Below are 57671 nucleotides of genomic sequence, written 5' to 3'. Positions count from 1 at the left end.
TCGCACGTGATCGCGCGAAAGAAATTTTTGGCGCAGAGCATGTAAATGTTCAACCACATTCTGGTGCACAAGCGAACATGGCAGTATACTTCACGATTTTAGAGCAAGGCGATACAGTACTTGGCATGAATTTATCTCATGGTGGTCACTTAACACACGGAAGCCCTGTTAACTTCAGTGGAGTACAATATAATTTCGTAGAATATGGCGTGGATGCTGAATCTCACCGTATTAATTACGATGATGTATTAGCAAAAGCGAAAGAACATAAACCAAAATTAATCGTTGCAGGTGCAAGTGCATATCCTCGTGTTATCGATTTCAAACGATTCCGTGAGATTGCAGATGAAGTGGGTGCGTACTTAATGGTTGATATGGCACATATCGCCGGTTTAGTAGCAGCTGGTTTACATCCAAATCCAGTACCACATGCACATTTTGTTACAACAACAACACATAAAACATTACGTGGCCCACGTGGCGGTATGATTTTATGTGAAGAGCAATTTGCAAAACAAATTGATAAATCAATCTTCCCTGGTATTCAAGGTGGCCCACTTATGCATGTAATTGCTGCAAAAGCTGTTGCATTTGGTGAGACACTACAAGATGAGTTTAAAACATATGCACAAAATATCATTAATAATGCGAATCGTTTAGCTGAAGGCCTTCAAAAGGAAGGACTTACACTTGTTTCTGGTGGAACAGACAATCATTTAATCTTAATTGATGTTCGTAACTTGGAAATTACAGGTAAAGTAGCAGAGCACGTATTAGATGAAGTTGGTATTACAGTGAATAAAAATACGATTCCATTTGAAACAGCAAGCCCATTTGTAACAAGCGGTGTACGTATCGGTACAGCGGCGGTAACATCACGTGATTTCGGTTTAGAAGAAATGGATGAGATTGCAGCAATTATTGCTCATACATTAAAAAATCATGAGAATGAAGCTGAACTAGAAGAAGCGCGCAAACGTGTAGAAGCGTTAACGAGCAAATTCCCAATGTATACAAATCTATAATAGATTAAAAAAGACTGCTGAAACGTAATTGTTTTAGTAGTCTTTTTTTGTGGACACATATTGTTTTTAAAGTATGTATACAAATGATGAATAAATTTTGGCGATATAATGAAGGATACAGCTCCCATAATTGGTAAAGATACTAGATAGATTCATCGTAAAATCATGATTTTACCAAATTTGCCCTTGAATATTAGTAGCGTTTTCTTTACAATCGTAAATAGTGTAAAGAAGCGTGTAAACGCATGAATATCATCTAAAGGAGAGATTCACATGGGAAAACTGTATGTATTTGATCACCCGTTAATTCAACATAAGATTACATATATTCGCGATAAGAATACAGGTACGAAAGATTTTCGTGAATTAGTGGACGAAGTAGCAAGCTTAATGGCTTTCGAGATTACTCGTGACCTTCCACTTGAAGACATTGAAATTGAAACACCTGTAAGCAAAGCGACAACAAAAGTGATCGCTGGTAAAAAACTTGGTTTAATTCCGATTTTACGTGCAGGTTTAGGAATGGTTGATGGAATTCTGAAATTAATTCCAGCAGCAAAAGTAGGACACGTTGGTTTATACCGTGACCCTGAAACATTGCAACCGGTAGAATACTATGTGAAACTTCCAACGGATGTAGAAGAGCGTGATTTTATCGTACTAGATCCGATGCTAGCAACAGGTGGTTCTGCGGCTGAAGCAATTAATTCTCTGAAAAAGCGCGGTGCAAAGCAAATTAAATTAATGTGTATCGTAGCTGCTCCAGAAGGAGTAAAAGTAGTGCAGGAAGAGCATCCTGATGTTGATATTTATGTAGCAGCATTAGATGAGAAGTTAAATGACCATGGTTATGTAGTTCCAGGTCTTGGTGATGCTGGTGACCGTTTATTCGGAACGAAGTAAGACAACAGACGAGAGGGGGATTCCCCTCTCGTTTTTTTTTCGCCCTCAGCGCACGGGGGAGGGGGAGATAAATATACAGGGTATATACAACATAAGTTATATACACATCACATATAATATAGAAGTCTTACGTCTCGGGGACACTATATTATGGAAGGAAAGCGCTATATCTTAAAAATATAATAGTGACAAACTTGTGAACATTTTCTTCTATTATAAAGAGAAAACTGTTAGAAATTGCATATCTCTAACCAGTATTTAGAAGGGGAACGTTTTCATTTTTGGGAGGAAATGCCTAATACTCAAATTTTTTGATTTTTTACGATTTCTCGTTGACACTGTTAATACCCTATTGTATGCTAACAACGGGGATAGATGGTAGGGCTTTCAGTGACAAAAATGCATCTATTCCGTGACGAAAATGTAAACTTTTTATTTTGTATAGAATTTATGCAGAAAAATGAGTTATTATTAACACATCGTGAATGAGGGTTACATATTGGAGGGATGAATCCTTGCAAAAAAACGATCGCAGCCATATAAAAGCGTATGCTTTAATGTCAGGAATACTTGCTCAGTTAGTTGGTTCTATTCTTATCGGAATCTTTGGTGGGCAATGGATTGATAATAAGGTTGGAACGTTTCCATTGTTTCTTATTATAGGGTTATTACTCGGGTTAGGAACAGGGGTATACGCAATGATTCGACTCATTCAACATTACTATTCGGGAGAGCAATGATGATAGACGTACATGGACTTGTCCAACGACAAAAGAAATATATGTACTACTTGCTTGTGCTTCTAGTGCTAGGATGGGGAATTACCTCTTACAAGGATGTATTTCTTGGGCTGATTATCGGAACGATTTTCAGTTTTCTTAGTTTGCGCATCATTGCACGTAGAACAGACAAGCTATTAGATCGCGTAACAAATGGAGAAAACGTGAAGTTTAAGGCGACAGCGGTAAGCACATATTCAAGATTCGCCACGATTGGGTTACTAATTTTATTTGCAGCCAAATATCAAGAGTTAATTGCGATGTGGGGCTTAGGTGTAGGATTGCTGACAGGATACCTTGTCATGATCATAGATTTTCTTTATTTAGAGTATACGAGCAGGGAAGAGAGGTGAATTACTAGTGGAACACGGTAAATTAGTTGAATTTCTAGGTTTAACGTTCGATTTGTCATCAGTTATGATGGTTACTGTAGCAGCAGTTATTGTTTTCTTAATCGCTGTTATCGGAACTCGCAGCTTAGCGCTTCGCCCAACCGGGATGCAAAATTTCATGGAATGGGTGTTTGACTTCGTGAAAGGGATTATCAATAGTACGATGGATTGGAAAACAGGTGGACGTTTCTTAACGCTTGGCGTTACGCTTATCATGTTTATCATCGTATCGAACTTCCTTGGTTTACCATTCATGTATTCAACAGTTGAGGCTGGCGAACATATTGCATGGTGGAGATCACCAACGTCTGATCCAGCAGTTGCATTAACATTAGCCGTGATGGTAGTTACCCTCACCCATTATTATGGAATTAAGATGAAGGGTACGAAAGAATATGTTAAAGGTTATTTCCAACCTATGAAATTCTTATTCCCATTAAAGGTTATTGAGGAGTTTGCTAACACATTAACGTTAGGTCTTCGTTTATTTGGTAACATTTACGCAGGTGAAATCTTATTAGGATTACTTGCTAAGTTAGGCGGGGCATCATTCTTAGGAGCATTAGGTGCACTTGTACCGATGTTAGCATGGATGGGATTCAGCGTATTCGTTGGTTCAATCCAGTCATTTATTTTCGTAATGTTAACGATGGTTTATATGGCTCATAAAGTAAGCCATGACCATTAATATAATTTAAGTAAGAAAAAATTTATTTTTTTATAATACAAAGGAGGACAAATTAAATGAGTTTAGGTGTAATCGCAGCTGCAATTGCAATTGGTTTATCAGCATTAGGTGCAGGTATTGGTAACGGTCTTATCGTATCACGTACAATCGAAGGTGTTGCTCGTCAACCAGAATTAAAAGGCGCACTTCAAACAATTATGTTCATCGGGGTTGCATTAGTTGAGGCACTTCCAATTATCGGTGTAGTTATTGCTTTCATCGTAATGAACAAATAAGGGAGACTCCCCTTACATAGATGGCGAAGAGTGTTTTTCCGAACTTTCTTCGCCATTGCTTTATGAACGAAACGTATGTCTTTTTTTTTCATATGATCAATTTAGATATTTTGAAGGGAGTGAATCCTTGTGCCAACTTTATTATTAGGGGCTTCCATTCCATTTGGAACGATTGCTTATACATTGTTCATTTTCTTACTTCTATTAGTAATGCTACGCAAATTCGCGTGGGGTCCTTTAATGGGAATTATGAAAGAACGTGAAGAGCATGTTACTAATGAAATCGACGCTGCAGAAAGAAGTAATGCTGAAGCGAAGAAATTAGTAGAAGAACAACGTGAAATGTTAAAACAATCGCGTGTTGAAGCACAAGAGTTAATCGAAAGAGCGAAGAAACAAGCTGTAGATCAAAAGGATGTTATTGTTGCTGCTGCGAAAGAAGAAGCAGAATCAATTAAAACATCTGCTGTACAAGAAATTCAACGCGAAAAAGAGCAAGCGATTGCTGCTTTACAAGAACAAGTTGCTTCTTTATCTGTTCATATTGCTTCTAAAGTAATTGAAAAAGAATTAAAAGAAGAAGATCAAGTGAAGTTAATTCGCGATTATATTAAAGAAGTAGGAGAAGCGCGATGAGCAATGGGATTGTAGCAAAACGTTATGCTGTCGCTCTTTTCAAAATTGCAAAAGAAAAACACGTATTAGAAATGTTTGAAGAGGAATTACGCCTTGTACAAAACGTTTTTACAAAGAACGGAGAACTACATAGCTTTTTAACGCAACCGAACATTTCAAAAGAGCAGAAGAAAACGTTTCTTGCAAACGTATTCGCATCTGTTTCTGAATCTATTTTAAATACGTTATATATTTTAATTGATAACAAGCGTATTGATATCCTACCTGAAATTGCAAATGAATATGTTGTTCTTGCTAATGAAGAACGTAACGTAGCGGATGCAACTGTATATTCTATTCGTCTTCTATCGGAAGAAGAAAAACTTAACATTGCAGAAGCATTTGCAAAAAAAACAGGAAAAGATGCAATTCGCGTGAAAAATGTTGTGGATGAAGATTTACTAGGCGGCATTAAAGTACGTATTGGAAATCGCATTTACGACGGAAGCTTACAAGGAAAATTAGCACGTATTCAGCGTGAATTAATGAAGAATAGATAGGGGTGAAGCACATGAGCATCAGAGCTGAAGAAATTAGCGCACTGATAAAGCAACAAATCGAGAACTATCAGTCTGAAATCGAAGTTAGTGATGTTGGTACAGTTATCCAAGTTGGTGACGGTATTGCGCGTGCTCATGGTCTTGATAACGTTATGGCTGGTGAACTTGTAGAGTTCTCTAATGGCGTTATGGGACTAGCACAAAACTTAGAGGAAAACAACGTAGGTATCATTATTTTAGGACCTTACACAGAAATCCGTGAAGGTGACGAAGTTCGTCGTACTGGTCGCATCATGCAAGTACCAGTAGGAAAAGAACTAATCGGTCGTGTTGTAAACCCATTAGGTCAACCAGTTGATGGTTTAGGCCCAATCAATACAACAAACACTCGTCCAATCGAAAGTCCAGCACCAGGTGTAATGGATCGTAAATCTGTTCATGAACCACTTCAAACAGGTATTAAAGCGATCGATGCTCTTGTACCCATTGGCCGTGGTCAACGTGAGTTAATCATCGGTGACCGTCAAACAGGTAAAACAGCAGTTGCACTTGATACGATCATTAACCAAAAAGATGAAGATATGATTTGTATCTATGTAGCTATCGGACAAAAAGAATCAACAGTACGTAACGTAGTAGAAACACTACGTAAGCACGGTGCATTAGATTACACAATCGTTGTAACTGCATCAGCTTCTCAACCAGCTCCATTATTGTACCTAGCTCCTTACGCTGGTGTAACAATGGGTGAAGAGTTCATGTACAATGGTAAACACGTATTAGTAGTATATGATGACTTATCAAAACAAGCAGCGGCTTACCGTGAGCTTTCATTACTATTACGTCGTCCTCCAGGTCGTGAAGCATATCCAGGGGATGTATTCTACTTACATTCTCGCTTATTAGAGCGTGCAGCAAAATTAAGTGATGCAAGAGGCGGCGGTTCTTTAACTGCACTACCTTTCATCGAAACACAAGCAGGGGACGTATCAGCTTACATCCCAACAAACGTAATTTCTATTACGGATGGACAAATCTTCTTACAATCTGACCTATTCTTCTCTGGCGTACGTCCAGCAATCGATGCGGGTACTTCTGTATCTCGTGTAGGTGGATCAGCTCAGATTAAAGCGATGAGTAAAGTATCAGGTACACTTCGTCTTGACCTTGCATCTTATCGTGAGTTAGAAGCGTTCGCTCAGTTCGGTTCTGACCTTGATAAAGCAACACAAGCGAAATTAAACCGTGGTGCTCGTACAGTTGAGGTATTAAAACAAGGATTACACAAACCGTTACGTGTAGAGAAACAAGTTATCATTCTTTACGCTTTAACACGTGGATTCCTAGATGATATCCCAGTAGTAGATATCACTCGTTTCGAAGAAGAATTCCATGCTTGGTTAGATTCAAATGCAACTGACTTATTAAGCGAAATTCGCACAACTAAGAAACTTGCGGATGACGACAAATTTGCAGCGGCAATTAACGGATTTAAAAAAGTATTCGTAGCTTCTGAATAATAATTAAAAGTCAAGTCGACTGTTCAGCCCCATCGGCTAAGGTTCTTTCCCACAAAAGGTGCTTTCTACCTTTTGGTGGGGAAGGTTCTTAGACGAAAGGGGCTAGGAGACGGAACTAGATAAATAAAAGCGGAAGCGGCTCGTTCTGAATGTGAGGGGGAAGAAGTGAAGCCACCGAGCATTCAAGCCGCTGGAGCTAGATAATATAAAGGCATCTCAAACTTTGAGATTGCTGACGGTTATGTAAAGGAAAAGAGTAGGTGCACCTATTCTTTTCCTTCAATCATGAGCAAGAATATCTTGCAACGTAGATTAGGAAGAGGATTCTTACTAATCGTGCCAACTTCCGGAAAAAAGGTGGTGAAAACCTGTGGCATCTTTACGCGATATAAAAGCGAAGATTAACTCGACAAAGAAAACGAGTCAAATTACGAAAGCGATGGAGATGGTATCTGCATCTAAGTTAAACCGTGCAGAACAAAATGCTAAATCTTTCGTTCCGTATATGGAAAAGATTCAAGAAGTAGTAGCGAGCATTGCGCAAGGAAGTAAAGGGATTAATCATCCAATGCTAAATGCGCGTCCTGTAAAGCGTACAGGGTACATCGTTATTACATCTGATCGCGGACTAGCAGGTGGTTATAACAGTAACGTATTACGTACAGTAAGTAACGTAATTCGTGAACGTCATAATATGGATTCAAACCAATATTCAATTATTGTGCTTGGACGACTAGGACGTGATTATTTAAAACGTCGCGGCTTTAACATCATTGATGAAGTAGTTGGATTATCTGACCACCCATCATTTACTGATATTAAAGATATTGCTTCTCGAGCAATTGCGATGTTCGCAGATGGTGCTTATGATGAGCTGTATATTTACTACAATCATTATGTAAGTAAAATTTCACAAGAAGTAACGGAAAATAAAATTTTACCGCTTACGGATGTGGCGTCTGATAAACCGACGACAGCTTATGAATTCGAACCTTCTGAAGAAGAAATTTTAAAAGTATTATTGCCACAATACGCAGAAAGCTTAGTGTACGGTGCATTACTAGACGGTAAAGCAAGTGAGCACGCGGCGCGTATGACAGCAATGAAGAGTGCTACAGACAACGCAATGGAAGTTATCGATTCACTTACACTTTCATTCAACCGTGCGCGTCAAGCAGCGATTACGCAAGAAATTACGGAAATCGTTGGTGGAGTAGCAGCGTTAGAATAGTATTAAAAAGCGGAAGCGGCTCGTCCAGAACAGGAGAGTCGCGTAAGCTATAAACTAATAAAAATTAAAAGCCGACTTCTCTTAGAAAGCTGGCTAATTAAAAGAAAGCTAGGAGGGAACCCGATGAATAAAGGGCGCGTTACGCAAATCATGGGTCCGGTTGTAGACGTTAAGTTTGATGGCGGAAAGCTACCAGAAATCTACAACGCCCTTACGGTAAAACAAAGCAACGAAAACGGAGCAAGCATTAACTTAACATTTGAAGTTGCACTTCATTTAGGTGATGACACAGTTCGTACAGTTGCAATGTCTTCCACAGATGGACTTGTTCGTGGCACAGAAGTAGAAGATACTGGTAAAGCAATCTCTGTACCAGTTGGTGATGTAACACTTGGTCGTGTATTTAACGTATTAGGTGATGCAATTGACTTAGATGGTGATGTTCCTGCGGATGTACGTCGTGATCCAATTCACCGTCAAGCGCCTGCATTCGAAGAGTTATCTACTAAAGTAGAAATTCTTGAAACTGGTATTAAAGTAGTAGACTTACTTGCTCCTTACATTAAGGGTGGTAAGATTGGTCTATTCGGTGGTGCCGGCGTAGGTAAAACAGTATTAATTCAGGAATTAATTAATAACATCGCACAAGAGCACGGTGGTATCTCTGTATTCGCTGGTGTAGGTGAGCGTACTCGTGAAGGTAACGACTTATACCATGAAATGAGCGATTCTGGCGTAATTAAGAAAACTGCGATGGTATTCGGACAAATGAACGAGCCACCTGGAGCACGTCAACGTGTTGCATTAACAGGTTTAACAATGGCTGAACATTTCCGTGATGAGCAAGGACAAGACGTACTATTGTTCATCGATAACATCTTCCGTTTCACGCAAGCGGGTTCTGAAGTATCTGCCCTTCTTGGTCGTATGCCATCTGCGGTAGGTTACCAGCCAACACTTGCAACAGAAATGGGTCAATTACAAGAGCGTATTACATCTACAAATAAAGGATCTATCACGTCTATCCAAGCGGTATACGTACCAGCCGATGACTATACGGATCCAGCACCAGCTACAACGTTCGCTCACTTAGATGCAACAACAAACTTAGAGCGTCGTTTAACACAAATGGGTATTTACCCAGCCGTAGATCCATTAGCATCTACATCTCGTGCGCTTTCTCCAGAAATCGTAGGAGAAGAGCATTATGGAGTAGCTCGTCAAGTACAGCAAACTTTACAGCGTTATAAAGAGCTTCAAGATATCATCGCTATCTTAGGTATGGATGAGTTATCTGAAGAAGATAAGTTAGTTGTACATCGTGCTCGTCGTATTCAATTCTTCTTATCACAAAACTTCCACGTAGCTGAACAGTTTACAGGTCAAAAAGGTTCTTACGTACCTGTAAAAAATACAGTTAGTGGTTTCAAAGAAATTCTAGAAGGAAAATATGATGACCTTCCAGAAGATGCGTTCCGTCTTGTTGGTAGCATTGAAGAAGTTATTGAAAACGCGAAGAAAATGATGGCGTAAGGCCTTAGGAGGGACGAATTATGAAGACATTTCCAGTCAGTATTGTAACTCCTGATGGACCGGTTTACGAAAAAGAAGTAGAAATGGTAAGCGTAAAAGCAGAGAGTGGGGAAATGGGGATCTTACCAGGTCACATTCCAACTGTTGCACCTTTAAAAATTAGTGCGGTCCGTCTGAAAAATGGTGGGCACACTGATTATGTAGCAGTAAGCGGTGGCTTTATCGAAGTTCGTCCAGATAAAGTAACTGTGTTATCATCATCTGCTGAAGAAGCAAACCATATCGATATCCATCGTGCAAATGAATCGAAACGTCGCGCTGAGCAACGTATGCAAGATAAACAAGCGCATGTTGACTTTAGACGTGCAGAAATGGCTTTGCAGCGTGCTGTGAACCGTTTAAACGTTTCTGATATGAAGTGAAAAAATCCGTAAGGGCTCTTGCCTTTACGGATTTTTTGTTATGGATATAAATAAAAAGGGGAAAAAAATGCCTCTCTTTAGGTAGGAGAGAGCATTTAGCCGTCAGAGCCTTTTTTTGCCCCATGCCAAGTGAAAATCAAGAAATAAAAAGAACTGCAGGTTCGTTTTTTGTTATGCATAGATGTGTTTTATTTAAATGTCGAAACTGAAACTCAATTTAATAGATAGAATAAACTGACAAAATTGGTATAATTATATTGTTGTTTGTATAAGTGGAGAATATATAACAATTTATATTTCATAAAGGAGATGAACAAATGATCGGTGAAATGAAACGAGAAGCATTGTACTCTTTAAAGGGAAAATGGGGACTAGGTGTTGGATCAACGATTTTACATATTATTTTAAGTTATGTTGTTTCAATGGCTGCAATGCTTATACTTTTAATTCCAGGAATTATTATATTTTTCTAAGTTGTTGGTTTAGCGGGTTCAATTGAAGAGGAAGCGATATCAGTCGGGGCAGGTATTACATTTGGAATTTTTTATTGCATAATGATCATTTTGAGTAATGCATCTTATGGTATTACATCATACGGTTATACGAATGTGTTGCTACAAATTAGTAAACGGGAAGATGCTAGAGTAGATTATTTATTTGAAGGATTTCGTGGCTTTAAAAGAATGATGAAAACAATGTGGGCTATGCTTGCGATTTTGTTATATACAGGTACGTGGATTCCGATGTTGTTACTAGGTGTATTCGCGTTTTTTGGTGAGGAAGGGAATGTATCGTTAACAATTGCTTTCTTTGTACTATTAGCTATTTCGATTGTTGTAATGATTGTGATGTATTTTTCTTATGCGATGACGTATTATGTTATGGTTGAAAATCCAGATTATAGCGTTCCACAGGCGATGAAAGTAAGTAAGAACTTTATGAAGGGGCATAAACTAGATTTATTTCTTTTATGGCTTAGCTTCATAGGATGGGCTATTTTAGCAATTCTTACTCTTGGAATAGGATTTCTTTGGCTTAGTCCATATGTAGGTACAACGACAGCACATTTTTATCGCTATATTGCAAAAGGTGAATTGCAGTAGGGACGTGCTATACTAATAGAATTATTACGTATAGGAGGTTAAGTATGATTAGTGATTTAAAAGGAGAAGCGCTAGATTCACTGGAAGGAAAATGGGGCTTAGCTGTTGGGGCAACATTACTTATTTCGATTCTTACTTCAGCTTTTAGTTTTAGTATTCAGTTCCTTCTCTCTCAGGTTTGGGAGTGGAAAGAAGTGAATAGCTCACTTTCAATAGATGTTATTACAATATTGCTGGTGGGGCCTTTAACGCTAGGGGGTTATTGTTTAGCACTACATATAATTCGTGAAAAAGAAGCGCGTATTGGGCATATATTTAGATGGTTTACAGAAGGAAGTAAGTTTATAAAGTCATTTTTATTATATATAGTAGTAAACATTTATATTTTCTTATGGTGTTTACTATTTATTATTCCAGGCATTATTAAATCATTTTCTTATGCGATGACGTATTTTATTATAAATGATCATCCTGAGTATTCAATAAATCAAGCTATTACAGAAAGTCGTCGAATGATGGCTGGACATAAGATGGAGTATTTCATTTTATGTTTAAGTTTTATTGGTTGGTTTATATTAAGTTGTATTACATTAGGGATTGGATTTTTATGGTTGATTCCATATTTTTATACAACGACAGCAGCTTTTTACGAAGAGATTGCAGAAGAATATTACGAAAAAAGAATTCCGACACTTTAAAAAACACCCAGTGTGAACTATTGGTTCATACTGGGTGTTTTTTGTAGGAATTTTATAAACTGTTTACTTGTTAGAGGTTTACTGAAATAGTAACCTTGCATGTATTTACAGTTGTTTTTTTGCAGAAACTTAAGCTGTTTTTCTGTTTCAATTCCTTCAGCAACGACAGAGAGATTTAAAGTATTTGCAAGGGAAAGGATAGTGGAAACGATGGCTCTTTCTTCAGGCCGATGATCGGCTAGTTGTGTAAATTCTTTTGGTACTTTTAATGTATCGATAGGGAAAATTGATAAATAAGCAAGAGAAGAGTAGCCGGTACCGAAGTCATCAATGGACGTTTGAATACCATATTCTTTTAATTGCTTTAGTCTCGATAATGTTTCTTTTTCATCAATCATCGCAATTCGTTCTGTTAGTTCAAGTGTTACATCTTTCGGGTCAATTTTAACGTCCTTTAGTATTTGTGAAATATTTTCGATTAATTGATTTTGTTGAAATTCTTTCGCTGATAAATTGACACTCATTTTTAAGTTTGTGTATCCAAAACTTTGCCATATTTTTAGTTGACGACAAGACTCTCGTAGCACCCAATGCCCAAGTGGGATGACCTGCGGAGTCTCTTCCACAATTGGAATGAACTCACATGGTGAAATGTCACCTAATAGTGGATGTTTCCAACGGATTAAAGCTTCGGCACCGATGATTTTATTCGTTGTAATGTCAACTTGTGGTTGATAGACGAGAAAGAATTCTTTATTTACTAAAGCAAGTGGTAAATCTTTTTCAATTCGAGCTTTTCGCTCCATTTTTTTATATAACTCTTTCGTATAAAGTGAGCTACCATTCTTTCCTTTATTTTTGGTTTCGTACATGGCCATATCAGCATGTTGTAAAATAGATAACGGATCTTCGCCTGCTTCTGGGTATATTGCAATCCCGATACTTGGCGAGATTTGTAAATGTTGATTTTCAATTTCGAATGGCTCATTCATAGATAGTACAATCATATCAGCTATTTTTTGTACATCTCTATCTTCTTTATAATCTTCTATAAGAATTGTGAATTCATCCCCAGCTAACCGAGCAAGTTTCATATTTGACGTCGATATTCGTTCTAGTCTTTTTGCTACAGCAATTAAAAGAAGATCTCCTACCCGGTGACCGAGAGTATCGTTAATAACTTTAAAACGGTCTAAATCGAGAAACATAACAGCAAAAGGTCTTTTTGATATTTTTGCTCGTGCAATTGCCTTTTCTAACTGTTGATGAAATGAACGGCGATTCGCAAGTTCCGTTAAGGTATCGTGATATGCTAGGAAATTAATTTGCTCTTGTTGCTGCTTGCTTTCTGTAATATCTTTAATCATTAAATAGGCCCCAGAAATATGTTCCTTTAAAAAGATGGGAACAGCTGTAACATGTAAGTAGTAAATATCTCTATTTTTATGATATGCCCGTATTTCTAAAGAAATAGATTTCCCTTTTTTCACGTGATGAAAGGCAGTAATGATTTCTTCTAAATCTTCTTCATACATAAGTGAATAGTATGGTTGGTTTAATAATTCATTCGTTTGATAACCGAGTAAAGTAGTTCCAGCGTTGTTCACATTGAGAAAATTACCGTACAAATCTAATGTGAAAATTGGATCTGGATGATGCTCGTATAAAGATTTAAACATTTGTTGGTTATGATATAACTCATTTTTTTGTTCCACTAAATCTTCTGTACGTAGTTCGATTTGTTTCTCGAGTTCTAAGCTGAATTGCATTTGTGCTAGCAATAATATTTTATTTTGTCTTCGAACTAACGTATAGCGTATGAGAACGAAGGCGAAAGTTACCATAAGTCCAATTACTACGATAGGTGCAAAAACATATTCGACCAATATAAAAACAATAAGCATCACGACAGAAATATACGGTAATGATAATCGGATTGATTCACCAAATTGAGGCGTTAGTAATATTTGTTCTTGTTTTTCGGGCTCTTTTGTGTGAAGTATACAAGCGATTGCTACCAATAATAAGGTTACTTGATAGAATGGAGCAACTGTGAACATAGAGTGCTCAGGCTGGAAGTATTTTATATAAGCATAAATAGAATCCGTAGTAGCATACAAAATTAAAGCACTGCCAAGAAGAGCACCAACTTGCTTTGGTAGTAAGGATAATGGTCTGAATAAAAGGTTGATTCCTATTAAAAGAAAGAGTAGATCAGCCATTGGATACGTGAGTTGAACAAACATGTCGATATATGATGTTGTAAAAATATGAATGGTTCTTTCAATAAGTAAATAGTAGCTTAAAGTAAATTGAGCAGTAACAATAATACAAATATCACATATCGTAAAAAGCTGTTCCAATAAATCTCGGCCATAAATAATTTCATATAGAAAGGCAAATGCAAAGCTAATTAAAAATAATAAGTAAAAAAAGTCTGATGGATCAACGAATGTATAGTAGTCATGCAGAATTAAGCGTTGATAAGCAACTACTATATCGCCGATGAAATAAGAGAAGGATCCGATAGTTAATGTTATCCAAAACAAACGAGATAACCCTTGTTTTATATTTGAAAAATAAAATATATAACTGCAAATTGTAATATCAATTAATATGGTACTTATTCCAGTTAATATTTGAAATGGGAGTGCGTACTCATATAAAAAGGACATTGATACGTAATGAATAGCTATATACAACAATGAAATGCTTATAAGAATACTTACATGTGTTTGTTTTTTCATTTATATCACCCACTGTATATACATAAGAACCATCTTTTTTTAGTTTATGTTTTTTATGATTGCTTGAAAACATATAGAATTTCTATATTTATTTTACACATTTATAATGAGTTGTAAAAATAGATTTGCTCAGCAAGTATTAATTGTTGTTTCTGTTCCCAATATATCGACATAGGAATTTGAAGTTTGCTATAATGAATTAAATAGTTGCATTATTTAGAAAAATTTAAAAATAATAAATAATGCAAGTAAGACATATTGTTTACTATGTGAACTTGTTCTTAATTCAGGGGGGAGGGTTTCACAATGGCAAGTGTATATGAAAATAGTTATATGATCGTTTTGATTTTCTTGCTATTAGGTATATTGCTGCCGGTAGTGGCTCTTACATTAGGGAAAATGCTGCGTCCAAACAAACCGAGTGCAGCGAAAGCGACGACGTATGAGAGTGGAATTGAGCCTTTTCATGATGCAAATATTCGGTTTCATGCTCGTTATTACATTTTCGCTTTATTGTTCGTCATCTTTGATGTAGAAACTTTATTTTTATACCCATGGGCTGTTGCATATGACAAGCTTGGTTTATTTGCACTGATTGAAATGCTCATTTTTGTTGTGATGTTGCTAGTTGGATTAGCGTATGCTTGGAAAAAGAAGGTGTTACAATGGTTATAAATTTTGAGGAATTACACCCACAGGAGCGAGCGGAATTAGAAAGGAATATCTTTTTTTCTACATTGGAACAGTTGAAGGGATGGGCGCGGAGCAACTCTTTATGGCCGATGACATTTGGACTGGCATGCTGTGCGATTGAAATGATGGGAGTAGGCTCATCACATTACGATTTAGATCGATTTGGGTCATTTTTTCGGACTTCACCAAGACAATCGGACGTCATGATTGTGTCAGGAACGGTAACGAAGAAAATGGCACCTATTGTTCGGCGCCTATATGATCAAATGCCTGAACCGAAGTGGGTAATTGCGATGGGATCTTGTGCAACGGCCGGTGGTCCGTATGTGAATTCGTATGCTGTTGTGAAAGGTGTAGATCAAATTGTACCAGTTGATGTGTATATTCCTGGATGCCCTCCAAATCCTGCTGCTTTAATTTATGGAATTAATAAATTAAAAGAAAAAATTCGTTACGAGGCGAGGACCGGGAAGCAGGTGACGAATAAATGAGTGATCCAAATAAAGACTTAGAAAGCATGAAAAGAGAAGCAGCCCGTCATGCGAAAGAGGAAGCGCGAAAACGTCTTGCTGCGAAACATGAGGCGGAAATGTCTAAACTTGAAGGAGAACATCGAGAAAAAGAGAAAGCGCTACCAAAAGATAAGGGGATTAATGTAGAAGAAGCGAAACGGCTTGCCGCAGCAGCTGCAAAAGCGAAAGCGGCGGCACTAGCGAAGCAAAAGCGAGAAGGGTCAGAAGAGGTAACGGACGAAAAAAAAGCAAAAGCGAAGGCGAAAGCCGCAGCAGCTGCAAAAGCGAAAGCAGCAGCACTAGCGAAGCAAAAGCGAGAAGGGTCAGAAGAAGTAACGGACGAGGAAAAAGTTAAAGCAGCGGCACTAGCGAAGCAAAAGCGAGAAGGAAGCGAAGAAGTAACGGACGAAGAAAAAGTCAAAGCGAAGGCGAAAGCCGCAGCAGCTGCAAAAGCAAAAGCAGCGGCACTAGCGAAGCAAAAGCGAGAAGGAACAGAAGAAGTAACGGACGAAGAAAAAGCAAAAGCGAAAGCAGCGGCACTAGCGAAGCAAAAGCGAGAAGGAATAGAAGAAGTAACGGACGAAGAAAAAGCAAAAGCGAAGGCAAAGGCTGTAGCAGCTGCAAAAGCAAAAGTAGCTGCATTAGCGAAGCAGAAAGCCTCGCAAGGTGATGGGGATTCTGGAGATGAGAAAGCAAAGGCAATTGCAGCCGCAAAAGCGAAAGCCGCTGCAGCGGCAAGGGCAAAGGGAGCTGTAAATGAGATAGAAGATGAACCGCAGCAGGAAGAGCCATCAGTTAACCAACCATATTTAAATCAATATGTGGAGGTTGTTAAGGAGAAGATAGGGGAATATGCATTAGTAGATTCCTATATTAATAAGCTGTCAAAAGATGTTCCAACTCTTGTGGCGGATCCTTCAAAATATTATGAAGTGATGGAATTGCTACGATTCCATGAGGGACTTGCTTTTGATTATATGTCAGAGCTACATGCGACAGATTTTGTGACACATATGGAAGTGTATGTTCATTTATTTTCATATGGAAAGAAACAGTCAGTAGCAGTGAAGGTAAAGCTAGATAGGGAAGCACCGCAAGTAGAATCGGTGACGCCGCTTTGGAAAGGGGCAGATTGGCCGGAGCGTGAAGCGTATGATTTGCTTGGTATTGTGTTTAAAGGTCATCCTAATTTATCTCGCATTTTAATGCCGGATGATTGGGTAGGGTATCCGCTTAGGAAAGATTATGAACCGTATGATGTGGAGGTGTAGCTTGTGATCCGTACGGAAGAGATGCTCTTAAATGTAGGACCGCAGCACCCGAGTACACATGGTGTGTTTCGGCTTGTAATTAAGATTGACGGGGAAATTATTAAAGAGGCTACACCGGTTATCGGGTATTTGCATCGCGGAACAGAAAAGATCGCTGAGAGCTTGCAATATACGCAAATTATCCCGTATACAGATCGAATGGACTATTTATCAGCGATGACGAATAATTACGTCATTTGCCACGCTGTAGAGACGATGATGGATCTTGAGATTCCGGAGCGTGCTGAATATTTACGGGTGCTTGCGATGGAGCTTGGGAGAGTTGCGAGTCATCTCGTCTGGTGGGGAACGAACTTGCTTGATATAGGAGCGGTTAGTCCATTTTTATACGCATTTCGTGAACGAGAGATGATTATAAATTTATTAAATGAATTGTGCGGTGCAAGGCTTACTTTCAACTATATGAGAGTCGGTGGCGTGAAGTGGGATGCACCAGACGGCTGGATTGAAAAGGTGAAAGAGTTTGTTCCGTATATGAGAGAGCAGTTGGAAGGTTATCACGACCTTGTTAGCGGAAATGAAATTTTCTTAAATCGTGTGAAAGGCGTTGGTGTATATAGCGCGGAAGAGGCGATCTCGTATTCTTTAAGCGGCGCAAATTTGCGGTGCACGGGAGTAAACTTTGATCTTCGCAAAGATGAACCGTATTCTATTTATGATCGTTTTGAATTTGATGTTCCTGTTGGGAGCACGGGAGATGCTTGGGACCGCTACGTTTGCCGGATGAAGGAAATTGAGGAGTCATTAAAAATTATTGAGCAAGCAGCCCAGCAGTTCCCGAAAGACGGCGCTGTGCTGGCGAAAGTGCCGAAAATTATTAAAGCACCTAAAGGAGAAGCGTTCGTCCGTATAGAGTCACCGCGGGGAGAGATTGGCTGTTATATTGCTAGTGATGGAAAGAAAGAGCCGTACCGCTTGAAATTTCGCAGACCGTCTTTTTATAATTTGCAAATCTTACCGAAGTTATTGAAAGGTGAAAACATCGCCAATTTAATTACGATTTTAGGTGGGGTTGATATTGTACTTGGGGAGGTTGACGGCTAATGATTGAGACGCTCTTACAATCACCTTCAAGCTGGACGAATTTCTTCATTTTTTTCGGATTAGCGGTGCTTCTATTATTTGCAGTCCTTGGCTTCGTTACATACGGTATTTTGGCAGAACGGAAAGTGATGGGATTTATGCAAGGGCGGATTGGACCAAACCAAGTTGGGGGCCGGTTCGGTTTACTCCAAACGGTAGCTGATGTTTTGAAATTATTATTAAAAGAAGATAGTATTCCGAAAGCTGCAGATAAACCGTTGTTTATATTAGCGCCTGTTATTGCATTCGCACCAGCATTTATGGTGCTTGCGGTTATCCCGTTTACTGATAAATTTCAGTTCGCGGATATTGGCGTAGGGTTACTGTATTACATTGCTGTCTCTGGGATTACGACGATCGGAGTTGTAACTGGGGGATGGGCATCAAATAATAAATATTCCCTTTTAGGAGGGATGCGTGCGGCAGCGCAAATGATTTCTTATGAGATTCCACTTGTGATGAGTGTAATTGGCGTCGTTTTGTTAGCTGGTAGTCTTAACTTGAATGAAATTGTAGCGGCGCAGGAAAAGGTATGGTACATTTTCGCACAGCCAATCGGTTTCGTCATTTTCTTAATCGCGGCAGTTGCAGAGTTAAATAGGACACCGTTTGATTTACCCGAAGCGGAGTCAGAACTTGTTTCAGGATACCATACGGAATACTCAGGTTTTCGCTGGGCGTTTTTCATGCTTTCAGAGTATGTGTATTTCTTCGGGATGTCATCTTTAATTACAGTACTCTTTTTAGGAGGCTGGAATCCAGTTATGTTCCTTGGGTTTATTCCAGGAGCCGTATGGTTTGCTTTGAAATTCAGCAGTGTGGTCTTTCTATTGATTTGGTTCCGCGTTACGTTCCCGCGCATAAGAGGTGACCAGTTAATGGAGTTTGGTTGGAAAGTATTATTACCAATCGCACTTGCAAATATTTTCTTAACGGCATTGATTAAGGAGCTATTCTTCTAATCTATAAAGGGGGTGCCAGTAAGAGATGAAAGGACTATTTAAAGGGTTAAAATATACGCTTAGTAATTTGAGTAAGAAAAAGGTGACGTATGATTATCCAAATCAACCGTTGCCATTACCAGACCGATTTCGAGGTATTCAAAAGTTTTATCCAGAGAAATGTATTGTTTGTAATCAGTGTTCCAACATTTGTCCGACAGATTGCATTCAATTAACAGGAAAAAAACATCCTGATCCTACGAAAAAAGGGAAAATTATCGACACGTATGATATTAATTTTGAAATTTGTATTCTTTGCGATTTATGTACAGAAGTTTGCCCGACAGAGGCGATTGTAATGACAAATAACTTTGAACTTGCAGAGTATTCACGTGATGATTTATTTAAAAATTTGCAGTGGCTTGACGAGAACGACGAGAACGTCAGGAAGGAGAATAAAGCATGAACGGCGAGTTTGTAGCTTTCTTTATATTATCCTTGTCTGCGATTATCGGCGGTGTTCTTATGCTGAATTTAACGAAAGTAATGCATATGATGCTGGCCCTTGTGCTTACGTTCCTTAGCATTGCGGGTTTGTACTTTCTCTTATCAGCCGAATTTATCGGAGTGGCACAAATTTTACTTTACTCTGGTGCAATCACTATTATTATGATTTTTGGCATTATGTTAACGAAACATAACGCGGAAAATGAATCGCGCCTTACTCTTCGAAAATGGATTATCTTCTTTGCGGTTGTAGCATTTGGAGCAGTTATGTATTTCGCTGTTAATAGTATCGATTTTTCAAATCAAAGCACACAAGGAAGTTTACCTCTCCATGAAAATAACACACTTCAAATCGGTACACTTCTCTATTCAAAATATATTATTCCATTCGAATTAACCTCAGTTATTTTACTTGTAGCACTTGTAGGAGCGATTATCCTTGCGAAGAAGGATGAGGGAGAGGAGGATTCCCATGAGTAGCGTTCCGGCTTCTGCGTATTTAACACTTGCGATTATTTTGTTTTGCATCGGCTTATTTGGAGCTTTAACAAAGCGAAATACAGTAATTGTACTAGTTTGTATCGAATTGATGTTAAACGCCGCCAATTTAAATCTAGTAGCGTTTAGTAAATTAGGCTTGTTTCCGAATTTAACAGGACAAATTTTTTCGCTGTTTACGATGTCTGTAGCGGCAGCGGAGGCAGCGGTAGGTCTTGCAATTTTGATTGCTTTGTACCGTAATCGCCCGACAGTTCATGTAGATGAGATGGATACGCTCAAAGGATAGCATTGTGACCGAAAAGGGGGAAGGAAACAATGATCGATTATGCATGGCTCATACTGCTTTTCCCGCTTGTTTCGTTTTTGTTACTTATTGTGTTCGGGAAGAAAATTAGAGAGGGAAGTAGTGTACTAGGTATTTTCTTTACCTTTCTCTCCTTTATATCCGCGGTAGTGGTACTAATAGAACGATTTTCATCCGAGGCAGTGAAGCATAAGTGGGTATGGCTTAGGGTAGGAGATATAGATATATCATTTGGTTTTGAAGTTACCGCATTAGGGGCTTTAATGTTGTTTATCGTTACACTTGTGAGTTTTCTTGTACATGTGTACTCAAAAGGTTATATGAAAGGTGACACCAGATTACCAACCTTTTATGCATATTTAGGGCTCTTTACCTTTGCGATGCTTGGGCTAGTTATATCGACGAATTTATTACAGCTTTATATATTTTGGGAGTTAGTCGGCCTTGGTTCGTTTTTACTTATCGGTTTTTATTTCTTTAAAGAAGAAGCGAAGGCTGCTGCGAAAAAGGCTTTTATTATGACACGCATTGGGGATGTTGGGCTATTTACTGGGATGATATTAATTTTTTGGCACGCAGGTAGTTTTGAATATGACGCGATTTTTAAAGCGATTCATACGGGCGACCTCTCTCCTTCTATGATTACAATAACGGCGATATTAATTTTTATCGGTGCGATGGGGAAATCGGGTCAGTTCCCGCTTCATACATGGTTGCCAGATGCAATGGAAGGACCGACGCCTGTTTCGGCGCTTATTCACGCGGCAACGATGGTTGCAGCCGGTGTATATTTAGTAGCGACGATGTTCCCGCTATTTTCAGCAAGTGCGGTAGCGATGCAAACTGTGGCAATCGTTGGGGCTTTCACCGCAATCTTTGCGGCCTCTATCGGTCTAGTGCAAACTGATATTAAGAGGGTTCTTGCTTACTCTACAGTTAGTCAGCTCGGGTATATGATGCTTGCGCTAGGCTCGGCTGGTTATGTAGCTGGTATCTTTCACTTAACGACACACGCCTTTTTTAAAGCATTATTGTTCCTGGCAGCAGGAAGTGTAATTCATGCAGTCCATACGCAAAACATTAATAAAATGGGCGGTTTACAGAAAAAGATGAAAGTAACCGGTGCACTATTTTTAATAGGCACACTTGCAATTAGTGGTGTTCCCCTTCTTTCCGGATTTTTTAGTAAAGATGAAATTTTAGCGGCGGCTTGGATGAATGGCAATTACTTTCTATTCGTTTTAGCAGTAATTGCGGCATTTCTAACAGCATTTTATATGTTCCGTCTATATTTTCTTGTCTTTACGGGGGAAACGAAGACGAAGGAAGAGGTGCATGAATCGCCTCGCACCATGACGTATCCGATGATTGTCCTTGGTGTCCTTGCGGTAGTGGCAGGTTATATAAATACACCGTGGTTCGGAACGTTTCTTGGGGATTGGCTTACGAAAGATATAGGATTCCAGGTGAAGGAAGTGCATGGACCTGTTTGGATTATGGTTGTTGCGACGCTCGTTTCATTTGCGGGAATTGCCCTCGCATATTTCATATATGGCAAGAAATCTATCTCTAGAGATTGGGCCGGTGGAGAAGGGACGTCTCTTTATAACCTTTTGAAAGAAAAATATTATGTGGATGAACTATACAATGCGACGGTGCTTCCTATTACGAAAGGAATCGCTCATGTGCTTCGCTTATTTGAAGTATACGTTGTAGAAGGAATCGCAGTTTTAATTGCTGGACTCGTTAAAGGTATGAGTGGACTAGGATCACGGCTTCAAAACGGGAATGTACAAGTGTATGGAACTGTAACAGCAGTTTCGCTCGCAGTGCTCCTAATTATTTTGTTATATACGGGAGGGGATTTACGGTGAATGGATTGCTATTAACGTTCTTCATTTTTTCCCCGCTTTTAGGAATTCTCTTGCTTTTATTAACGCCGAAACGAGAATCGCGTACAGTGCAGGCGCTTGGTTTATTCGGAACGGTGCTTCCATTTGGAATTGCTATCGTCCTTGCTTGTACATACGCTTCAGGAAAGAGCTTATCGATATTTGATGAAAAAGTGAAATGGATTAAATTTGGGGATTTCACAGCAGTGGACAAAAGGTGGTTTTCAATTTATTACGAGCTCGGCATTGATGGTTTATCGCTTGTAATGATGTTGCTCACAGCCCTTCTAGCGATGCTTGCAGCTATTGCGGCATTTTCTATTAAAAGAAATTTGAAAGCATTCTACATGCTGTTACTCATGTTAGAAATAGGTATGCTCGGTGTCTTTGCTGCTCAAAATTTAATGTTGTTCTTCATGTTCTTTGAGATTACGTTGCCACCAATGTTTTTATTAATTGGCAAGTGGGGGAAATTGTCGAGTGAAAAGGCTGCATATAGTTATTTAATATATAACGGTATTGGATCAGCTATTTTACTTATCGTTTTCTCGGTTTTATTTGCGAAAACAGGTACAACAAATATTGCGGAGCTTAAAGAAATATTAACGAGTGTAGGTGCTGGGGGAGGAATGGCCGTCTCAAGTAGCGTACAGTTCGACTTGTTTCTTGCCATAATGATTGCTTTTGCGATTAAACTCCCTGTTTTCCCTTTGCATCGCTGGATGGTCAATGTACACATAGAAGCGCATCCTGCTGTAGTTATGCTTCACGCGGGGGTTTTGCTGAAGATTGGCGCGTACGGTATTGTTCGCTTCGGGAAAGGATTATTCCCAGAATATTTTCGTGATTTTGCAACGCTAATTGCGATTTTAGGGGTAATTAATTTATTGTATGGGGCCTTTCTAGCACTCATCCAAACGGACTTTAGAAAGGTACTTGCTTACTCTAGTATTTCGCATATGGGCATTGTATTAATGGGGCTTGCGGCGTTAAATGCACCAGGTACACAAGGGGCATTGTTCCAAGTTGTGTCTCACGGTTTAATTGCGGCCTTACTCTTCTTCTTGCTTGGCATTATTGAAGAGCGTTTCGGGACTTCGGATATTACAGCACTTGGTGGACTTGCAAAAAGTGTTCCGGTGCTTAGCGGTTTCTTCCTAGCGGGCGGTATGGCATCGCTTGGAATGCCAGGGATGTCCGGATTTATTAGCGAATTCCTTGCCTTTCTCGGTTTATTCCAAGGGAAACCTGTTATCGCCGCCGTCGGTGTAATTGGAATTATTTTAACCGCTGTATACGTATTAAGAGCGACACTTCAAGTGATATTTGGTAAGAAAGAATGGGAAGCGAAATTTGATATACACGGATGGGAGTACGTTCCTGTTATAGTGCTTATCGTTTGTATTATTGCAATTGGGGTAATGCCAGAACTACTAGGGGATCCACTTCAAACTACATTGAAAACATTGGGGGTGAAGTAGGATGGATATGAACACGTTACTTAGCTTATCATGGCATCTCATGGTACCAGAATTCATTATTCTCGGGGCAGCCATCCTTCTTTCCATATGTGATTTGTTTTTTAAGCTGAACCATAGGTACGTTGCGATTGGTGCAATTGCCGCTGCCTTGTTAGCGATAGTGTCATTAATGACGCTATATAGCGAACCGGCAGGAGATATTTTAAATGGATCGTTTGTACTAGATGGATTTTCAAAAGGATTTAAAACGTTGTTATTAGGCGGAGCAGCTCTCGTTTTATGTATGGCAATAAGCGATGACAAGAAGGAGCCTATTCAAGATAAAGGAGAATATTATTATTTGTTTTTAATGGCGCTTCTTGGAGCGATGTTCATGGCTTCTAGCGTTGATTTCATAACATTGTTCGTTGGTTTAGAGTTGCTTTCGCTCTCTTCCTATATTTTAGTAGGAATCCGAAAAAGAAACCGTGCATCGAATGAGGCTGCAATGAAATATGTCATTAACGGAGGAATTGGAACAGCAATTACACTCTTTGGAATGAGTTATTTATACGGTATTACAGGGTCGACCAACATAGTGGAAATGCAAAAGGTATTTACGCAAGGATTGGCTGGGGGCATTCAGTTATTGTTAGCTCTCGCATTTCTACTTTTGCTCGTTGGACTCTCATTCAAAATTGCAACAGTGCCATTTCATATGTGGGCACCAGATGTGTATGAGGGAGCGGCTACACCTGTCACTGCTTTTCTCGGAACGATTTCTAAAATTGCTGGTTTTCTACTCATTACGCGTTTGTTTCTTATGGTGTTTGCAGGTGTGGCAATCCAAGGAGACGCACAATCTTTGTACGGGCGTATGAGTATATACATTGCGGTACTAGCTAGTATTACGATGATTGTTGGGAACGTAGTAGCATTAAAGCAATACAACGTAAAACGTCTATTTGCCTATTCAGGTATCGCGCATGCTGGGTATTTGCTAGTCCCTCTTGTAGTCCTATCACAGTTTACGATGGATAGTATGTGGTTTTATATGCTTGCATATATGCTTATGAATATAGGAGCATTTGCAATCATCCACGGATTAATCTTACAAAATGATAAGGAAAACATGACGATTTTTACAGGGTTATATAAGCGATCCCCCTTTACAGCTATAGTGATGACGGTCTTTATTTTATCGTTAGCTGGAATACCGGGGACAGCAGGTTTCATCGGGAAAATTAACATTTTTTTAGGGGCACTTCATGTTGAACCTGCTCATTACGTATTAGCTTCTATTATGATGGGGACGACGGTTATTTCATTCATATATTATTTCCAAATATTACAGCAAATGTTTTTCCGCAAGGGAGAGACAGAAGAAAAGCTCCGATTACCGTTAAATATAAAGATTGTCATGAGTCTTTGCGCAATTTCAATTGTAATACTAGGGATTATGCCGATGATTGGTTACAATTTCTTTTATGAACATTTTCCATTAATGAAGGATTTCTTCTTCTTGGGGAACGTGGTACAATAGTGGAAATAAAAGGTGTAGAGTCCGTACTCTACGCTTTTTATTTTGGAGTAACAACAAATGAAAACGTCTATAGGTATATGTTTTCCGAGAGGAAATTACGATGTAAGATGCTTATTTGCGTTTGAAAAAGTGTGGCTCCTACTTATTTATGGTATCGTTTTTTACATTTTGCGTAAGTAGTAGCCAAGCAAAAAAAGGGGTCGATTTTTTGGCACATCTTTTAGGGCAACAAGCACTGATTGCCATTGTTTCGCATTTATTGTTTATTACCATTACGTGGTGGGCCTTACAAGGTATTCACATTGAGCGCTTAATGAAGTCTGGAAAAGTGATGCAGACGAGAGTATTACTTATCCTAATTACAATTGCAATTGGGACATCTGTAAGTAACTTTTTCCTTGATTATTTAGGCTATTCAAAGAGTTTAACGTATTTAGTAAAGTAAGTGTATAGAACCTCATATCTCCGTTAACAATGGGGATAGGAGGGGATGGAATTGAAGTTTAAAGCCATTCTTATCGTTATCGTAAGTGTTGTTTTATTTTTGGTCGGATATAAAGAGATGAAACCTATAAGCGATGAACAGAAAATGGAGAGCATGATTGCAGCTTTAGAGAAGAACGATGCAAAAGTAGAGCGGTGGTCATGGTTAGCGCGAGAAACGAAAACAATTTCTAATATACATACGTTTCAAAAATTGTTAAACGATGTGAAGGAAGAGGCAAACATCGAAGGTTGGGAATTAGAACAATCTCCAGATGGATATAAGGCTACATCCTATAAAAAATCTTCTTCACATGAAGAACGAATAGTAGTAACTTGGAGTAAGGAAAATACTAAAGAAAACACTTTTATTATTTTTGAAGTGAGCGGGGCGAAATGGGACCCGAAGTACGTTCAGAACATGGATAAAATTTTTAGTGAAAAACCTATAATTTACACTTGTGTTCAAGGTGTACTGAATGATAAGATTGAAGGTGTTTTGCAAAATAAAACCAATCAGGTTTTGAAAGATCTTTCAGCAAGAGCGATCGAACAGATAGAAGAAAGAGCATTTGTATCAGTCTCCGCATATAATAAAAAGTGGAATGACGCTCTTTCAACAAATAGAGAGAAAATAAATGTGCAAATAGCAATACGTTCTACAAACAACAAAGATACAATTGTGGTTGGCACACCGATCATAACTTCTGAGTATTGAGTGAATAGATACTGAAAAAAGGACACGGAGGGGAATAATTTGGAAAAGATCATCGTCCGTGGCGGAAAGCGGTTAAGCGGCACAGTGCGTGTTGAGGGCGCAAAAAATGCTGTATTACCTATAATCGCTGCAGCCCTATTAGCGAGTGACGGAAAGAATGTACTATCTGAAGTACCAGTATTATCTGATGTATACACAATTAACGAGGTATTACGTCATTTAAATGCTGAAGTCGTATTTGAAAATAACCAAGTAACAATCGATTCTTCTAAAGAATTAAACATTGAAGCACCATTTGAGTATGTACGTAAGATGCGTGCATCTGTTCAAGTAATGGGACCATTATTAGCACGTAACGGTCGTGCTCGTATTGCACTTCCTGGTGGATGTGCAATTGGTTCACGTCCAATTGACCAACATTTAAAAGGCTTCGAAGCAATGGGAGCGAAAGTAAAAGTTGGTAACGGATTTGTTGAGGCACACGTAGAGGGCGAACTAAAAGGAGCTAAAATTTATTTAGACTTCCCAAGCGTAGGCGCGACAGAAAACATTATGTCTGCAGCTACATTAGCAAAAGGGACAACAGTCCTTGAAAACGCAGCGAAAGAGCCAGAAATCGTTGACTTAGCTAACTTCTTAAATGCAATGGGAGCGAAAGTACGCGGAGCTGGAACTGGAACGATTCGTATTGAAGGCGTTGAAAAATTATATGGTGCAAACCACCCTATTATTCCTGACCGTATTGAAGCAGGAACATTCATGGTTGCAGCGGCAATTACAGGTGGAGACATCTTAATTGAAAATGCTGTGCCTGAACATTTACGCTCAATTACAGCGAAAATGGAAGAAATGGGTGTTAAAATTATTGAGGAAAATGAAGGTGTACGTGTTATCGGCCCAGATAAGTTAAAAGCGGTTGATATTAAAACTATGCCTCATCCAGGTTTCCCAACAGACATGCAATCACAAATGATGGCATTATTACTACATGCTGATGGAACAAGTATGATTACAGAAACGGTATTCGAAAACCGCTTTATGCACGTTGAAGAATTCCGTCGTATGAATGCTGATATTAAAATCGAAGGTCGTTCTGTAATTATGAACGGTCCAAGTAGCTTGCAAGGAGCTGAAGTAGGCGCAACTGATTTACGTGCTGCAGCAGCATTAATCTTAGCTGGTTTAGTATCAGAAGGTTATACTCGTGTAACAGAGTTAAAACATCTTGACCGCGGTTATGTAGATTTCCATAAGAAATTAGCTGCATTAGGTGCAACTATTGAACGTGTAAACGAAAAAGTAGAAGAAGTGAAAGAACAAGAAGTTTCTGATCTTCACGCTTAATTGAAGTAGTCTCTATGTCTTTTGACATAGGGGCTATTTTTTTTTTGGTTATTACTGTTATAGTCAATAAATTCTATACTTATGCACGTCTCAGTAAAAATATTTAGAAAATTTTCGTTTTACTTCGTTATTTGCGGTCAGTAAAACTCCCGCCTCAAAATTCGGCTGGAGCAAAGAAGTTAGGCGGGAGCCCTGCAGCCCGTAAACGCCCGATTGGTGAAGGCTAATAATCAGTGGGGGATGAACAACCCCCCCACTGATTAAAGTTTCACTTTATACCGATACCCCCAAGTATGTTCTAAAAGATCCCGTATTTCCATAAGAATGAAAGGAATCCAACTTTATCCCGCTATTTGCGGTCAATAAAACTCCCACCTCAAAATTCGGCTGAAGCAAAGTAGTTAGGTGTGAGTCGGGCTGCCCTTAAATGCCCGATTGGTTCAACTAATAATCAGTGGGGGATGAACAAAACCCCCCACTGATTAAAGTTTCACTTTATATTGGGGGAATAGGATGAAATTTTCAAAGCCACTTTTCATTACAGTAGCGCTCTTAATAGCGCTCGTTATCATTGTACCTGCTGCTCTTGTTATTCCGTTTGCGAAAGCAAAAGTAGGGGAAGAAGCAGCTTCTAAAACTCCTCCAGCGATAGAAAGTATACCAGCTCCAGGGAAAGTGGATACAGCGGTTCAAGTTGCTGTATACCGTGATCAGCAGAAGAAGGTAGAAACATTACCTATGGAGGAGTATGTGGCCGGTGTAGTAGCTTCTGAGATGAATGCCAGCTTTGAAATAGAGGCGCTAAAGGCGCAGGCATTAGCAGCAAGAACATTTGTAGTGCAGCGTATGCTAAGCGGTGGTAAGAAAAACAATGCGGACGTGACAGATACAGTGAAAGATCAAGTGTACAAAAGCAAAGAGGAATTGAAGAAACAATGGGGTAATAACTACGAAAATAATTTAAAGAAAATTGAGGAAGCCGTTTCGAAAACCGCAGGACAAGTTTTAACGTATGATGGAAAACCAATTTCAGCATCCTTCTTCTCAACGAGTAACGGACGAACAGAAAATGCAGCTGATTATTGGGGAAATGATTATCCATACTTAAAGAGTGTAGATAGTCCGTGGGATCAAGCCTCTCCAAAATTTACGAGTGAGCAAAAATTCACAGTATCTGATTTTCAAAAACGTCTCGGTGTGAAAGTACTAGCAAACGGAAAGGTTGGTAATATTAAAGACCTTACGGAAGGAAAGCGAGTAAAGGATGTAGAGTTCCAAGGGAAAACATTAACAGGAAAACAAGTTCGTGAAAAGTTAGATTTACGCTCCTCAGACTTTACGTGGAAACAAGAAGGGGATAACATCACCGTTACGACGAAAGGATTCGGTCACGGCGTCGGTATGAGCCAGTACGGTGCGAATGGCATGGCAGTGGAAGGTAAGAAATATACAGATATCGTCGCTCATTATTATAAAGGCGTTGAAATAAAGACGATGAATGATTATGAAGGAAAGTTAATGGTGAAAAAATAGAACGCAAAAGAGACCGTCTCAAAAGGTGTTTTGGGACGGTCTTTTCATATTTATAAGTTGCTACTATTGTCGAATCGCTGATAAAACTCGAGTTGTGGTCGATATATTCGAAAAATCACCGATAAAATTTTATCCCGCTATTTGTGGGAGTCGGGCTGCCCGTAAAAGCTCGATTGGTGAAGGCTAATAATCAGTGGGGGATGAACAAAACCCCCACTGATTAAAGTTTCACTTTATTTGCCATCATGCGACATGAAAAAAGAGCTACTCTCATCGATTTTGGGACAGGTCCTTATTTGTTATGGTACTTCATGAAATATCATAATTTTCCATTAAATATTTGATATAATTAGGGAAAAACATTTGGAGGAGACAGAATGGCGTTATTGGAGTTGAAACAATTAGGGAAGACGAACCAGTTGCCGGCAATTGAACTGGAGGTTGAAAAAGGGCAATGTGTTGTTTTGCAGTGCAATAATCATACAGCTAAAGTGTTGCATCGCATTATTATCGGAGAAGAAGAGGCTTCTTTGGGCAGTGTGCTATTTGAAGGTGAATCGATTGGAAAGAAGATGTATTCACGCATCGGCTTTTGTTTTTTGAAAGATGAAGCATATGACCGTTTAAAGGTGAAGGAGTACTTCAAGTTTTTATTAGGGCTTTATGAATCACATATGAGTATAGAAGAAGTTGTACAATATGTCGGTCTCCTAGATAAGTTAAACGCTAAAATAGAAAAATTGTCATTTTCAGAGAAACGCCGTCTTCATATCGGGCGGATTATGATTCACAATCCGGATTTAGTTATTTTAGAAGAGCCAGAGCAAAATGTAGATACAGAGAGTACGATTATTATTCGAAAAGCGATTATGAAAATGAAAGAGCAAGGAAAGGCAATCTTTATTACGTCCTCCTTTTTATCGGATGCCCTTTCGTTGACAGAAGATGTATACATATTAAACAATGATGGTGTGAAAAAGATAGAAATAGAGCAAGAAGAAGTTGAAGAAGTAGATGAAGAAAAAGTAGTTCAAATGATTCCGCAAATGAAACTGGAAAGAATACCAGCGAAAGTGAACGATAAAATCATTTTACTGGATCCGATGGAGATCCATTTCATTGAAACACAAAATGGAGTGACACATATTCATGTGCGCGAAGGTGACTTCGTATGCGCATTAACATTAAGTGAACTAGAAACGAGATTAACAGGATTCGGATTCTTTAGATGTCATCGCTCGTACCTCGTTAATTTACAAAGAGTACGAGAAGTCATTACGTGGACACGTAATAGTTTTAGTTTAATTTTGGATGACGAAAGAAAAAGTTCAATCCCGCTTTCGAAAGGACGAATGGATGAATTAAAAGGTGTAATTGGACTATAAAAATGCTCCAATAAGCTCAAAATGGGATTCATTCACCGGTAAAAATACTCCTTTTACCGGTATTTTACTGCGTAACCCCTTTGTTTTTCATATGATTGAGTCAAGAAAAGCGAAACAAACAAACGAAAAGCGCTAAAGCGACTTTCATCTATAAAAAGAAAAACAAAGGGGATGACGAAATGACATTGGCAATTGAAATGAAAGATGTAATGAAAAGTTTCGATGGAAAAGCGGCCCTTCGAAATGTAAATATTGAGGTGAAGCAAGGAGAAATCTTCGGATTTCTTGGACCGAGCGGATCTGGGAAAACGACAACAGTGAAAATTTTAACTTCTCAATTGCTTCATAGCGTTGGAACAGTACGAGTATTAGGTAAAGGCATTACAGGGCCAAGCAGCATCGATTACAAACGAATCGGTATTTTAACAGACAATAGCGGCTTATATGACAGACTTAGCATTTATGATAACTTACTATTATTTTGTGACTTATACGATTGTAAAAAAGAACGAATTGATGAAGTGTTAGCACAAGTGAACTTATTGGATGATAAAAAAACACAAGTGAAAAAGTTATCAAAAGGAATGAAGCAGCGCGTCATACTAGCGAGAGCAATTCTTCATAAACCAGATATCCTCTTCTTAGATGAACCAACATCTGCACTTGATCCAGTAAACGTACAAAACATTCATAAAATCTTAAAAGACTTAAATAAAGAAGGAACAACGATTTTCTTAACAACGCACAACATGGACGAAGCAGAAACGCTTTGTAACCGCATTGCCTTTCTGTGCGGAGGAGAAATAGTAGCTCTTGATACACCGGAAAACCTTCGCTTGCAATACGCGAAAGATCAAATACAAGTTGTGTTAACAGATAAGAAGAAAGAAATTGTGAAAAAAGATGAATTAGGGGCAAAACGCATTTCAGAATGGATGAAAAAAGGCGAATTACTATCTATTCATTCACACGAGCCAACATTAGGCGATATCTTTATTGAAGTTACTGGGAGGGGACTATAATGACATTTTCAATGAGACGATTTTCAGCAATTTTTCGGAAAGAGGTACAGGATTTTAAAACGAATTCACAAACTTTAATTATGTTGGTAATGCCACTTGTCTTTTCGGTATTATTTAGTCGCTCAGATAATATGAGAGAAGTTGGAGCAAGTACGTTAACTGTGATGGCGTTAGTTATGGTCGGAGGCTTTGTACAGGCGATGCTCATCGCTGAAGAAAAGGAAAAAAATACGCTTCGTGTTCTTATGCTATCACCAGCATCATCTATTGAAGTATTAATTGGTAAAAGTTCATTAACGGGTATGATTACAGTAGCGATCTGTTTTATTAATCTACTTATTTTAGGTAAATTAGAAGGTAATATTGCATTATTATTACTCATCTTTGTTCTTGGAATGCTAATATTTAACCTCATTGGTACTTGTATTGGATTATTAGCTCAAAATGTACCGCAAACATCAACAATTGGATTACCAATATTAATGACATTCCTTTTCGGTGATTTAATTGGAATGTTTGTGAAGAATGAAGTCGTTACAAAAATAGTCGATTATTTGCCAACTCGTCATATCGGTCTTGCAGTTAGCAGTGTTATAAAAGGTGGAGGTTTTAGTGCAATTACTAGTAATTTATTGAACATAACAATTTGGTTAGTTGCAGTATTTGTTATTACACTCTTCATTTATAGAAAGAAACAAATGGACTAAAAACTGAGCTCAAACGCTCAGTTTTTTCTTTTTTCATCATTTCCTCGGAAATCCTGCAATTCTTATACATATTTTTACAGATTTTGTCGAAAAGTAATTAGTTATAGGTTGTATAGGATGAGTGAATATTGTTCAAAATGATTGCTGAGGTGATGATGGAATGCGAGGAAGAAATAGTAAAAAGTCGCGAAAAGTAGTACATTTATTTCAAAAAAGATGGGTGTTTCCGGCACTATACATTGCTTGTGCAGCGGTAATCTTAATGGTTGCGCTATGGTTCCAGGGAGCTAATCCAAAGAAAGCTCCGAACCAAGATCAAGCAACACCGTATACACAAACGGAAGATCCAGCAGTACCGGTAACAAAATCTTCAGAAGTAATGAAAATGCCAGCTGCAGCAAATGCAGAAGTAGTAGTACAGAAGAAATTCTATGAAGATGCAGCATCAGAGGCGGAACAAGAAAAAGCACTTGTCTTTTATAACAACACATATTCCCCGAATAAAGGAATCGACATTGCTGCGAAAAACGGAAAAGAATTTGATGTTACAGCTGCTTTAAGTGGTACAGTAACGAAAGCTGAAAAAGATTCACTTCTTGGTTATGTTGTAACAGTAGATAGTGGAAATGGTGTAGCGGCATATTATCAAAGTTTAGGCAGTGTGAAAGTAGAAAAAGGTGCAAGAGTCGCGCAAGGTGAAGTGTTAGGAAAATCAGGTCTAAATGCAATGAATAAAGAGGTAGGTTCTTACGTTCACTTTGAAGTACGTAAAGACAATGTGGCTGTGAACCCTGAGCGTTACTTAAATAAATCAGTAGCAGAAATTAAAGCTGATGCGGGTGCTGCAAAGGCGACAAATGCTTCTGGTAAAAAAACTGATGACAAATCTCAAAAAGAAGAAAAGTCAACAAGCACGAAACCAGAAAGTAAAACAGAAGATAAGTCTCAAAAAGAAGAGAAATCAACAAGCGGCTCGACGAGTGATAAAGAGACGAATGGCAAACAAGATGAGAAATCTCAAAAAGAAGAAAAATCAACAAGCGGCTCGACGAGTGATAAAGAGACGAACGGCAAACAAGATGACAAATCTCAAAAAGAAGAAAAATCAACGAATGGTTCTACAGAATCATCTAACGGTTCTTCTTCACAAGAATAATAAAGTAAAAAAATCAGTTCTCATTAGGAGAGCTGATTTTTTTATTTTTATATAAAAATAATCAATTTCGAGAAAAAAGTTGCAATAACAAGGAAAAATGACGAGATTCTCGAATATATATTACAAAAGGGAGGGGATACTGTGTCATTTTTATCTGTTCTGTCGATTGCTATCATTTTATTGTTTGTTTTATTCGCTTTATATTATTATATTGCCGGTAAGAAAGAAGTTCCCCACCATCAGTTGTTAGAAGAAGAGTATGAAAGAGAAGAGTGACACCTTTTATAAAGAGGTGTCACTTTTTTTCGCCATAATTGTCATTGTTAACGTATTTCTCACAAAAAAACGTAATTTTTCTTAACTTAGTCCGCAAAAATAGTGAACATGTAGCATATATCAGTAGTGCGGGCAATACAATGGTATAAACCAATGCAAAGAGAGTGTTTGAGGTGAGAAATCGTGAATCATTTCATTATAAATCCAAGAATGTTTAACGCTTACAAACAGCACTCACATTTACTTCATAGTCGTATGCAGCGAGTCTCATTTCACACTTCTCACATCCAATTTAGGGAGGCGAGTGGTGTGCACGATTACATCAAAGAGAGAACTATCAAGATTGGCAAGTATATCGTGGAGACAAGAAAGACAGTGCGTGTAATCGCAAAGGAGTTTGGGGTATCAAAGAGTACAGTCCATAAAGATTTAACAGAACGTTTGCCAGAAATTAATCCAGAGCTCGCAAATGAAGTGAAAGAAATTCTTGATTATCATAAGTCTATTCGTCATTTAAGAGGGGGAGAAGCAACAAAGCAGAAGTATAGAAAAGAAGATACTGAAAACCCTGTGCGCCAATAAATCTAAAATAGCAAACATTCCTTGTAAATTCGGTAATATTTTTCAGGAAAATTCTTTTTGCGAATATTACGTTTCTGTTAAATTTATGATAAAATCAGGAATTAGGTGTAAAAGAATTCGGGTGTAACCTGATTTTGAATATCGAGGAGGAAATGACGGGAATGTTTGCGCGAGATATCGGAATTGACCTAGGTACGGCTAACGTATTAATTCATGTTAAAGGTAAGGGTATTGTATTAAATGAGCCATCTGTTGTGGCAATTGATCGTAATAGTGGAAAAGTATTAGCAGTAGGTGAAGAAGCAAGAAGTATGGTGGGACGTACACCTGGTAATATTGTAGCAATTCGTCCGCTTAAAGATGGTGTAATCGCAGATTTCGAAATTACAGAAGCAATGTTAAAGTATTTCATTAACAAATTGGACGTGAAGAGCTTCTTTTCAAAACCTCGCATTTTAATTTGCTGTCCAACAAATATCACATCTGTAGAACAAAAAGCAATTCGTGAGGCTGCTGAACGTTCAGGTGGTAAAACAGTATTTTTAGAAGAAGAACCAAAAGTATCCGCAGTTGGTGCTGGTATGGAAATCTTCCAGCCAAGCGGAAACATGGTTGTTGATATTGGTGGAGGTACAACAGATATTGCCGTACTTTCTATGGGTGATATTGTTACCTCTTCCTCTATCAAAATGGCTGGCGATAAGTTTGATATGGAGATCTTAAACTACGTTAAACGTAAGTATAAGCTATTGATTGGAGAACGTACTTCAGAAAATATTAAAATTAAAGTTGGTACAGTATTCCCAGGTGCACGTAGTGAAGAGCTTGAAATTCGCGGACGTGACATGGTAACTGGTTTACCACGTACAATTACAGTATGCTCTGAAGAAATTACAGAAGCACTAAAAGAAAACGCGGCTATCATTGTACAAGCTGCAAAAGGCGTACTAGAGCGCACACCACCAGAACTATCTGCGGACATTATTGACCGTGGTGTTATTCTAACAGGCGGTGGAGCTTTATTACACGGTATCGACATGCTTCTAGCAGAAGAGTTAAAATTACCAGTATTAATTGCTGAAAACCCAATGCAATGTGTTGCAGTTGGTACCGGTATTATGTTAGAGAACATTGATAAATTGCCACGTCGTATGTTGAAATAGTTATATAAAGGGTAGTAAAAAGTGCGAAGGAAATAGTTCCTTCGCACTTTTTTGTAAATAAAAGGAAGGGAGAGGGGATTTGTAACACTAGATAAGAAAGCGCTTTCTTAAACGAGATGTGACAATAGTTGTTAGGTTATTGTCATAGTTTGTAAATAAAAATTATGTTATAATCATCCTTGTGAATTTCGTGTGAACTTGATGTAAAATCTATGTAAATTTGTTTTGGATTTACATAGGTGCAAGGGACGCTCTAATTTTAATATATTTCTAAAGCAAATAATTATAAAAAAAGAACATTTCACAGGGGGCGCGATTATGAAAAAGGTTATTACATATGGGACTTTCGATTTATTGCACTGGGGACATATTAACTTATTGAAGAGAGCGAAAGATTTAGGGAATTATTTAATTGTTGCTGTTTCTTCAGATGAATTTAACAAATTAAAAAATAAAGAATCTTATCATAGCTATGAGAATCGTAAAATGATTCTAGAAGCGGTTCGTTATGTGGATGAGGTGATTCCTGAGCATAGTTGGGAGCAGAAAGTAAAAGATGTTGTTAATCATGACGTAGATATTTTTGTTATGGGTGATGATTGGGGAGGAGAATTTGATTTTTTGAAAGAATACTGTGAGGTTGTTTATTTACCAAGAACAATTGGGATTTCTACTACTAAAATTAAACAGGAGCTAGTGTTAGTTGCTAGATAGTGTATTATGTTTCGAGAACTGATTGTAACAGTATATCTAATTGTGTTCAAAATCCTATTCAACATAGCAAAAGTATTTCCTCTTAAAAATAAGGTAACCTTTATTATGTCTTATGGGGAAAATCTTATCTTTATTTATGAAGAAATGCAGAAACAACATGTAAATTGTGAAGTTGTTTTTTTGTATAAATCAACTTGTAAGTATGAAGTGAAAAGTTATCCGGATGTAAAATCATTCGCATTTGAAACAAAAAGTATAGTACAAACTATACAAGCAGTGTATCATTTAGCGACATCTCAACATGTTATTATCGATAATTATTTTGGATCGTTGTCAACGATCCGGTTTAAAAGCGGGGTACAATGTATCCAAATTTGGCATGCGGCGGGTGCCATTAAAAAATTCGGATTATTGGCCCCTTCTTTTAAAAGGCGAAGTAAATACGCACAAAAAAGGTTTTTAAAGGTTTACAACAATTTTCATAAGGTTGTAGTAGGCTCTGATGCTTTGGCAAATATCTATATGGATGCCTTTGGAATAGAAGAGGAAAATATATTAAAAACGGGCATCCCTCGTACAGATGTTTTTTTTAATAAAAATCATCAAAAGCATATTGTTAATAGTCTCCTATGTGGTCTTCCTGATCTACAAAGGAAAAAGGTCATTTTATATGCTCCAACTTTTAGAGATAAAGAACTGGAAGATTTTGATTTACATTTAAATATTGATGCAATGTATGAGGCTTTAGAAGATGAATATATTCTTGTGATCAAACTACATCCAGCTATAAGAAATAATCTGGAATATAAGGAATCGTATAAAGATTTCTTATATGACTATTCTCTATACCCGAATATAAATGATTTGTTTTTAGTAACAGATATTTTAATAACAGATTATTCTTCTGTCCCTTTTGAATTTTGTTTGTTAAATAAACCAATGATATTTTTTGCATATGATCTAAAGAAATATGTGAAGAAAAGAGGAATCATTGGAGACTTTATTGCTGATGTCCCTGGACCTGTTGTGTATAACTCAGCTGAAATTATTGAAACAGTGCGAAACTATTCGTTTGATAGTAATAAGTTGAAGCAATTCAATGCACGTTGGAATCAATATTCGGATGGGAATTCAAGTAAGAAGTTGGTCAATTGCTTATTTGATCAAAAAGAGGTTGAGCTTTAAGTTAAGTTGTAAGGTAAATGGGCTAAGTGAGATCCAAGGAAAATACTTAGCTTTTTTTCGTGGGTGTTTAATTTTTCTTACGGTCTTTGAATCAGGGACATTGAATGTAAGAATGTAAATGGTTATCGTGATAATTTATAAAAAGGCTAATTGTAGTTAGAAGGTGCATGGATAATATGAGTGTAATCAAAAAAATAAAAAATCATCGAATAGTAAAGGTTACTTGTAAAACGATATTTGTACTATGCAGTCACTTACCTGCTCAAAAGAAATTAGTTGTTTTTGAAAGTTTTTCTGGCAAACAGTATAGTTGTAATCCACGTGCGATATACGAGTATATGGAACAGCAACATTTAGGATTCCAAATGGTGTGGAGTGTGAATAAAAACTATATAGAACAGTTTAAAGAGGCGAATATTCCATATGTTAAGCGCTTTTCAATCCGTTGGTTTATTTTAATGGCACGTGCGCAATATTGGGTTACAAATAGTCGGATGCCATTGTGGCTTCCAAAGCCTAAGCATACTACTTATGTACAAACTTGGCACGGTACACCACTAAAAAAATTAGCTATGGATATGAAAGAAGTTCATATGCCAGGCACAACTACAGAAAAATATAAGGAAAACTTTAAGAGAGAAGCGCAAAATTGGGATTATTTATTGTCACCGAATGCGTATTCAACAAAGATTTTCCGAAGCGCATTTCAATTTAAAAAAGATGTAGTTGAAGTTGGATATCCTAGAAATGACTTTTTATATGTAAACAATAATTGTAAGAAGATTGAAGAGCTGAAGAAAAAAAACGGTTTACCTGTAGATAAAAAAATCATTTTATATGCTCCAACGTGGAGAGATGATCAATTTTATAGCCAAGGGCGTTATAAATTAGACTTACAACTGGATTTAAACCTTTTACAGCAAAAGTTAAGTTCTGATTATATCATTGTGTTAAGGATGCATTATTTAGTAGCAGAACAGTTTGATTTAGCTCCGTATAAAGGGTTTGTTTATGACTTTTCCCATCATGTCGATATTAATGAATTGTACGTATTATCAGATGTGCTAATTACAGATTATTCTTCTGTCTTTTTTGATTATGCAAATTTGAAAAGACCCATTATTTTTTATACGTATGATATTGATTTATATCGTGATAAGCTAAGAGGCTTTTATTTTGATTTAGAAAAGGAAGCTCCTGGACCAGTTGTTTCAACAACTGAAGGTGTATTGGAAGAGATTATGAAATTCACAAGGGATGGATTGGGCGAATTTGAAAAAAAATATGATACTTTCTATAATAACTACTGTTATTTGGAAGATGGTCTTGCATCTAAACGTGTAGTAGAGAAAGTGTTTTTTGGAGAGGCACAATAAAATGAATGCAATGATTATGGTATTAAAAGAACAGATAAATAGTCTCTATTTAATTAAACGCCTATCTATTTATCAAGTTAAAAGTACAAATAAAGATAACTATCTAGGCATCGTTTGGGAAATGTTAAACCCTCTAATCCAAATGGGCATTTATTGGTTTGTTTTTGGAACTGCAATAAGAGGTGGTTCAGGGGTAAATGGTGTTCCATTTATATATTGGTTGATTTCTGGCATATCGGTATGGTTCTTTATTAATCCTGCAACTATGCAAGCTTCTAAATCTATTTATACAAGGTTAAATATGATCTCAAGGATGAGCTTTCCAATGAGTGTTATTCCTAGTTATGTAATTATGTCTAACTTTTATCAACATCTAGTATTAATAGGCATTGTTACCTTTATATTTTTAGTATCGGGTCAAGGGATTTCAATCTATTATATTCAATTGACCTATTATATGTTTGCCACAGTTATGCTTGTTTTTGCGTTTTCTTTAATTACTTCTACTTTATCTACGATCGTACGTGATGTACAAATGATAGTGCAATCTTTAATGCGGATGCTACTCTATTTAACTCCCATTTTATGGACCCCTGAGAAGTTACCGCTTGTTTTACAAAAGATTATGCAGCTGAATCCATTATGCTACATAGTCCAAGGCTATCGAAATGCTTTTTTAGGAACGGGTTGGTTTTATGAAGATATAATGTATACACTGTATTTCTGGGGAATTGTGTTCTTTATGCTATTGATTGGTACAGCAGTACATGTGAAATTTAGAAAACATTTTGTAGACTATCTATAATGAGGATTGTAAAAAATGAACTATTCAGTGAAGTTTCATAATGTAACAAAAAAATATAAAATGCATAGTAAAAGTTCTGATAAGTTAAAGGATATTATATATCCGGGCGGGTTTGGTGAAGATTTTTACGCGTTAAGAAATTTAAGTTTTGAAGCCCAAAAAGGTGATGTAATTGGTATTATTGGCGTAAATGGATCTGGTAAATCAACAATGTCTAATTTAATTGCTGGCATTACACCACCTACGGCAGGAACTATTGATATAAAGGGTAAAATATCACTTATTGCTATAGCTGTCGGACTTAATAACCAATTAACAGGCCGAGAAAATATTGAATTGAAATGTTTGATGATGGGGCTAAGTAAGGATGAGATTCAAACATTAACACCAGAAATTATCGAGTTTGCCGATATTGGTAAGTTTATTGATATGCCTGTAAAAAAATATTCTAGCGGTATGAAATCTCGCCTTGGTTTTGCAATTTCTGTGAATATTAATCCAGATGTTTTAGTTATTGATGAAGCCTTGTCTGTAGGTGACCAAACATTTACAGATAAGTGTTTAAAACGAATGAATGAATTTAAAGAACAAGGGAAAACGATCTTTTTTGTGAGTCATTCATTAGGACAAGTAAAGCAATTTTGTACAAAAGCGTTATGGATTGAATATGGTGAAATTAAGGATTATGGGCTTATGCAAGACGTAATGCCTAAATACGAACAGTTTTTAAAAGAATACCGTGCTATGAGTAAAGAGGAGCAACAAAAATTTAAAGAAGAAGCACAGAGAAAACAAGCCGGTCAGGAAATGAAGCAGGAGGACGCTAAGGCTTTAGATATTGCACATACTGGATTAAATCCAAGGAAACGGAAGAAAAAATATATGATTCCATTGGCAGGATTGGTCTTATGTATCGGAGTTGGAAGTACCGCTTATTTGAAAAAGGATCTGTTTGTCCAGCCTCCCCAGGCGGAAGCTGAAAGTAAAAAGAAACAAGTGTCTAATGAAAAGAAAAAAAATCCATTGGCGGATTTAGATATTCGATATGTGAAAATGGCAAAGGCAAAGATCAGAAGTATGCCAAATCTAAATGGTAAACAAGTAGCTATGATGGAATTTGGTACACCGTTTGTGGTAAAGACACAGCAAAAAGATGAAAAAAACGATATAAACTGGTTGGAAATTGTATATGAAGATGGAACAGAAGGATGGATTAGTGAGGGTGTGTCAAGTGCGATTCCTTTTAGCTCAGCTTTACAGTATGAGGTTATCTCCAACAAGTTAAAGGGGCTATCGGGCTCAAATCAAAACTTTGAAAGTGGTATATCTTTATTAGGAAAAAATCAACAAGATGTACAAGGTGTGATAGGGAAGCCAAAAAACACCGAAGAACTATTAGAGGGTACATTAAATAGTCATGAAAATATCAATGTTCTATATAACCATCAGTTCACTGTAAAACAGGTTACAATACAGAATATGTCTATCCCTAAGGTGGCGATGTTAGAGAAGTTAGGTCAAGCGCAGTTAGTAAGTGAAGACGGAGCATCATTTATATACCGCTCTGATAAATATGATTTTAAATTCTCATCCGCAGATGGTATAACTGTTGATCAAATATCTATATTTTTACATGCTAATTAAATTGATGAAGTGTTTACATGATTACGGTGGGATTAAAACCTTCGTATATCGCTCATAGTTGAGTTATAACATACAAATTTCTTGAAAATCATATATTTAACTATATGAATTTGATTCGTTGAAGTGCTAAAGAAAGAGTGAAGCGAATGGTCAAATCCTACGGAAAGTTAATTTCTAAAATACGAATAACGTCATTTAAGAAGAAAAAGGGAAAATGGCAGTTTGCTATTAGAGTAAAATGTAGAGATAAATGTACGGTCGAGGCTATAACTTTAAAAAAAAGGAACGGAGATAAAGTTTATCAACTCCCGTATCAGGAAAGTAGCGTAAATGAATTTGAAAAAAAGGTTATCTTTGAAATAGAGCTGGATCAACTTGAGCTAGGCCCGTTTTTTTGGGATTTTTATGTACATTTGAAATCCGATGAACTTAAAAGTTATCGAATTAAACATCCCAGCTATATTGTTAATAGAAAGCTAAACAATCGATTACAGCGTGACCATGGTGAAGATGGATATGTAGTATATCCATATGTGACTGTTAAAGGTGGACTCAGCTTACATTATCGAAGGAAGGGAACCTATGATCAGTTAAAATATGCTTTGAAAGAAAAGCTGGCATTAATCATATATTATACATTTAAATGGCATTGGGATCGAAAAGGCATTGCATTAGTATATGAGAAATTTAGCCATACCGCACAAGATAATTCTTATTATTTCTTTAAGTATTGCTATGATCATAAGCAAATTCCCAATCTATATTATGTGATTAACAAAAAGTCTAATGACTATAAGATGCTTGATCAATATGAGGATAAAGTTATCGACTTTATGAGCATCAAGTATATGATTTATCTCCTTGCTAGTACACTTATGATATCTTCTGAGTCAAAGGCACATTGTTATATATGGAAAGAAAACAGGGGAACGTTAAAGAAAGTTATTCATACTAAAAAGCACGTTTTTCTACAACACGGTGTGCTAGGTTTGAAAAAGGTGGATTCAATTTTTAAAAAAGGTAGTCCGAATGGAACGAATTTATTTTGTGTATCTTCGGAATATGAAAAAGAAATTGTAAAACAATTTTTTAATTATACAGAAGATGAAATCATTGTGAGTGGATTAGCAAGGTGGGATTATTTGCAAGATAAGAGTGGGGAGCAAAAACAAATTCTATTGCTACCGACATGGCGAGAGTGGCTAGATGAGGTATCAGAGGAAGGGTTTTTAGATAGTCAATTTTATAGGCAATATGAAAGGCTGCTAAATGATACAACTCTTGTTGAACAACTAGAGAAACATAACGTTATTTTAAAATTTTGTATGCATCCAAGAATTCATAGTTCTATTCGTTATTTTGAGTGTAATACTTCAAATGTACAATTTGTAAAATACAAAGATATAAAAATTAATGAGTTGATAATGGAATCTTCACTGCTTATAACAGATTATTCTAGTGTTTCTTGGGATATGTATTATTTAAAAAAACCAATTATTTTCTTTCAGTTCGATCATATAATGAATGGTTATTTAAACGTAGAACATGAATTATTTGGAGATAGATGTGTGCATGTGGATGAACTAGTTCAACTCTTAACTTTCTATATGCACAATGGATTTAAGGAGAAAGAAAGGTATAAATTGCTTAGAAATCATTTATTCTCATATATCGATCAAAACAACTCAAAGAGAATTGTCCTGGAGATCCTTGCAAAGAGAGATCAACTGAAAAACTAAATCCGCCCTTTTTTCGTTAGAATTGTTTCGTTATATTGTTAATTAAATAAATAAGTATACTACGTTTTATTTATTTGAATATATTAATACCACTCTTACTAATGATAGTAGTTAGGATAATTTTTTATATAAGTTATAGAACATAAATTGTAAATAGAGGAATGGACACAAAGTAGTCGGATAGTGGATTTAACTGTTAGCAGATGAAAGGTGAGATTGAATTGAAAGTAAAAGTGTTATTGGAAGAAATGAAAATTACGCAAAATAAAAGCATCGAACTTGAAATCTCTATACAAACAGATGGAAATATGCAAGATATTTATGAGAGAGTAAAGGGATTATTTATTCATAAAGGAGATTCTAAAAGACAGTTATCACTATCTAGTATGAAAATCCATAAAGATAGAATTATATGTGTTCTACCAATTTCAGGACTTTCCGAAATAACGAATAATGGAAAATTAAAAGTTTATTTACAACTAGATAAAGACATTGTTGTTCTTCATGTATATAACAATTTGGAGAAGGAATTCTTTATATGTCCTGATAACACAATTTTTCAAGTGAATGCGATTAATTCAGCTGAACAGTTTGTTGAATTTAGTAGAAAAGACTCTGTAGGTATTGTTGTCTCTGCAAATGAAATTTTTGAAAATGAAGAAAAAGATTTTGTAATACTGGGGGATTTCTCTCCGAAGTCTAAGCGTAGAGAGGTTTGTTTAAAAGAGTTCTTTTTGAAAAACGGCCTTACAAAAGAAGTGAAAAACTTAACAGATTTAAAAGTGAATGACAGTACAAATGAATATCAAGTAACGCTGAATTTAAAGGGAAATCCTTTATATGAAGGTAACTGGGAATTGTATTGCGAAGGGGAGCTTAATGGCAAGTCTGTATTAATAAAGGTTGAAAATAAACAAGAAAGAAAAGTAATCGGAAATTATTTTCGTTATAATGATCAATTGTATTATCACGTGTTTTCTCGTAATAATAAACAGGAATTAATTCTTAAAATTGAAAAAAATGAAGAGAGAATGGTTTCTACTAAAATTAAAACTGTAAATTTAGGACAAAACAAGCTCACTATCGAAGGATTCGTGCAATTTAATTATATGGTGGATGCGGAAAATCAGATGGTAGAGTTATTGTTTGTCCATCGAGATACGAAAAGACACCAATCACATCCTATTAGGATAATAAACCATTCTTTTACAAAGACAATAGCGTTTGAAGAAGGTGATTTCTTTGAAGAAAAGGGAATTTGGGATGTGTTCTTAAGTTTTAAAGTGAGCGGGGTTAAAGATAGAGTTCCATTAAATCTAGATTCTACCCTAGAATCTAAAATGGACTTTGTAGTTATACCTAAAACAATTTATACCCGATCCGGTACTATAAAAAGAATTCGACCGTATGTTACTTTAGATAATAATTTAGCAGTATTGGTTAGAGATGAAGGAGTATACTGTGATGTTATTAGAGTTGATTATGAAGCGAGTAAGCTAATCGTAAAAGGCTTTGTAAGCATTCCGGATGTTAACTATGTTTTAAAAGGTGTGTATCTTCATGAGGAATCTATGGATTTAAAAATTGATTGTATAAATGAATTTTCAGAAGGAGACGGAGGCTATTATTTTAATAGCTCATATGATTGGGATTCATTTGATATAGAAACAATTGGTGAAGTAAACTTACAGTTTATGATTTATATTGAGGGTAATGGAAATAACATTGTGTTTAGATTAGCCTCTAATTTAGATGATATCCAAAATAAAGCAAAGGTCATGATATATCCACCATTAAATAAAGATGCTAATGGATATCCGATACAAATTCGACCTTACTATACAAATGAAAATGAACTGTCTGTTTCAATACGGAACTCTCTTCAAGCACATTGTATCACGATGGATGCAAAGAAAAAGCACGTGAAATTTACAATTCAGCTAACAATACAAGACCAGTTTGTATTGCAAGATGCAGAATTAGTTTTGAGGCATAGTCAAACAAAAGAAATTATAAAACAGCAGCTTAAGTCAAAAAGTATAAATGAATATGTATGTAATATGGACCTAGCATTTATCAAATCTATTGGGTCTTATGAACAAGGTAGATGGGAAATTTATTTTTCTGCACGTGTAAATAATAATATCGTCCAAGCAAAATTATTTGGTAAGAATTTAGATGTTATTAATAAGAATTCGACCTTTAAATCAAATGCGATAAAAGTAGTGGGTGATTTATATCTGTCAATTTTCTTTGATAAAAAGAGTAGATTAATGTCACTTGAATCGCGAAATTTACGAGCACATGAGAAGTCAAGTGAAAAGATAAGACTTTTAGCAGCAAGATGTGTTGCTAAAGTATGGAGAAAGTTTAGAAAAAAACCGGTATGGCTTATTGGTGAAAATCTAGGAGAAGTTGCACAAGATAACGGATTTGCCTTTTTTGAATCTTGTGTTAAGAAAAATATCCAAGAAGAGACGTATTATGTGAGTAAGAAAAATAATAAAAATATGGATAATCTCTTACCATATAAAGATAAAGTTCTACGATACGATAGCTTTAAACATCTTGTTTTATACTACTTAAGTGAATATACAATTGTAAGTCATGGAATTAGAGATGTTATTCCAAGTATTGTTCATAATAAGATGGCAAGTAATACAAAGAAAGTTATCTATTTACAACATGGTATTATTGCGATGAAAAAACTGCAGTTTAATAGAAACTCATACAATGGGATGATTAAAAAATTTGTTGTTTCTTCAGAACATGAAAAAAATATTATGATCAATGAAATGAAATTTAAAGAGAAGCAAGTCATGGTTACTGGACTAGCTAGGTTTGATTCTTTAGAAGATAAAAGCAAGGCTAGGAAAACAAGAGAAATTCTTCTTATGCCTACATGGAGAGAATGGATTATTGGTTCGAGAGAAGAATTTTTAGCATCTGATTTCTTTGTGCATTACCATGGGTTATTAAAAGATAAGAAATTGCACGATTTGCTTGAAAAACATGATTTAGTGCTTAAGTTCTTCCCACACATTGAAATCCAAAAAAAATATAAGGATGAATTTGCATCTTTAAATGAAAGAATACAAATTGTTAAATTGGGCGAAGAAAGTGTAAAAGAATTGATGCAAAACAGTTCTTTAATGATTACGGACTATTCAAGCGTTGTATTTGATTTTAACCATTTGAAAAAGCCAACAATCTTCTATCATTTTGATGTAAATGATTATTTGAAACATAGAGGTTCCTATGTAGATTTAAGAAAAGATTTAGTTGGGGATATTGCACATACAAAAGAAGAAGTTATTAAATACGTAAGCGATTATGTTGAAAATGACTTTAAGTATAAACCTAAATATAATATAAATTCTAAAAAATATTATGCTTATCATGATAAGAACAACTTTGAAAGAATTTATAACGAAATTAAGAAGTTATCTAATAAAAAAACACCTAAATAGTGAGGTGAAGAAAAATGAAAATTACGTTTCTTGTATACAATATTTATGGAATGGGTGGAACGGTGAGAACGGTTATAAATACAGCCAATTACTTTGCCTCTAAAAATCATGATGTAGAAATTATTAGTGTGAGAAGAACAAGTGCTAAGCCGATGTTTGATATTGATAAAAAAGTAAAGATTACTCCAATTTTTGATGCAAGAAGAGGAAAGTTATTTGGTAAAAACACACCGCTATATCAAAAAATCATTAAAAAAATACTAATGAAATTCCCTAGTTTCTTTATAGATAAAAGCGAAGATTTATATCATATGTTTAATCTATTTGTAGATTTTAAAATTATTGCAGCACTTAAAAAGATAAACAAAGGAATTTTAATTACGACGATACCTTCTTTTAATATTTTAGCTACAAAGTTTGTAAAGAAAGATGTAATAAAAATTGGGCAAGAACATCTGTATTTTGCCGGTCATGCACCAGGATTACAAAATAAAATAAAGAAATATTATAAAAAGCTAGATGCTCTAACATGCTTAACAGACTCCGAAATTAATGACTATGAGCAGTTATTAATAGGAAGTAAGGTAGATTTATACAAAGTAGAAAATGCCACAGATATTCCGGAAGAAACAGCGGATTTAGATAAAAAAGTGGTTATTGCGGCTGGGCGTTATGCTCCTGAAAAGGGATTCGATCTCTTAATTCCGGCTTTTTCTAAAGTTATCAAAAAACATCCTGATTGGAAGCTGAAGATTTTTGGATCTGGAGTAGAGGAAGAGGCACTTCGCGAAAAAATCTTTGAGGAAAAAGCGTATAATAATATTTTCCTTATGCAAAAGACAAATAATATTATAGGTGAAATGCGTAATGCTTCTATATATGCTTTAAGTTCTAGGTATGAATCCTTTGGAATGGTAATTATTGAAGCAATGTCTGTTGGAGTTCCTTGTGTAGGTTTTGCATGTACGGGTCCTAGAGAAGTTATTACACATAAAGAAGATGGTATTCTAGTAGAAGAAGGAAATGTAGAGGAATTAGCTAATTCATTAATGATGCTAATTGAGTCTGAAGAATTAAGAAAAGAGTATGGTCGGAATGCTAAAAAGAATGTTGAAAGATATACTTTCAATGTCGTTGGGGATAAATGGGAAAACGTTTTAGAGGATCAAGCACAAAAAACAATAAAACAAGATAAAAAAGCATTAGCTGAGGTATCAATATAAATTAATTATTTTGCAGGAGGGAACTCCAAGTAAATATGTAGATATATAGGAGATTTTTTGTTTCAAGATAAAAATTATAATAATTGTGATAGGCTTTTTGCATAAAGTGAGGCTTCTGTTGGTGAGGGATTTACGGGACTGTGAAGAGTGGATTGAGATTATTCTCATATATTAATTTACTTTATATATAGGGGCAACGAATGTATTTAATACTGTAATCATTAGTTAGCTTATAAGGTATTTTTTATTAGCAGTTAGATTTTAAGACTTAATATAATTATCCTTAGAATTATTACTAGGAGGAATATCATTGAAAAAAGTAAGAAAAGCTATTATTCCAGCAGCTGGATTAGGGACTCGCTTCCTACCAGCAACAAAAGCAATGCCAAAAGAAATGTTACCAATTGTTGATAAACCAACAATTCAATATATCGTGGAAGAGGCAATTGCGTCTGGAATTGAAGATATTATTATCGTAACAGGAAAAGGAAAACGTGCAATTGAAGATCATTTCGATCATTCCTTTGAATTAGAACAAAACTTACTATCAAAAGGAAAGTATGAAACTCTTGAAAAAGTACAAGAATCTTCAAAGATCAATATTCATTATATTCGCCAAAAAGAGCCTAAAGGTTTAGGACATGCTGTTTGGTGTGCTCGTAAATTTATTGGAAATGAGCCATTTGCGGTACTACTTGGTGATGATATTGTTCAAGCGGATACGCCGTGCTTACGCCAATTAATGAATCAATATGAGAATACACAATCATCAGTAATTGGTGTTCAAACTGTTCCAGAGAATGAAACGCATCGCTATGGTATTATTGATCCGCTAGAGCAAAAGGATCGCAGTTATCAAGTGAGTAAATTTGTTGAAAAACCTGCTAAAGGAACAGCACCATCTAACTTAGCGATTATGGGGCGTTACGTGTTAACTCCAGAAATCTTTATGTTCTTAGAAGATCAACAAACAGGGGCAGGCGGAGAAATTCAGTTAACAGATGCGATTCAGCGTTTAAATGAAATTCAACGTGTATTTGCATATGATTTCGAAGGAAAACGCTATGATGTCGGAGAAAAACTAGGGTTTATTCAAACAACAATTGAAATGGCACTGCAACACGAAGAGTTAAAAAAAGAGCTATTAGATTATATGAAAAAGTTAGTGGAAAGCGCAATGGTTTGTAACTAAGCTTTAACGATACAAAAAAGACTTCATTAGAAATGAAGTCTTTTTTTGTAGAAAAGGATGCTAAAATTTTTATGGATCAGAATCAATATGTTGGGTAAACAGTTAAGGTGAATCTGTTTTTGGAATTAGCTTTTTAATAATACTTCTTTTTTTCAGTCGTCAAACTTGTAGGATATTGTTTAATTCAGTTTTAAATGGTTTTTATAATATATCAATACATGAATAAATTAATTCATTTGAAATAATTATTTATGAAGTTATTTTTGAATTTATATAAGGATAATTGAATTAAATATACTAAGGTAATTGTTGGGTTTGATGTATAAATTTATATTGACGGGTTCATTATCAAGAACTAAAATGAATATTAAATGAGTATATTAAGATTAAAGAAACAAGGTATGAATTTTCCGAATGGAATGTATACTCGGAAAATTCATTCTACTTACGATTTAGTAAATTATGTTCGATATAATCAAAATTAACTTAGGTTATACGATTTGATTTACCAGCGAGTAGCTTTTTTATTAGTTAAATAGACAGTAATGGAGGGGAAACATGGAAAAGGAAATAAACTTAAAAAATTTATTTAATGTTATAAAAAGAAAATTTTGGATTATTGCAGTAATTACGATATTAGCGGCATGTATTGGTGGTATATATAGCATTTTCATGAAAACGCCTTTATATGCGTCTTCTGCAAGAATCCTCATTCCAGCTAATGCTGATGCTATAGCTACACTTAAAGTGATGATAAAGGAACCTATTGTTTTAGAGAAAGTGGCCCAGCAATTAAATTCGCAAAAATCAGCAGATGCATTGAATGGACAGGTTAGTGTTGGAAAGATTGAAGAGTCACAGGTTTTTGTTATTACGGCTGTGGATACTAATCCAGCCCAGGCAGTCAAAATTGCCAATGCTACAGCAAATGTTTATAAAGAAGAAGCCAATGCTATCCTAAATTTTTCGAATGTCCGCATCTTAACAGAAGCAAAAGTACAAGAGCATCCTTTACCGATAAACTTGAATCATGCAAAAGCGATTGAGATGGCCTTGGCTGCCGGTCTTATACTGAGTATCGGAGTAGTCTTTGTATTGGATTCTCTTGATGAAACAATTAAATCGGAACGTAACATTGAAAAATTATTACCGGTTCCCGTTTTAGGAAGTGTTTCTCAAATGAAGAAAAATAATATAGTAGATAAAACAAGTAAGAGAGAAAGTGTAATAGTGGAGGGGAAAACATTTGATTCATAATAAAAAGCAAAGCCGTATCCTTGATAATAGTCATTTAATTGCTCATATCGCTCCGAAATCGAAGATGGCTGAGGAATATCGAACAATTCGTACTAACCTTCAATTTGCAATTGGCACGGACAAAACAAGAACTATAATTATTACTTCTCCTGGATATGGAGAAGGTAAAACCACCACTGTGGCAAATTTGGCGGTTTCTATGGCTCAGCGAGATGAAAAAGTCTTAGTTGTTGATGCGGATTTGCGAACTCCGGAACTACATGCGATTTTTGGAATGGAAAATAAATCTGGATTAACAAATGTTTTGGAGGGAAAAGCAGCATTAGAAAAAGTGGTAATGCAGACAGAAATCAAAAATGTACATATATTGACAAGTGGTCCCGAAATTAATAATCCAGCTGAGATACTTAGTTTACCATCTATGCAAAATTTAATTAGCAAAGCAATAGAGCAGTATGACATTATTTTATTTGATTCTCCGCCCCTTCTTGAGGTTATAGATACAAATATACTAGCTAGTCAATGTGATGGGGTATTATTGGTGTTAAGTTGCTATCAAACTGCTAGTGAAGCAGTTGTTGAAGCGAATAGGGCCTTAGATTTAACAAAAGGAAAGCTTGTAGGGGCTATTCTAAATAAAAAAGTATAAGAGATTTATTAGAATTGATTATACATAAAATAATAATACAGCGCTTTCCTAATGGGTGACGTAAGGATGAGAAGCTTTTCATATATTTTATAGTAGAGAATGAAAGACCACCTATAAAAAATTATAGGGTACGGTGATGTCTCCTTACCACTATCAATGGAGACACTCGATCATACTGTGGGTTGAAGAACCTTAGACGTTAGTCGTCAAGAGTGTGGTGTGAGGGAGGGTTGGATGCCCAAACTTATTTGAAGTTCTTGTCTAGAAAGTCTTTCTAAAGGATTTTGTAGATAGGAACTTTGTATTAGTTGGTTATTGATTATTTTCCTTGTCTATATGTTTAGCTAGACATATTCAATATATAAATCTTTTAATTCTAAGATAACAATTATGAGGATTTCCTTTTGTTATATATAAAAAATTTAGAGAGGGGGGCCTATTATGACGTATCGCCAGAGATTATCCTTATTAATTTTAATTGATTCCTTAATCGTATTAACTACGGTTTTCTTTAGTCGCTTCTTAGTAAGTGCTGATTTCAATGTCATAACATTTCCCATCGTAGTGAGTGCAATGACGCTGCTATTTAGCCATCATATTTTTTCTTTTATTTATAAGCTTTATAAAAAAGCATGGGAGTATGCAAGTGTAGGAGAATTGCTAATTATTTTAAAAGCAATCACACTTTCTGTTATCACAACAGCAGTAGTACAACAAATATTGGTTCAAGATATTTATTTCCGTCTTCTTGTTGTAACGTGGATGATTCATATTTTACTGATTGGAGGATCACGTTTTCTATGGCGGATGTTCAGAGATGCTTATATTCAAAAAGGGGAGGACAAAAAAAGAACACTAATTATTGGTGCGGGTTCTGCAGGTACAATGGTTGTAAGGCAACTTTTGAATAGTAATGATACTGAATTACTGCCTGTGGCATTTATAGATGATAATATAAAGAAACAAGGGTTGGATATTCTTGGAATACCGGTAATTGGAGGAATTGACCGTATTGAATTTGCTGTTCAGCAATTAGATATCGATAGCATCATAATAGCAATTCCTTCACTTAGCAAGAAAGCATTAAATATGATTTTTCAAGAATGTTCCAAGACAAAAACAAAAACACAAATTCTTCCAATGCTAGAGGATTTAGTGACTGGAAAAGTTTCAGTGAATGAATTTCGTGATGTCCAAGTAGACGATTTATTAGGACGTGATCCTGTTGAATTGGATATTGAAAGTATTTCAGAATTTATTACTAATAAAATTATTTTAGTAACTGGTGCTGGTGGTTCAATTGGATCTGAAATTTGTCGTCAAATTGCAAAATTCAACCCAAAACAATTGATTTTATTAGGTCATGGTGAAAATAGTATTTATTCTATCGAAATGGAATTGAAAGAGCTATACGGTGACACAGATATTGTCGTTACCACAGAAATTGCTGATGTACAGGATGATCTGAAAATGATGTCAGTAATGAGTCAATATCAGCCTCAAGTTGTTTATCATGCCGCTGCACATAAGCATGTACCATTGATGGAACGTAACCCCGAAGAAGCTATCAAAAACAATTTAATTGGGACAACAAACGTGGCAAAAGCGGCAAGCTGGAATGGGGTCGAGACGTTTGTAATGATTTCTACAGATAAAGCTGTGAATCCGACAAGTGTAATGGGAGCAACAAAAAGGCTTGCTGAAATGGTAATTCAAAACTTGGACAAAACAAGTAATACAAAGTTTGTGGCTGTAAGATTTGGTAATGTATTAGGAAGCCGCGGTAGTGTTATACCGTTGTTTAAAAAACAAATTAAGCAGGGTGGTCCAGTTACGGTTACACATCCAGATATGATTCGTTACTTTATGACAATTCCAGAGGCGTCCAAGCTTGTAATACAGGCTGGTGCATTAGCTAAAGGTGGAGAAATATTTGTGTTAGATATGGGAGATCCTGTGAAAATAGTAGATCTTGCGAAAAATTTAATTACATTATCAGGAAATTCGCTAGAAGAAATACAAATAGAGTTCACTGGAATAAGACCTGGAGAGAAGCTCTTTGAAGAACTATTGAAAAAAGAAGAAATACATGAACAACAAATTCATCCTAAAATTTATATAGGTAAAACATCGAACCTTTGTATAAACGAAATTGAAGCAGTTCTCCAAACTTATAAGAATCTCGAGAAGACGGAATTAAGAAAACGTGTATTGACATTGGCAAATAGTCATATAACTCCACGAAATATGATATAAATATGGATTTTGATCTGCATATATATGCTTAGACTTATGTTTTACTATGTAGAGAAATGAGAATGAAGTATGCACAGGTGGTTAGTTACAATATAACAATTGTAGGGTGATATATATATGGAAAATAAAGTATTATTTTGTGCGACGGTAGACTTTCACTTTAAAGCATTTCATTTGCCGTATATGAAATGGTTTAAAGAACAAGGCTGGGAAGTCCATGTTGCTGCTGCTGGCAACATAGAACTCCCATATGTGGATAAGAAGTATGACATTTCTATTCAAAGGTCACCTTTGCAATTTAAGAATATTAAGGCTTATAAAGAGCTGAAAGATATTATTGATGAAAATCAATATAAAATTATTCATTGTCATACCCCGATGGGGGGAGCCGTTGCACGTTTGGCAGCAAGAAAATCTAGAAAACATGGAACAAAAGTTTTATATACTGCGCATGGATTTCATTTTTGTAAAGGTGCCCCGCTTGCAAATTGGCTGTTATATTATCCAATTGAAAAAATGCTAGCAAATTATACAGATTGCCTCATTACAATTAACCAAGAAGATTATAACTTGGCTGTTCAGCGAAAGTTTAAAGTACCTAAAATTGAACAAATTCATGGGGTGGGAGTGGACACAGAATATTTTAAACCAGTTAGTGAGGCTCAAAAGAATTTTCTAAGGATTGAGATGGGTTATAAACCGGATGATTTTTTAATGTTTTATGCGGCTGAGTTTAATAAAAATAAAAATCAGCAGTTTTTGATTCGTTCATTGGCCTTAATAAAAGATCATGTTCCCAATGCGAGGCTTCTATTGGCTGGGAATGGTCCTTTGATAAATGATTGCAAAAATTTAGCTAAACAAATGGGCGTATTTGAAATGATAGATTTCCTTGGTTATAGGAATGATATTGCAAAAATTTTACCTATTTGTGATATTTCTGTTGCATCCAGTCTACGTGAGGGGTTACCAGTTAATATTATGGAAGCGATGGCTTGCGGATTGCCTGTTATAGCTAGTGAGAACAGGGGCCATAAAGAGTTAATTCAAAATGGTGTAAATGGTTGGACAGTAGGTCGTGAAGACATACAGACAATGGCAGAAAAGATAAAATATCTTGCTGAAAATAGTAGCTTACAAGGCATATTCGGAGAGTCTGGTCGTGAGATTATTAAAAATAATTATGCCGTCAATAAAGTATTAGAAGAAAAGAGCTATATTTACACCATGTTTATGAGTGGAACGGAGGCGTTAGATTGGATTGTCCATTAAGAATCTTACATGTTGTAGTCAATATGAACCGTGGTGGTGCAGAAACCCTTATTATGAACTTGTACCGGAATATAGATCGAAATAAAGTGCAGTTTGATTTTCTTACTTGTAAGGAAGGTGTTTTCGATACAGAAATATCAGAATTAGGTGGGAAAGTGCACAGGATTCCATATATTACTGATGGTGGTCATAACGAATACATAAAGTCTTTAGATAATTTTTTTGAATCTCATCAAGAATATAAGATTGTACACTCACACATGGATAAGATGAGTGGATTTGTGTTACGTGCAGCTAAGAAAGCCGGTATACCAGTTCGTATCGCACATAGTCACAATACTAGCAGTGAAGGTGGAGTTGCTGCGAAAGTATATAAGTGGTATGCAGGGAAGTATATATTAAGAAGTGCGACACATCTTCTAGCATGCTCGGATGCAGCATCTCGCTGGTTATTTGCAGGTAAAACAGATACTGCCACGATTTTAAAAAATGGAATTGAGCCTGAAAAGTTTTCATTTTCCCCCGAAATTAGAAAACAGATAAGAGAGGAACTAAATCTTACAGTTGATAACTTTGTAGTAGGGCATGTAGGAAGGTTTGCGCATCAAAAAAATCATGGATTCCTTATAGAAGTGTTTGCTCAGTTAGTTAAACTTAGAAGAGATTCCGTTCTTGTTTTGGTGGGGGATGGTCCGTTACGGGTAAAGATTGAACAAAAAGTGGAAGAATTAAATTTAGGGGCTAATGTAAAGTTTCTTGGCATAAGGAGCGATATCGACCATTTACTTCAAGCTTTTGATGTATTTGCATTCCCATCGATTCATGAAGGATTGCCTGTTACTCTTATAGAAGCGCAAGGAGCTGGGTTATCTTGTGTGATCTCGGATGCGATAACTAAAGAAGTAGACATGGGAGCAGGTCTAGTGAGTTTTGAAAGCATAAATACCTCCCCCGAAATATGGGCGCAGGATATATTGGATGTCAATAAACGTATGCAAGATGTAGAAGGGTATATCAAGAAAGAAGGATATGATATAAGTAAATCGGCTACTTGGCTTGAGAATTTTTATCTTCAAGCGCTTTAATTAATAGTAACTTCTATATTTTAAATAATGTCTAAAGGATTAAAAAGGAGCACAATGATGTCAAGAGTTTCATGTTGTCTTAGGCTAGGAGAAGTTCCGCTGCATCTCTATAATATAACTGCAGGTTTTGTTCTACTTGCTCGACAAGGAGTAATAGACTTGAGGATAGAGAAACTTAGTAAGAATCATCAAGATCAATTACCCTACAATATGATGGAAGTTATAATCAACGGGAAAACTCGAGTGTTATATGATGTTAATGATGGTTATGATAATTTGCTTAAGCAAAATCAGGATTATGTCGAGTTTATGAATGTGTTGTTAGAAAAATACGACTTTTACTTTAAGCGAAGTTTTAATAGCTTTTATAATTCAAAGTTAAGGCATAAGGAAAAAATTTATCCTCTTGGATTAAATTATATGGTTACAATACCTGGAAATATTGCGCATTCACCGATGCCTCAAGATCCACTTAGGGAGAAAATTAAGAAAATAATACGGAAGGTTCCGTTGTCTCAATATTACAATGGTTTATATCGTATTAATTCTTTTGAAGATATACCTCATAAGGAAATAGATTCAAAAATTCTTTTTATGGCTAGGCTATGGGATGTAAATGGAGATTATGAAGGACAAATTTCTTCGAATAAAAAGGAAGAACGTGCATATATTAATGATTTTCGAGCAACATGCATTAGACTTTGTCGAAAAGAGTTTGGAGATAAATTTTATGGAGGAGTAGCACCATCAGAATTTGTATATAAAAATTATGCAGATATTGTTATAGAAGACGGAAAAGCTACTGAACGGAATAATTACCTAAGAAAGGTAAAAGAATCTGCAATTTGTATTGCAACTATGGGATTACATCAATCTATTGGTTGGAAATTTGCAGAGTATGTTGCAGCAAGCAAGGCTATAGTAACAGAAGAATTACATTATGAGGTCCCCGGTGATTTTCGTGATGGTCAAAATTATCTTGTTTTTAAAACACCAGAAGAATGTATAAATCAAATATATACTTTATCAAATGATGAAAATTATAGATATCAAATGATGATTAACAATTATAGATATTACCATGAATATGTAAGACCTGATAGATTAGTATTAAATAGTATATTAACAATATTAGGGGATGAATTTTAATAGATTAGATGATTGATGGAGAGATGTAAATTGAAACCTATTCTTACAATTTTTACACCTACATTTAACCGTGCTTACACGCTGCATTTATGTTATGAAAGTTTAAAGCGACAGACAAGTAAGGATTTTGTTTGGTTAATTATTGATGATGGATCTACAGATGATACAAGAGAGTTAATAGAAAATTGGATTTCCCAAGGCAGTATCTCAATTCAGTATCATTATCAAGAGAATCAGGGAATGCACGGGGCACATAATACTGCTTACGAATTAATTGATACGGAACTTAATGTTTGTATTGATTCGGATGATTATATGGCGGATGATGCCGTTGAAAATATCACTCGTTTTTGGAAGGAGTATGGAAGTAATGATTACGCTGGTATAATAGGATTAGACGCTAATCCAAATGGAAAAGTTATTGGAACGATGATGCCGGAACATGTGAAGGAATCTAAACTGACAGATTTGCATGCGAAATATAAAGTCACAGGTGATAAAAAGTTAGTTTATCGATCAGAGTTAACACGAAAAACCCCACCATATCCAATATTCTCGGGCGAAAAGTACTGTCCTCTAAGTTATAAATATATTCTTATTGATCAAGAGCATCCGTTACTCATCATGAATAAAGTTCTTTGTCATGTTGAGTATCTAGCAGATGGATCTAGCATGAACATTATTAAGCAATATAGAAAGAATCCCCAAGGGTTCTCATTCTTTAGAAAAGTTGCTATGAAATATGCTCCTACATTAAAAGAAAAATTTCGAGAATCTATACATTATGTATCTAGCAACTTGATGATCAAAAACTATAAATTTCTCATTGAGTCCCCATGTAAATTTATTACTTTGGTGGCTACACCTTTTGGGATTATGCTTCATTTTTATATTCAAAAGACAAGTAAAGCTACTGTTTTGAAAAATAAATAGTAGGTCTTTAATTAACTATGTATTTTATTGTCACATGTATTTAGATTGTAAGAGAAATATAGGACTGACAGGCTATATTATTGAATTATTTGGTT

At 36.2% G+C, this 57671-nt stretch carries 53 protein-coding genes and 1 pseudogene (1 of these 54 only partly in view); 53 read left to right on the top strand and 1 reads right to left on the bottom strand.

Going from position 1 to position 57671, the window contains the following annotated elements; translation table 11 throughout:
• From glyA to AC1DKZ_RS15455, 15 genes and pseudogenes are all read left to right on the top strand, one after another.
• A protein-coding gene (gene glyA / locus AC1DKZ_RS15525) for a serine hydroxymethyltransferase (RefSeq protein ID WP_002034906.1) crosses the window boundary here: on the top strand, window positions 1-1025 show its 3' portion. The gene continues 217 nt to the left of window position 1, outside the view; only the last 1025 of its 1242 coding nucleotides appear in the window; the start codon falls outside the window, past its left edge; it ends in the stop codon at window positions 1023-1025.
• Window positions 1026-1298: 273 nt separating this feature from the next.
• Window positions 1299-1928: a uracil phosphoribosyltransferase gene (gene upp, locus AC1DKZ_RS15520; protein WP_002034907.1), complete on the top strand. Its 630-nt coding sequence runs from the start codon at window positions 1299-1301 to the stop codon at window positions 1926-1928.
• Between the two features lie 375 nt (window positions 1929-2303).
• The gene (locus tag AC1DKZ_RS15515; protein WP_000232963.1) at window positions 2304-2417 is read left to right on the top strand and encodes a DUF4024 domain-containing protein; all 114 of its coding nucleotides are present in this window, start codon (window positions 2304-2306) and stop codon (window positions 2415-2417) included.
• A gap of 26 nt (window positions 2418-2443) precedes the next feature.
• Window positions 2444-2668 (top strand): AtpZ/AtpI family protein, encoded by a 225-nt coding sequence (locus AC1DKZ_RS15510; protein ID WP_002089742.1) that lies wholly within the window; start codon window positions 2444-2446, stop codon window positions 2666-2668.
• The gene (locus AC1DKZ_RS15505; RefSeq protein ID WP_002184531.1) at window positions 2668-3060 is read left to right on the top strand and encodes an ATP synthase subunit I; all 393 of its coding nucleotides are present in this window, start codon (window positions 2668-2670) and stop codon (window positions 3058-3060) included. Before AC1DKZ_RS15510 ends, AC1DKZ_RS15505 begins: the two co-directional genes overlap by 1 nt.
• Before the next feature lie 7 nt (window positions 3061-3067).
• Window positions 3068-3787, top strand: a complete 720-nt coding sequence (gene atpB / locus AC1DKZ_RS15500) for a F0F1 ATP synthase subunit A (RefSeq protein ID WP_000399874.1) — start codon at window positions 3068-3070, stop codon at window positions 3785-3787.
• Window positions 3788-3843: 56 nt separating this feature from the next.
• Window positions 3844-4062, top strand: coding sequence for a F0F1 ATP synthase subunit C (gene atpE / locus AC1DKZ_RS15495; RefSeq protein ID WP_000052064.1), 219 nt, complete (start codon window positions 3844-3846; stop codon window positions 4060-4062).
• Between the two features lie 129 nt (window positions 4063-4191).
• Window positions 4192-4698, top strand: coding sequence for a F0F1 ATP synthase subunit B (gene atpF / locus AC1DKZ_RS15490; RefSeq protein WP_002016287.1), 507 nt, complete (start codon window positions 4192-4194; stop codon window positions 4696-4698).
• Window positions 4695-5237 (top strand): F0F1 ATP synthase subunit delta, encoded by a 543-nt coding sequence (gene atpH / locus AC1DKZ_RS15485; protein ID WP_002130060.1) that lies wholly within the window; start codon window positions 4695-4697, stop codon window positions 5235-5237. Before atpF ends, atpH begins: the two co-directional genes overlap by 4 nt.
• A gap of 11 nt (window positions 5238-5248) precedes the next feature.
• Entirely contained in the window at window positions 5249-6757 is a 1509-nt protein-coding gene (gene atpA, locus AC1DKZ_RS15480; RefSeq protein ID WP_002016284.1) for a F0F1 ATP synthase subunit alpha, read from the top strand.
• 370 nt (window positions 6758-7127) lie between these two features.
• On the top strand, window positions 7128-7988 hold the full coding sequence (atpG, locus tag AC1DKZ_RS15475; protein WP_002016283.1) for a F0F1 ATP synthase subunit gamma: 861 nt from the start codon (window positions 7128-7130) through the stop codon (window positions 7986-7988).
• 123 nt (window positions 7989-8111) lie between these two features.
• Window positions 8112-9521 (top strand): F0F1 ATP synthase subunit beta, encoded by a 1410-nt coding sequence (gene atpD, locus AC1DKZ_RS15470; protein WP_002016281.1) that lies wholly within the window; start codon window positions 8112-8114, stop codon window positions 9519-9521.
• Between the two features lie 20 nt (window positions 9522-9541).
• A complete protein-coding gene (gene atpC, locus AC1DKZ_RS15465) occupies window positions 9542-9943 on the top strand; it encodes a F0F1 ATP synthase subunit epsilon (RefSeq protein ID WP_002016279.1) in 402 nt (133 codons plus the stop codon).
• A gap of 256 nt (window positions 9944-10199) precedes the next feature.
• Window positions 10200-11046 (top strand): annotated as a pseudogene (locus tag AC1DKZ_RS15460) (DUF975 family protein).
• A gap of 44 nt (window positions 11047-11090) precedes the next feature.
• A complete protein-coding gene (locus tag AC1DKZ_RS15455) occupies window positions 11091-11744 on the top strand; it encodes a DUF975 family protein (RefSeq protein ID WP_002166408.1) in 654 nt (217 codons plus the stop codon).
• 17 nt (window positions 11745-11761) lie between these two features.
• Here AC1DKZ_RS15455 and AC1DKZ_RS15450 read toward each other — a convergent pair whose 3' ends face one another.
• Entirely contained in the window at window positions 11762-14491 is a 2730-nt protein-coding gene (locus AC1DKZ_RS15450; protein ID WP_476996557.1) for a putative bifunctional diguanylate cyclase/phosphodiesterase, read from the bottom strand.
• A 306-nt stretch (window positions 14492-14797) separates the two neighbouring features.
• On the opposite strand from AC1DKZ_RS15450, the gene nuoA reads away from it, so the two are divergent.
• From nuoA to AC1DKZ_RS15260, 38 genes are all read left to right on the top strand, one after another.
• The gene (gene nuoA / locus AC1DKZ_RS15445; protein ID WP_000179270.1) at window positions 14798-15166 is read left to right on the top strand and encodes an NADH-quinone oxidoreductase subunit NuoA; all 369 of its coding nucleotides are present in this window, start codon (window positions 14798-14800) and stop codon (window positions 15164-15166) included.
• Window positions 15157-15675, top strand: coding sequence for an NADH-quinone oxidoreductase subunit NuoB (nuoB, locus tag AC1DKZ_RS15440; RefSeq protein ID WP_002089729.1), 519 nt, complete (start codon window positions 15157-15159; stop codon window positions 15673-15675). The genes nuoA and nuoB overlap by 10 nt, the downstream gene beginning before the upstream one ends.
• The gene (locus tag AC1DKZ_RS15435; protein ID WP_476996556.1) at window positions 15672-16967 is read left to right on the top strand and encodes an NADH-quinone oxidoreductase subunit C; all 1296 of its coding nucleotides are present in this window, start codon (window positions 15672-15674) and stop codon (window positions 16965-16967) included. The genes nuoB and AC1DKZ_RS15435 overlap by 4 nt, the downstream gene beginning before the upstream one ends.
• Window positions 16968-16970: 3 nt before the next feature.
• On the top strand, window positions 16971-18071 hold the full coding sequence (gene nuoD, locus AC1DKZ_RS15430) for an NADH-quinone oxidoreductase subunit NuoD (RefSeq protein ID WP_002184539.1): 1101 nt from the start codon (window positions 16971-16973) through the stop codon (window positions 18069-18071).
• On the top strand, window positions 18071-19072 hold the full coding sequence (gene nuoH, locus AC1DKZ_RS15425; RefSeq protein WP_002068471.1) for an NADH-quinone oxidoreductase subunit NuoH: 1002 nt from the start codon (window positions 18071-18073) through the stop codon (window positions 19070-19072). Before nuoD ends, nuoH begins: the two co-directional genes overlap by 1 nt.
• Window positions 19073-19097: 25 nt before the next feature.
• Window positions 19098-19517 (top strand): NADH-quinone oxidoreductase subunit NuoI, encoded by a 420-nt coding sequence (nuoI, locus tag AC1DKZ_RS15420; RefSeq protein WP_000677191.1) that lies wholly within the window; start codon window positions 19098-19100, stop codon window positions 19515-19517.
• Window positions 19514-20038 (top strand): NADH-quinone oxidoreductase subunit J, encoded by a 525-nt coding sequence (locus AC1DKZ_RS15415; RefSeq protein WP_001012819.1) that lies wholly within the window; start codon window positions 19514-19516, stop codon window positions 20036-20038. The genes nuoI and AC1DKZ_RS15415 overlap by 4 nt, the downstream gene beginning before the upstream one ends.
• Window positions 20031-20345, top strand: coding sequence for an NADH-quinone oxidoreductase subunit NuoK (nuoK, locus tag AC1DKZ_RS15410; protein WP_000100081.1), 315 nt, complete (start codon window positions 20031-20033; stop codon window positions 20343-20345). Before AC1DKZ_RS15415 ends, nuoK begins: the two co-directional genes overlap by 8 nt.
• Before the next feature lie 29 nt (window positions 20346-20374).
• Window positions 20375-22237: an NADH-quinone oxidoreductase subunit L gene (gene nuoL, locus AC1DKZ_RS15405; RefSeq protein WP_476996555.1), complete on the top strand. Its 1863-nt coding sequence runs from the start codon at window positions 20375-20377 to the stop codon at window positions 22235-22237.
• Window positions 22234-23736 (top strand): NADH-quinone oxidoreductase subunit M, encoded by a 1503-nt coding sequence (locus tag AC1DKZ_RS15400; RefSeq protein WP_476996554.1) that lies wholly within the window; start codon window positions 22234-22236, stop codon window positions 23734-23736. The genes nuoL and AC1DKZ_RS15400 overlap by 4 nt, the downstream gene beginning before the upstream one ends.
• A gap of 7 nt (window positions 23737-23743) precedes the next feature.
• On the top strand, window positions 23744-25258 hold the full coding sequence (gene nuoN, locus AC1DKZ_RS15395; protein ID WP_476996574.1) for an NADH-quinone oxidoreductase subunit NuoN: 1515 nt from the start codon (window positions 23744-23746) through the stop codon (window positions 25256-25258).
• 208 nt (window positions 25259-25466) lie between these two features.
• Complete coding sequence (locus AC1DKZ_RS15390; RefSeq protein WP_002016201.1) at window positions 25467-25703, top strand: DUF1146 family protein; 237 nt, start codon at window positions 25467-25469, stop codon at window positions 25701-25703.
• A gap of 51 nt (window positions 25704-25754) precedes the next feature.
• Window positions 25755-26459, top strand: coding sequence for a YwmB family TATA-box binding protein (locus AC1DKZ_RS15385; RefSeq protein ID WP_002130043.1), 705 nt, complete (start codon window positions 25755-25757; stop codon window positions 26457-26459).
• 39 nt (window positions 26460-26498) lie between these two features.
• Entirely contained in the window at window positions 26499-27803 is a 1305-nt protein-coding gene (gene murA, locus AC1DKZ_RS15380; RefSeq protein WP_002068497.1) for a UDP-N-acetylglucosamine 1-carboxyvinyltransferase, read from the top strand.
• Between the two features lie 513 nt (window positions 27804-28316).
• Window positions 28317-29336, top strand: a complete 1020-nt coding sequence (spoIID, locus tag AC1DKZ_RS15375) for a stage II sporulation protein D (protein WP_002184544.1) — start codon at window positions 28317-28319, stop codon at window positions 29334-29336.
• Window positions 29337-29713: 377 nt separating this feature from the next.
• The gene (locus AC1DKZ_RS15370) at window positions 29714-30721 is read left to right on the top strand and encodes a LytTR family transcriptional regulator DNA-binding domain-containing protein (protein WP_002184547.1); all 1008 of its coding nucleotides are present in this window, start codon (window positions 29714-29716) and stop codon (window positions 30719-30721) included.
• Between the two features lie 179 nt (window positions 30722-30900).
• On the top strand, window positions 30901-31743 hold the full coding sequence (locus AC1DKZ_RS15365; RefSeq protein ID WP_476996553.1) for an ABC transporter ATP-binding protein: 843 nt from the start codon (window positions 30901-30903) through the stop codon (window positions 31741-31743).
• Complete coding sequence (locus tag AC1DKZ_RS15360) at window positions 31743-32450, top strand: ABC transporter permease (protein ID WP_002184549.1); 708 nt, start codon at window positions 31743-31745, stop codon at window positions 32448-32450. Before AC1DKZ_RS15365 ends, AC1DKZ_RS15360 begins: the two co-directional genes overlap by 1 nt.
• A 160-nt stretch (window positions 32451-32610) precedes the next feature.
• Entirely contained in the window at window positions 32611-33606 is a 996-nt protein-coding gene (locus AC1DKZ_RS15355; protein ID WP_070145572.1) for a stage II sporulation protein SpoIIQ, read from the top strand.
• 141 nt (window positions 33607-33747) lie between these two features.
• Window positions 33748-33882 carry a hypothetical protein gene (locus AC1DKZ_RS15350; RefSeq protein ID WP_002016211.1) on the top strand — a complete coding sequence of 45 codons (135 nt, stop codon included), beginning with the start codon at window positions 33748-33750 and terminating at the stop codon, window positions 33880-33882.
• 309 nt (window positions 33883-34191) lie between these two features.
• Window positions 34192-34464 (top strand): sporulation transcriptional regulator SpoIIID, encoded by a 273-nt coding sequence (spoIIID, locus tag AC1DKZ_RS15345; protein WP_002089714.1) that lies wholly within the window; start codon window positions 34192-34194, stop codon window positions 34462-34464.
• A gap of 161 nt (window positions 34465-34625) precedes the next feature.
• Window positions 34626-35627, top strand: a complete 1002-nt coding sequence (gene mreB, locus AC1DKZ_RS15340) for a rod shape-determining protein (protein WP_044438315.1) — start codon at window positions 34626-34628, stop codon at window positions 35625-35627.
• Window positions 35628-35945: 318 nt separating this feature from the next.
• Window positions 35946-36341 (top strand): glycerol-3-phosphate cytidylyltransferase, encoded by a 396-nt coding sequence (gene tagD / locus AC1DKZ_RS15335; RefSeq protein WP_044438316.1) that lies wholly within the window; start codon window positions 35946-35948, stop codon window positions 36339-36341.
• Between the two features lie 6 nt (window positions 36342-36347).
• Window positions 36348-37526 (top strand): CDP-glycerol glycerophosphotransferase family protein, encoded by a 1179-nt coding sequence (locus AC1DKZ_RS15330; protein WP_078176149.1) that lies wholly within the window; start codon window positions 36348-36350, stop codon window positions 37524-37526.
• A gap of 176 nt (window positions 37527-37702) precedes the next feature.
• Window positions 37703-38902 carry a CDP-glycerol glycerophosphotransferase family protein gene (locus tag AC1DKZ_RS15325; RefSeq protein WP_044438317.1) on the top strand — a complete coding sequence of 400 codons (1200 nt, stop codon included), beginning with the start codon at window positions 37703-37705 and terminating at the stop codon, window positions 38900-38902.
• Window position 38903: 1 nt separating this feature from the next.
• On the top strand, window positions 38904-39707 hold the full coding sequence (locus tag AC1DKZ_RS15320) for an ABC transporter permease (RefSeq protein ID WP_044438318.1): 804 nt from the start codon (window positions 38904-38906) through the stop codon (window positions 39705-39707).
• 15 nt (window positions 39708-39722) lie between these two features.
• Window positions 39723-41351, top strand: coding sequence for a teichoic acids export ABC transporter ATP-binding subunit TagH (gene tagH, locus AC1DKZ_RS15315; RefSeq protein WP_087962892.1), 1629 nt, complete (start codon window positions 39723-39725; stop codon window positions 41349-41351).
• 146 nt (window positions 41352-41497) lie between these two features.
• Complete coding sequence (locus AC1DKZ_RS15310; RefSeq protein WP_476996552.1) at window positions 41498-43090, top strand: CDP-glycerol glycerophosphotransferase family protein; 1593 nt, start codon at window positions 41498-41500, stop codon at window positions 43088-43090.
• 221 nt (window positions 43091-43311) lie between these two features.
• Window positions 43312-46560, top strand: coding sequence for a CDP-glycerol glycerophosphotransferase family protein (locus AC1DKZ_RS15305; protein WP_476996551.1), 3249 nt, complete (start codon window positions 43312-43314; stop codon window positions 46558-46560).
• Window positions 46561-46712: 152 nt separating this feature from the next.
• Complete coding sequence (locus tag AC1DKZ_RS15300; RefSeq protein ID WP_231348244.1) at window positions 46713-47783, top strand: glycosyltransferase; 1071 nt, start codon at window positions 46713-46715, stop codon at window positions 47781-47783.
• Between the two features lie 310 nt (window positions 47784-48093).
• On the top strand, window positions 48094-48975 hold the full coding sequence (galU, locus tag AC1DKZ_RS15295) for a UTP--glucose-1-phosphate uridylyltransferase GalU (protein WP_044439500.1): 882 nt from the start codon (window positions 48094-48096) through the stop codon (window positions 48973-48975).
• 558 nt (window positions 48976-49533) lie between these two features.
• Complete coding sequence (locus AC1DKZ_RS15290; RefSeq protein WP_044439499.1) at window positions 49534-50232, top strand: YveK family protein; 699 nt, start codon at window positions 49534-49536, stop codon at window positions 50230-50232.
• Window positions 50222-50881 carry a CpsD/CapB family tyrosine-protein kinase gene (locus tag AC1DKZ_RS15285; RefSeq protein WP_044439497.1) on the top strand — a complete coding sequence of 220 codons (660 nt, stop codon included), beginning with the start codon at window positions 50222-50224 and terminating at the stop codon, window positions 50879-50881. The genes AC1DKZ_RS15290 and AC1DKZ_RS15285 overlap by 11 nt, the downstream gene beginning before the upstream one ends.
• Window positions 50882-51322: 441 nt before the next feature.
• Window positions 51323-53137, top strand: coding sequence for a polysaccharide biosynthesis protein (locus tag AC1DKZ_RS15280; RefSeq protein WP_476996550.1), 1815 nt, complete (start codon window positions 51323-51325; stop codon window positions 53135-53137).
• Between the two features lie 117 nt (window positions 53138-53254).
• Complete coding sequence (locus tag AC1DKZ_RS15275; RefSeq protein ID WP_002184564.1) at window positions 53255-54409, top strand: glycosyltransferase family 4 protein; 1155 nt, start codon at window positions 53255-53257, stop codon at window positions 54407-54409.
• On the top strand, window positions 54394-55494 hold the full coding sequence (locus AC1DKZ_RS15270) for a glycosyltransferase family 1 protein (protein WP_016127632.1): 1101 nt from the start codon (window positions 54394-54396) through the stop codon (window positions 55492-55494). Before AC1DKZ_RS15275 ends, AC1DKZ_RS15270 begins: the two co-directional genes overlap by 16 nt.
• Before the next feature lie 57 nt (window positions 55495-55551).
• Entirely contained in the window at window positions 55552-56643 is a 1092-nt protein-coding gene (locus tag AC1DKZ_RS15265) for a glycosyltransferase family 1 protein (protein WP_476996549.1), read from the top strand.
• A 30-nt stretch (window positions 56644-56673) separates the two neighbouring features.
• A complete protein-coding gene (locus AC1DKZ_RS15260) occupies window positions 56674-57576 on the top strand; it encodes a glycosyltransferase family A protein (RefSeq protein WP_002184567.1) in 903 nt (300 codons plus the stop codon).
• The last annotated feature ends 95 nt before the right edge of the window (window positions 57577-57671 follow it).

This window comes from Bacillus sp. 05T21 (assembly GCF_056396785.1).
Note: the sequence above shows the minus strand (reverse complement) of the source record. Positions and strands in the feature narration are given on the sequence as shown.

Coding starts and splice junctions, on each gene's coding strand:
- AC1DKZ_RS15450 (WP_476996557.1), bottom strand. CDS start 14,491: ATGAAAAAACAAACACATGTAAGTATTCTTATAAGCATTTCATTGTTG.
- AC1DKZ_RS15290 (WP_044439499.1), top strand. CDS start 49,534: ATGGAAAAGGAAATAAACTTAAAAAATTTATTTAATGTTATAAAAAGA.
- AC1DKZ_RS15280 (WP_476996550.1), top strand. CDS start 51,323: ATGACGTATCGCCAGAGATTATCCTTATTAATTTTAATTGATTCCTTA.
- tagD (WP_044438316.1), top strand. CDS start 35,946: ATGAAAAAGGTTATTACATATGGGACTTTCGATTTATTGCACTGGGGA.
- tagH (WP_087962892.1), top strand. CDS start 39,723: ATGAACTATTCAGTGAAGTTTCATAATGTAACAAAAAAATATAAAATG.
- AC1DKZ_RS15310 (WP_476996552.1), top strand. CDS start 41,498: ATGGTCAAATCCTACGGAAAGTTAATTTCTAAAATACGAATAACGTCA.
- atpH (WP_002130060.1), top strand. CDS start 4,695: ATGAGCAATGGGATTGTAGCAAAACGTTATGCTGTCGCTCTTTTCAAA.
- AC1DKZ_RS15505 (WP_002184531.1), top strand. CDS start 2,668: ATGATAGACGTACATGGACTTGTCCAACGACAAAAGAAATATATGTAC.
- nuoN (WP_476996574.1), top strand. CDS start 23,744: ATGAACACGTTACTTAGCTTATCATGGCATCTCATGGTACCAGAATTC.
- AC1DKZ_RS15515 (WP_000232963.1), top strand. CDS start 2,304: ATGGTAGGGCTTTCAGTGACAAAAATGCATCTATTCCGTGACGAAAAT.
- AC1DKZ_RS15370 (WP_002184547.1), top strand. CDS start 29,714: ATGGCGTTATTGGAGTTGAAACAATTAGGGAAGACGAACCAGTTGCCG.
- nuoL (WP_476996555.1), top strand. CDS start 20,375: ATGATCGATTATGCATGGCTCATACTGCTTTTCCCGCTTGTTTCGTTT.
- nuoB (WP_002089729.1), top strand. CDS start 15,157: ATGGTTATAAATTTTGAGGAATTACACCCACAGGAGCGAGCGGAATTA.
- AC1DKZ_RS15320 (WP_044438318.1), top strand. CDS start 38,904: ATGAATGCAATGATTATGGTATTAAAAGAACAGATAAATAGTCTCTAT.
- atpE (WP_000052064.1), top strand. CDS start 3,844: ATGAGTTTAGGTGTAATCGCAGCTGCAATTGCAATTGGTTTATCAGCA.
- nuoA (WP_000179270.1), top strand. CDS start 14,798: ATGGCAAGTGTATATGAAAATAGTTATATGATCGTTTTGATTTTCTTG.
- AC1DKZ_RS15275 (WP_002184564.1), top strand. CDS start 53,255: ATGGAAAATAAAGTATTATTTTGTGCGACGGTAGACTTTCACTTTAAA.
- AC1DKZ_RS15360 (WP_002184549.1), top strand. CDS start 31,743: ATGACATTTTCAATGAGACGATTTTCAGCAATTTTTCGGAAAGAGGTA.
- nuoK (WP_000100081.1), top strand. CDS start 20,031: ATGAGTAGCGTTCCGGCTTCTGCGTATTTAACACTTGCGATTATTTTG.
- atpA (WP_002016284.1), top strand. CDS start 5,249: ATGAGCATCAGAGCTGAAGAAATTAGCGCACTGATAAAGCAACAAATC.
- AC1DKZ_RS15300 (WP_231348244.1), top strand. CDS start 46,713: ATGTTTGATATTGATAAAAAAGTAAAGATTACTCCAATTTTTGATGCA.
- spoIID (WP_002184544.1), top strand. CDS start 28,317: ATGAAATTTTCAAAGCCACTTTTCATTACAGTAGCGCTCTTAATAGCG.
- AC1DKZ_RS15330 (WP_078176149.1), top strand. CDS start 36,348: ATGTTTCGAGAACTGATTGTAACAGTATATCTAATTGTGTTCAAAATC.
- AC1DKZ_RS15355 (WP_070145572.1), top strand. CDS start 32,611: ATGCGAGGAAGAAATAGTAAAAAGTCGCGAAAAGTAGTACATTTATTT.
- nuoI (WP_000677191.1), top strand. CDS start 19,098: ATGAAAGGACTATTTAAAGGGTTAAAATATACGCTTAGTAATTTGAGT.
- AC1DKZ_RS15365 (WP_476996553.1), top strand. CDS start 30,901: ATGACATTGGCAATTGAAATGAAAGATGTAATGAAAAGTTTCGATGGA.
- AC1DKZ_RS15325 (WP_044438317.1), top strand. CDS start 37,703: ATGAGTGTAATCAAAAAAATAAAAAATCATCGAATAGTAAAGGTTACT.
- AC1DKZ_RS15455 (WP_002166408.1), top strand. CDS start 11,091: ATGATTAGTGATTTAAAAGGAGAAGCGCTAGATTCACTGGAAGGAAAA.
- AC1DKZ_RS15415 (WP_001012819.1), top strand. CDS start 19,514: ATGAACGGCGAGTTTGTAGCTTTCTTTATATTATCCTTGTCTGCGATT.
- atpD (WP_002016281.1), top strand. CDS start 8,112: ATGAATAAAGGGCGCGTTACGCAAATCATGGGTCCGGTTGTAGACGTT.
- atpC (WP_002016279.1), top strand. CDS start 9,542: ATGAAGACATTTCCAGTCAGTATTGTAACTCCTGATGGACCGGTTTAC.
- upp (WP_002034907.1), top strand. CDS start 1,299: ATGGGAAAACTGTATGTATTTGATCACCCGTTAATTCAACATAAGATT.
- mreB (WP_044438315.1), top strand. CDS start 34,626: ATGTTTGCGCGAGATATCGGAATTGACCTAGGTACGGCTAACGTATTA.
- AC1DKZ_RS15435 (WP_476996556.1), top strand. CDS start 15,672: ATGAGTGATCCAAATAAAGACTTAGAAAGCATGAAAAGAGAAGCAGCC.
- AC1DKZ_RS15265 (WP_476996549.1), top strand. CDS start 55,552: ATGTCAAGAGTTTCATGTTGTCTTAGGCTAGGAGAAGTTCCGCTGCAT.
- nuoH (WP_002068471.1), top strand. CDS start 18,071: ATGATTGAGACGCTCTTACAATCACCTTCAAGCTGGACGAATTTCTTC.